This window comes from Streptomyces sp. NPDC038200 (genome assembly GCF_055600785.1).
Window position 1 is genome coordinate 1 of record NZ_JBVJYH010000011.1, and the last position, 57671, is coordinate 57671.

At 73.6% G+C, this 57671-nt stretch carries 41 protein-coding genes and 1 pseudogene (1 of these 42 running past the window's edge); 36 read left to right on the forward strand and 6 right to left on the reverse strand.

The features are described 5' to 3' along the window. Positions 1-1142: pseudogene (locus ACZ7KF_RS22630) on the reverse strand (Fe-S oxidoreductase); the annotation flags it as partial. Positions 1143-1365: 223 nt separating this feature from the next. On the opposite strand from ACZ7KF_RS22630, the gene ACZ7KF_RS22635 reads away from it, so the two are divergent. The 5 genes from ACZ7KF_RS22635 (at position 1366) to ACZ7KF_RS22655 (ending at position 6638) form a co-directional block, all read left to right on the forward strand. Next, on the forward strand, positions 1366-2391 hold the full coding sequence (locus tag ACZ7KF_RS22635) for an MraY family glycosyltransferase (protein WP_471077830.1): 1026 nt from the start codon (positions 1366-1368) through the stop codon (positions 2389-2391). A gap of 94 nt (positions 2392-2485) precedes the next feature. Further along, a complete protein-coding gene (dnaK, locus tag ACZ7KF_RS22640; RefSeq protein WP_471077833.1) occupies positions 2486-4330 on the forward strand; it encodes a molecular chaperone DnaK in 1845 nt (614 codons plus the stop codon). Further along, positions 4327-4980, forward strand: a complete 654-nt coding sequence (grpE, locus tag ACZ7KF_RS22645) for a nucleotide exchange factor GrpE (protein ID WP_471077836.1) — start codon at positions 4327-4329, stop codon at positions 4978-4980. Before dnaK ends, grpE begins: the two co-directional genes overlap by 4 nt. A 33-nt stretch (positions 4981-5013) precedes the next feature. After that, the gene (gene dnaJ / locus ACZ7KF_RS22650; RefSeq protein WP_471077839.1) at positions 5014-6183 is read left to right on the forward strand and encodes a molecular chaperone DnaJ; all 1170 of its coding nucleotides are present in this window, start codon (positions 5014-5016) and stop codon (positions 6181-6183) included. A gap of 5 nt (positions 6184-6188) precedes the next feature. After that, the gene (locus tag ACZ7KF_RS22655; protein WP_471077842.1) at positions 6189-6638 is read left to right on the forward strand and encodes a heat shock protein transcriptional repressor HspR; all 450 of its coding nucleotides are present in this window, start codon (positions 6189-6191) and stop codon (positions 6636-6638) included. A 121-nt stretch (positions 6639-6759) separates the two neighbouring features. On the opposite strand, the gene ACZ7KF_RS22660 is transcribed toward ACZ7KF_RS22655, so the two are convergent. Then, positions 6760-8466 carry a PA14 domain-containing protein gene (locus ACZ7KF_RS22660; protein WP_471077845.1) on the reverse strand — a complete coding sequence of 569 codons (1707 nt, stop codon included), beginning with the start codon at positions 8464-8466 and terminating at the stop codon, positions 6760-6762. 295 nt (positions 8467-8761) lie between these two features. Here ACZ7KF_RS22660 and ACZ7KF_RS22665 point away from each other — a divergent pair, with 295 nt between their 5' ends. Both ACZ7KF_RS22665 and ACZ7KF_RS22670 read left to right on the forward strand, forming a co-directional pair. Beyond that, entirely contained in the window at positions 8762-9868 is a 1107-nt protein-coding gene (locus ACZ7KF_RS22665; RefSeq protein ID WP_471077848.1) for a sugar ABC transporter substrate-binding protein, read from the forward strand. A 366-nt stretch (positions 9869-10234) separates the two neighbouring features. Beyond that, positions 10235-11170 (forward strand): helix-turn-helix transcriptional regulator, encoded by a 936-nt coding sequence (locus ACZ7KF_RS22670; protein WP_471077850.1) that lies wholly within the window; start codon positions 10235-10237, stop codon positions 11168-11170. 122 nt (positions 11171-11292) lie between these two features. On the opposite strand, the gene ACZ7KF_RS22675 is transcribed toward ACZ7KF_RS22670, so the two are convergent. Then, positions 11293-12303 carry a helix-turn-helix transcriptional regulator gene (locus ACZ7KF_RS22675; RefSeq protein WP_471077853.1) on the reverse strand — a complete coding sequence of 337 codons (1011 nt, stop codon included), beginning with the start codon at positions 12301-12303 and terminating at the stop codon, positions 11293-11295. A 299-nt stretch (positions 12304-12602) separates the two neighbouring features. Here ACZ7KF_RS22675 and ACZ7KF_RS22680 point away from each other — a divergent pair, with 299 nt between their 5' ends. Continuing rightward, positions 12603-12938, forward strand: coding sequence for a Rieske (2Fe-2S) protein (locus ACZ7KF_RS22680; protein ID WP_225824759.1), 336 nt, complete (start codon positions 12603-12605; stop codon positions 12936-12938). Between the two features lie 139 nt (positions 12939-13077). On the opposite strand, the gene ACZ7KF_RS22685 is transcribed toward ACZ7KF_RS22680, so the two are convergent. Then, complete coding sequence (locus ACZ7KF_RS22685) at positions 13078-13491, reverse strand: pyridoxamine 5'-phosphate oxidase family protein (protein ID WP_471077856.1); 414 nt, start codon at positions 13489-13491, stop codon at positions 13078-13080. 115 nt (positions 13492-13606) lie between these two features. On the opposite strand from ACZ7KF_RS22685, the gene clpB reads away from it, so the two are divergent. Then, on the forward strand, positions 13607-16204 hold the full coding sequence (clpB, locus tag ACZ7KF_RS22690; protein WP_471077859.1) for an ATP-dependent chaperone ClpB: 2598 nt from the start codon (positions 13607-13609) through the stop codon (positions 16202-16204). A gap of 199 nt (positions 16205-16403) precedes the next feature. Here clpB and ACZ7KF_RS22695 read toward each other — a convergent pair whose 3' ends face one another. Further along, positions 16404-17219 carry a LuxR C-terminal-related transcriptional regulator gene (locus ACZ7KF_RS22695; protein WP_471077862.1) on the reverse strand — a complete coding sequence of 272 codons (816 nt, stop codon included), beginning with the start codon at positions 17217-17219 and terminating at the stop codon, positions 16404-16406. Between the two features lie 3 nt (positions 17220-17222). On the opposite strand from ACZ7KF_RS22695, the gene ACZ7KF_RS22700 reads away from it, so the two are divergent. The 13 genes from ACZ7KF_RS22700 to ACZ7KF_RS22760 all read left to right on the forward strand — a co-directional run bounded on the left by ACZ7KF_RS22700 (position 17223) and on the right by ACZ7KF_RS22760 (position 39882). Continuing rightward, positions 17223-17411, forward strand: a complete 189-nt coding sequence (locus ACZ7KF_RS22700; protein ID WP_471077865.1) for a hypothetical protein — start codon at positions 17223-17225, stop codon at positions 17409-17411. Between the two features lie 329 nt (positions 17412-17740). Next, positions 17741-17989 carry a phosphopantetheine-binding protein gene (locus tag ACZ7KF_RS22705; protein WP_225824763.1) on the forward strand — a complete coding sequence of 83 codons (249 nt, stop codon included), beginning with the start codon at positions 17741-17743 and terminating at the stop codon, positions 17987-17989. After that, positions 17986-21126 (forward strand): amino acid adenylation domain-containing protein, encoded by a 3141-nt coding sequence (locus ACZ7KF_RS22710; protein ID WP_471077868.1) that lies wholly within the window; start codon positions 17986-17988, stop codon positions 21124-21126. The genes ACZ7KF_RS22705 and ACZ7KF_RS22710 overlap by 4 nt, the downstream gene beginning before the upstream one ends. Further along, the gene (locus ACZ7KF_RS22715; RefSeq protein WP_471077871.1) at positions 21123-27608 is read left to right on the forward strand and encodes an amino acid adenylation domain-containing protein; all 6486 of its coding nucleotides are present in this window, start codon (positions 21123-21125) and stop codon (positions 27606-27608) included. Before ACZ7KF_RS22710 ends, ACZ7KF_RS22715 begins: the two co-directional genes overlap by 4 nt. Positions 27609-27711: 103 nt before the next feature. Then, on the forward strand, positions 27712-31671 hold the full coding sequence (locus ACZ7KF_RS22720; RefSeq protein ID WP_471077874.1) for a non-ribosomal peptide synthetase: 3960 nt from the start codon (positions 27712-27714) through the stop codon (positions 31669-31671). Between the two features lie 30 nt (positions 31672-31701). Then, complete coding sequence (locus tag ACZ7KF_RS22725; protein WP_471077877.1) at positions 31702-33255, forward strand: MFS transporter; 1554 nt, start codon at positions 31702-31704, stop codon at positions 33253-33255. Next, positions 33255-33464: an MbtH family protein gene (locus ACZ7KF_RS22730; RefSeq protein ID WP_471077880.1), complete on the forward strand. Its 210-nt coding sequence runs from the start codon at positions 33255-33257 to the stop codon at positions 33462-33464. Before ACZ7KF_RS22725 ends, ACZ7KF_RS22730 begins: the two co-directional genes overlap by 1 nt. Positions 33465-33496: 32 nt before the next feature. Next, positions 33497-34549, forward strand: coding sequence for a MupA/Atu3671 family FMN-dependent luciferase-like monooxygenase (locus tag ACZ7KF_RS22735; RefSeq protein WP_471077883.1), 1053 nt, complete (start codon positions 33497-33499; stop codon positions 34547-34549). Then, on the forward strand, positions 34546-35088 hold the full coding sequence (locus tag ACZ7KF_RS22740; protein WP_471077886.1) for a flavin reductase family protein: 543 nt from the start codon (positions 34546-34548) through the stop codon (positions 35086-35088). Before ACZ7KF_RS22735 ends, ACZ7KF_RS22740 begins: the two co-directional genes overlap by 4 nt. Continuing rightward, on the forward strand, positions 35085-36749 hold the full coding sequence (locus ACZ7KF_RS22745) for an ABC transporter substrate-binding protein (protein ID WP_471077888.1): 1665 nt from the start codon (positions 35085-35087) through the stop codon (positions 36747-36749). Before ACZ7KF_RS22740 ends, ACZ7KF_RS22745 begins: the two co-directional genes overlap by 4 nt. Beyond that, on the forward strand, positions 36742-38304 hold the full coding sequence (locus ACZ7KF_RS22750; RefSeq protein ID WP_471077891.1) for an AMP-binding protein: 1563 nt from the start codon (positions 36742-36744) through the stop codon (positions 38302-38304). The genes ACZ7KF_RS22745 and ACZ7KF_RS22750 overlap by 8 nt, the downstream gene beginning before the upstream one ends. Before the next feature lie 75 nt (positions 38305-38379). Next, the gene (locus ACZ7KF_RS22755; protein ID WP_471077894.1) at positions 38380-38931 is read left to right on the forward strand and encodes a type III secretion system chaperone family protein; all 552 of its coding nucleotides are present in this window, start codon (positions 38380-38382) and stop codon (positions 38929-38931) included. A gap of 450 nt (positions 38932-39381) precedes the next feature. Continuing rightward, the gene (locus tag ACZ7KF_RS22760) at positions 39382-39882 is read left to right on the forward strand and encodes a hypothetical protein (protein ID WP_471077897.1); all 501 of its coding nucleotides are present in this window, start codon (positions 39382-39384) and stop codon (positions 39880-39882) included. A gap of 44 nt (positions 39883-39926) precedes the next feature. Here ACZ7KF_RS22760 and ACZ7KF_RS22765 read toward each other — a convergent pair whose 3' ends face one another. Then, a complete protein-coding gene (locus ACZ7KF_RS22765) occupies positions 39927-41090 on the reverse strand; it encodes a pyridoxal phosphate-dependent aminotransferase (RefSeq protein ID WP_471077900.1) in 1164 nt (387 codons plus the stop codon). A 1158-nt stretch (positions 41091-42248) separates the two neighbouring features. Between ACZ7KF_RS22765 and ACZ7KF_RS22770 the strand changes: the two genes are divergently transcribed. The 14 genes from ACZ7KF_RS22770 to ACZ7KF_RS22835 form a co-directional block, all read left to right on the forward strand. Continuing rightward, complete coding sequence (locus tag ACZ7KF_RS22770) at positions 42249-42791, forward strand: DUF2617 family protein (RefSeq protein WP_471077903.1); 543 nt, start codon at positions 42249-42251, stop codon at positions 42789-42791. Between the two features lie 79 nt (positions 42792-42870). Continuing rightward, positions 42871-44505, forward strand: coding sequence for a polyamine aminopropyltransferase (locus ACZ7KF_RS22775; protein ID WP_471077906.1), 1635 nt, complete (start codon positions 42871-42873; stop codon positions 44503-44505). 219 nt (positions 44506-44724) lie between these two features. Continuing rightward, entirely contained in the window at positions 44725-45585 is an 861-nt protein-coding gene (locus tag ACZ7KF_RS22780) for an SRPBCC family protein (protein ID WP_471077909.1), read from the forward strand. 182 nt (positions 45586-45767) lie between these two features. Continuing rightward, positions 45768-46556 (forward strand): aldose epimerase family protein, encoded by a 789-nt coding sequence (locus ACZ7KF_RS22785; RefSeq protein ID WP_471077912.1) that lies wholly within the window; start codon positions 45768-45770, stop codon positions 46554-46556. 10 nt (positions 46557-46566) lie between these two features. Next, a complete protein-coding gene (pyrE, locus tag ACZ7KF_RS22790; protein WP_471077915.1) occupies positions 46567-47115 on the forward strand; it encodes an orotate phosphoribosyltransferase in 549 nt (182 codons plus the stop codon). Positions 47116-47258: 143 nt separating this feature from the next. Continuing rightward, positions 47259-48281, forward strand: coding sequence for a class II fructose-bisphosphate aldolase (fbaA, locus tag ACZ7KF_RS22795; protein ID WP_471077918.1), 1023 nt, complete (start codon positions 47259-47261; stop codon positions 48279-48281). A gap of 64 nt (positions 48282-48345) precedes the next feature. After that, the gene (locus tag ACZ7KF_RS22800; protein WP_471077920.1) at positions 48346-49812 is read left to right on the forward strand and encodes an MFS transporter; all 1467 of its coding nucleotides are present in this window, start codon (positions 48346-48348) and stop codon (positions 49810-49812) included. A gap of 155 nt (positions 49813-49967) precedes the next feature. Beyond that, entirely contained in the window at positions 49968-50381 is a 414-nt protein-coding gene (locus ACZ7KF_RS22805) for a DUF3151 domain-containing protein (protein WP_471077923.1), read from the forward strand. 151 nt (positions 50382-50532) lie between these two features. Then, a complete protein-coding gene (locus ACZ7KF_RS22810; protein ID WP_471077926.1) occupies positions 50533-51381 on the forward strand; it encodes a tryptophan 2,3-dioxygenase family protein in 849 nt (282 codons plus the stop codon). Further along, positions 51374-52585, forward strand: coding sequence for a kynureninase (kynU, locus tag ACZ7KF_RS22815; protein WP_471077929.1), 1212 nt, complete (start codon positions 51374-51376; stop codon positions 52583-52585). The genes ACZ7KF_RS22810 and kynU overlap by 8 nt, the downstream gene beginning before the upstream one ends. A 364-nt stretch (positions 52586-52949) precedes the next feature. Then, positions 52950-53870: an alpha/beta hydrolase gene (locus ACZ7KF_RS22820; RefSeq protein WP_471077932.1), complete on the forward strand. Its 921-nt coding sequence runs from the start codon at positions 52950-52952 to the stop codon at positions 53868-53870. Between the two features lie 860 nt (positions 53871-54730). Next, the gene (locus tag ACZ7KF_RS22825) at positions 54731-55663 is read left to right on the forward strand and encodes an alpha/beta hydrolase (RefSeq protein ID WP_471078456.1); all 933 of its coding nucleotides are present in this window, start codon (positions 54731-54733) and stop codon (positions 55661-55663) included. Further along, positions 55656-56969: an acyltransferase family protein gene (locus ACZ7KF_RS22830; protein ID WP_471077935.1), complete on the forward strand. Its 1314-nt coding sequence runs from the start codon at positions 55656-55658 to the stop codon at positions 56967-56969. Before ACZ7KF_RS22825 ends, ACZ7KF_RS22830 begins: the two co-directional genes overlap by 8 nt. A 10-nt stretch (positions 56970-56979) precedes the next feature. Continuing rightward, positions 56980-57671 carry the beginning of a sensor histidine kinase gene (locus ACZ7KF_RS22835; RefSeq protein ID WP_471077937.1) on the forward strand. Its footprint extends 739 nt past the window's final position, so only the first 692 of its 1431 coding nucleotides appear in the window; its start codon is at positions 56980-56982; its stop codon lies beyond the right edge, outside the window.

Sequence of the window (57671 nt, forward strand, 5' to 3'; positions counted from 1 at the left end):
TCCTCGGCGGTGCCGATCAGCGGGCGCTCGGCCTCGGCCAGGGCGGCGGCGGGCACGCCGGCCAGCTGCTCCTCGGACGCCTTCTCCTCGCCCTCGACGGTCTTGCCGCCACCCGCGAGCAGGTAGGGCGCCTTGGCGTGGGCGTTGTCGCGCAGCGACATGATCAGCAGCTTCGGGGAGAGCGGCTTGCCGGTGTTCCAGGCGGGGCACTGCGACTGGCAGCGGCCGCACTCGGTGCAGGTGGAGAAGTCCAGCAGGCCCTTCCAGGAGAACTGCTCGACCTGGGAGACGCCGAAGACGTCGTCCTCGCCCGGGTCCTCGAAGTTGATCGGCTTGCCGCCGGAGGTCATCGGGAGCAGCGCGCCGAGGGAGGTCCCACCGTCGGCGTTGCGCTTGAACCAGATGTTCGGGAAGGCGAGGAAGCGGTGCCAGGCCACGCCCATGTCGGTCTTCAGGGCGACCGTGATCATCCAGATGAAGGAGGTCGCGATCTTCAGGCCGGCGAAGAAGTAGGTGAGGTTCTGGAGCGTGGAGACGTCCATGTCCCGCAGCCAGGCGACGACCGGGTACGAGATGAAGAAGGAGGCCTCGTAGCCGTCCACGTGGTGCTGGGCGCCTTCGAGGGCGTGCAGCATGAAGATGCAGACGCCGACGATGAGGATGACGGCCTCGACGAAGTACGCCTGGCCGAAGTTGGAGCCGGCGAAGCGGGACTTGCGGCCCGGCTTGTTCGGCTTGCTCAGCTGGCGGATGACGATCAGGACGAGGATGCCGAGCGCCGTCATCGTGCCGAGGAACTCGACGAAGACGTTGTACGGCGCCCAGTCGCCGATGACCGGCAGGAGCCAGTCCGCCTGGAACAGCTGTCCGATGGCGTTGACGATCGTCAGCAGCAGGGAGAAGAAGCCCACCGCCACGAACCAGTGCGCGACGCCGACGATGCCCCAGCGGTTCATCCGGGTGTGGCCGAGGAACTCCCGGGCCACGGTGATGGTGCGCTGTGTGGGATCGTTGGTCCGCGTACCGGCCGGCACCGGCTGGCCCAGCCGCATGAAGTTGTAGATCTGCAGGAGGGCGCGGCCGAACAGTGCCACGCCGACCACGATCAGGACCAGCGACACGATGATCGCGGCGAGTTGCATTGGGGCTCCTGAGGCGGCCTCGGTCTGAACGAGCTGTCTGAGCTGATCGACATTACTAAGCGGTAACTTATGTAGTCCGTCTGAGACTACCCCCATCTTCCGTCGGGATGCAGCCGGGCGCGGGGTGATCTGGATCGCTGAGGGTGGCCTGTGTCGCCCATCTGCAGGCAATCAGATCGTGTTATTCGTACCGAATTGATACTTTCGCCCCTACCTTAGAGCCGTGCTCTACGGGATCGCCGCCGCCACCGCCGCCCTCCTCCTCGCCGCCGTGCTCGCGGCGGCGCTCCGGCTGCCCGCCCTGAGAGCCGGAATCCTCGACCGGCGCCGGCAGCGACCCCTGCCGCTCCTCGGCGGCCTAGCCGTCGTGGTCGTCACCTGCCTGGTCGCGGGCATGGGGGAGTGGACCCGGGTCGCCCCGCTCGGGGAGGGCGTCGGGCGCCTGCTGGTGGTCGCCGCCGGGGTCGCCGGTCTCGGGCTGGTGGCCGACGTGTGGCGGCTTCGCGCGCGCGTGCTCGTCACCGGTACGGCCGTGGCCGCCGCCTGGGTGGTGCCGTACGACGAGACGGGCGTGCCGGGCGGGCTGCTGGCCGTCGGCTGGATCGTCGTCGCCACGCTCGCCTTCAAGGGGCTCGACCACGCCGACGGGCTGGCCGGGACGGTCGGTGTGGTCACCGCCTTCGGTGCGGGGGCCTGTGCCGCCGCCGAGGTGATGGACGGGCTGGCCGTGCTGCTGAGCGTGGTCGCCGCCGCCCTCACCGGCTTCCTGATGCACAACTGGCACCCCGCGCGGGTCGGCCTGGGCGCCTGCGGCTCGCTGTTCACCGGGTTCGTGCTCTCCTCCGCCGTCGTCTTCACGCGCGCGGGGTACGCGATCGGGCCGAGCGCGGCGGTGGTGTTCTGTCTCGGTGCCGTCGCCGTCGCCGACGCCCTGCTCGTGGTCCTCGCCCGGGGGCTGGCCCGGCGTCCGCTGCTCAGGCGCGGGCCGGACCATCTGGCGCACCGGATGCGCCGGCTCGGACTCACTCCGCAGGGGGCGGTCGTCCTGCTGGGGGCGGCCTCCTTTTCCTCGGTGCTGGTGGGGGTACTGGTGCACGCGGGGTGGACCGGGGACGGTGCCGCGCTCTGGGTGGCGGGGGCGGTAGTGGCCGTCGTGGTCGTTCTCGTACTCCTTCGGATGCCTGTCCAGCAGTCCCGTCGTATGACATCCACGCAGGTCAGCGCGTCGTTGCGTGTAAGGAACGGATAAGAGTTGAGTCTGCCTGGCTCAGGTCTGTTGACCCGGAGCCTCTCCTCGTGCACACTTGAGCCTGTTCCACTCAAGTCAGCTGGAGGAATCAAAAATGGCACGTGCGGTCGGCATCGACCTGGGCACGACTAACTCCGTCGTCAGCGTTCTGGAGGGCGGCGAGCCCACCGTCATCACCAACGCCGAGGGTGCCCGGACCACGCCGTCCGTCGTCGCCTTTGCGAAGAACGGTGAGGTGCTCGTCGGCGAGGTCGCCAAGCGCCAGGCGGTCACGAACGTGGACCGGACCATCCGCTCGGTGAAGCGCCACATGGGCACCGACTGGAAGATCCAGCTCGACGGCAAGGACTTCAACCCGCAGCAGATCTCCGCGTTCATCCTGCAGAAGCTGAAGCGGGACGCCGAGGCCTACCTGGGCGAGAAGGTCACGGACGCGGTCATCACCGTCCCGGCCTACTTCAACGACTCCGAGCGTCAGGCCACCAAGGAGGCCGGCGAGATCGCCGGTCTGAACGTCCTGCGCATCGTCAACGAGCCCACCGCGGCGGCGCTCGCCTACGGCCTCGACAAGGACGACCAGACGATCCTCGTCTTCGACCTCGGTGGCGGCACCTTCGACGTGTCCCTCCTGGAGATCGGCGACGGCGTCGTCGAGGTGAAGGCCACCAACGGTGACAACCACCTCGGTGGTGACGACTGGGACCAGCGCGTCGTGGACTACCTGGTCAAGCAGTTCCAGTCCGGTCACGGCGTGGACCTGAGCAAGGACAAGATGGCCCTCCAGCGCCTCCGTGAGGCCGCCGAGAAGGCCAAGATCGAGCTGTCCTCGTCCAGCGAGACCTCGATCAACCTGCCCTACATCACCGCGTCCGCCGAGGGCCCGCTGCACCTGGACGAGAAGCTCACCCGCGCCCAGTTCCAGCAGCTGACGGCCGACCTGCTGGAGCGCTGCAAGACGCCGTTCCACAACGTCATCAAGGACGCCGGCATCGCCCTCGGCGAGATCGACCACGTCGTCCTCGTCGGCGGCTCCACCCGTATGCCCGCCGTCGCCGAACTGGTCAAGGAGCTGACCGGCGGCAAGGAGGCCAACAAGGGTGTGAACCCGGACGAGGTCGTCGCCATCGGCGCCTCGCTCCAGGCCGGTGTCCTCAAGGGCGAGGTCAAGGACGTCCTGCTGCTCGACGTCACCCCGCTGTCCCTCGGTATCGAGACCAAGGGCGGCATCATGACCAAGCTGATCGAGCGCAACACCACGATCCCGACCAAGCGCTCCGAGATCTTCACGACGGCCGAGGACAACCAGCCGTCCGTGCAGATCCAGGTCTACCAGGGCGAGCGCGAGATCGCGGCCTACAACAAGAAGCTCGGCATGTTCGAGCTGACCGGTCTGCCGCCGGCGCCGCGCGGCGTCCCGCAGATCGAGGTCTCCTTCGACATCGACGCCAACGGCATCATGCACGTCACGGCGAAGGACCTCGGCACCGGCAAGGAGCAGAAGATGACCGTCACCGGCGGCTCCTCGCTGCCGAAGGACGAGGTCGACCGCATGCGCGAGGAGGCCGAGCGCTACGCGGAGGAGGACCACAAGCGCCGCGAGGCCGCCGAGTCCCGCAACCAGGGCGAGCAGCTCGTCTACCAGACCGAGAAGTTCCTCAAGGACAACGAGGACAAGGTCCCCGGCGAGATCAAGACCGAGGTCGAGGCCGCCGTCGCCGAGCTGAAGGAAACGCTCAAGGGCGAGGACACCGCCGAGATCCGCACCGCCACCGAGAAGGTCGCGGCCGTCTCGCAGAAGCTGGGCCAGGCCCTGTACGCCGACGCCCAGGGCGCGCAGGCCGCCGGCGGTGCCACCGCCGGTGCCGGTGAGGCCAAGGCCGACGACGACGTCGTCGACGCCGAGATCGTGGACGACGAGCGCAAGGACGGTGCCGCGTGACGGAGGAGACCCCGGGCTTTGACGAGAAGCCCGACGTCCCCTCCGGCGCCACCTCCGACGACGCCGAGCCGAAGGCCGCCCCCGAGGAGGGGGCGGCCCCGGCCGGGGACGCGAACGAAAGTGCCGGTCTGGTCGCCCAGCTGGACCAGGTGCGCACGGCGCTGAACGAGCGCACGCTGGACCTCCAGCGACTCCAGGCCGAGTACCAGAACTACCGCCGCCGCGTCGAACGCGACCGGGTCGCGGTCCGGGAGATCGCCATCGCGAACCTCCTGACCGAGCTGCTGCCCGTGCTCGACGACATCGGCCGCGCGCGCGAACACGGCGAACTGGTCGGCGGCTTCAAGTCGGTGGCCGAGTCGCTGGAGACCGTCGCGGCCAAGATGGGCCTGCAGCAGTTCGGCAAGGAGGGCGAGCCCTTCGACCCGACCATCCACGAGGCCCTGATGCACAGCTACGCGCCGGACGTCACCGAGACGACCTGCGTGGCGATCCTGCAGCCCGGGTATCGCATCGGCGAGCGCACCATCCGCCCCGCGCGGGTGGCCGTCGCCGAACCGCAGCCCGGCGCGCAGACGGTCAAGGCCGAAGGCGCCGAAGAGGGCGCGGAGGCCGACGACAAGGAGAACGGTGGCCCGGAGGAGGGCTGACGTAGACACCGGACGGAAGGAGGGGCGTCGAGGATGAGCACCAAGGACTTCATCGAGAAGGACTACTACAAGGTCCTCGGCGTCCCCAAGGACGCCACCGAGGCCGAGATCAAGAAGGCGTACCGGAAGCTCGCCCGCGAGTTCCACCCGGACGCCAACAAGGGCAACACCAAGGCCGAGGAGCGCTTCAAGGAGATCTCCGAGGCGAACGACATCCTCGGCGACCCCAAGAAGCGCAAGGAGTACGACGAGGCACGCGCCCTGTTCGGCAACGGCGGCTTCCGCCCCGGGCCGGGCGCCGGCGGCGGCTCCTTCAACTTCGACCTGGGCGATCTCTTCGGAGGCAACGCCCAGAGCGGAGGAGGCTTCGGCGGCGGTATAGGTGACGTCTTCGGGGGCCTGTTCAACCGGGGCGGTGCCACCGGCACGCGTACCCAGCCCCGGCGGGGCCAGGACGTCGAGTCCGAGGTCACCCTGAGCTTCACGGAGGCCATCGAGGGCGCCACGGTGCCCCTGCGGATGTCCTCCCAGGCGCCCTGCAAGGCCTGTTCCGGCACCGGCGACAAGAACGGCACGCCGCGCGTGTGCCAGACCTGCGTCGGCACCGGTCAGGTCGCGCGGGGGTCCGGCGGTGGCTTCTCGCTCACCGACCCCTGCCCCGAGTGCAAGGGGCGCGGCCTGATCGCCGAGCACCCCTGCCTGGACTGCAAGGGCAGCGGGCGCGCCAAGTCGTCCCGGACCATGCAGGTCCGCATCCCCGCGGGGGTGACGGACGGCCAGCGCATCCGGCTGCGCGGCAAGGGCGCGCCCGGCGAGCGGGGCGGCCCGGCCGGCGACCTGTACGTGGTCGTCCACGTCGGGGAGCACCCGGTGTTCGGACGCAAGGACGACAACCTCACCGTCACCGTCCCGGTGACGTTCGACGAGGCGGCTCTCGGCGGCGAGGTACGGGTGCCGACCCTCGGTGGCCCGGCCGTCACCTTGAAGCTGCCGCCCGGCACCCCGAACGGCCGGACCATGCGGGCACGGGGCAAGGGCGCGGTCCGCAAGGACGGCACCCGCGGCGATCTGCTGGTCACCGTCGAGGTACGTGTCCCCACGGACCTGTCGGGGAAGGCTCGTGACGCACTGGAGGCGTATCGCGAGGCGACCGCGGGGGAGGACCCGCGGGCGGAGCTGTTCGAGGCCGCGAAGGGAGCCTGAGAGTGATGGACGGCCGTCGACGAAACCCGTATGAACTGACCGAGGAGACCCCGGTCTACGTCATCTCGGTGGCGGCCCAGCTCTCCGGACTCCACCCGCAGACGCTGCGCCAGTACGACCGCCTGGGCCTGGTCTCCCCGGACCGCACCGCGGGCCGGGGCCGCCGCTACTCGGCCCGTGACATCGAACTGCTCCGCCAGGTGCAGCAGTTGTCGCAGGACGAGGGCATCAACCTGGCCGGCATCAAGCGCATCATCGAACTGGAGAACCAGGTCGCCGCGCTCCAGTCCCGGGTCGCGGAGATGGAGGCGGCCCTGGACGGCGCGGCGGCGGCGATGCGGCAGCGCGAGGCCGCCGTGCACGCCTCCTACCGGCGCGACCTGGTCCCGTACCAGGAGGTCCAGCAGACCAGCGCGCTGGTGGTGTGGCGGCCGAAGCGGCAGCAGCAGGACTGACCCGCACCGTGTGCGGAAGAGGGGCCCGGATCTCCGGGCCCCTCTCCGTTTCTCCCGGAGCACCGTCCTTCCGGAGCCCCTTGCCTCCCGGGTCCTCGCCTCCCGGGCCCCCGCCTCCCGCTCAGGGTGCCGTCGACGCCCAGTCGCCGCCGGGCGCGGACTCGGTGCCGTCCGCGAGGAGAGCGGTCACCCGGTAGAAGTGGGTGGTGCCCTTCCGGGCGCCGCCGTCCTCGTAGGACGTCCCGGTGGTGGTCGCCAGCCTCTCGTACGCCCCGGTGCCGGGGTTCCAGCGGTAGACCTGGTAGCCGGTGGCGTCGGGCACCGTGTTCCAGCTCAGCGCGACCGGGCCCGTGCCGTCGCGGCCGGTGGTCGCGTCCAGCCGGACCGGCGAGTCCTCGGGCGTCGCCACGCTCGGCGTCATGTCCAGCTCGGTGGCGGCCACGGCCTCGCCCGGGCCGTTCCACTTGTTCGCCGAGTTGTCGTCGTCGTCCACGGCGTCGATGTAGAAGCAGACGTCGTCGCCGTCCGGGAGCGTGGTGTAGTCGTAGGACGTCTTCTCGGGCGACAGGTAGTCGACCGTGCCGCCGTAGCAGGCCCGGTCGTCCTCCTCGCCGACCACCTCGCCCCGGTTGACCGTGTAGTACCGCAGGTCCGTGGCGGCGCTCTGGTCCCAGACCAGATGGAAGCCGTACTCGGTCGGGGTGACCTTCAGGCCGGTGACGAGCGCCGGCGGGTCGTTGTCCCAGATCCTGCCCCGCTGCGGCGCGGACCGGGCGGACTCGTTGCCGGCCGCGTCGAGGGCCGAGACCCGGTAGTAGTAGGTGACGCTCTCGGCGGCCGAGGCGTCCAGGAAGGACGGCTCGGGCGTGCTGCCCGTCGCGGAGTACGTGCCGTTCTCGCTCGCCGCCCGGAAGACCCGGTACGACACCGCGTCCGGCACCGCGTCCCAGGCGAGCCGGAGCCCGCCCGTGCCGCCCTCCGGGGTCACCTCGCCGCTCGCCTTCGTGACGACGGGCACGGCGGGGGCGATCCGGTCGACGGTGGTGACCGGCTGGTCCGCCGTGCCGGCCGACTCGTTGCCGGACCGGTCGACGGCGCGGACCTCGTAGTAGTACGTCTCGCCGGACCGCGGCAGCGTGGTGTCGGTGTACGAGGTGACGGTGCGGGTCGCGAGCGGCTCGGCGTCGAACGGCCTGCCCTTCGGGCGCCGGTAGACGCGGTACCCGGCGACGTCCATCTCCTTGTTCTTCGCCCAGCTCAGCCCGGTCCGGCCGGTCGCCTTGTCGTACGCCGCCGACACCCCGGCGGGCACCAGGGGCTTGACCTTGTCGACGTCGGCGCCGGTGCGCGGGGCGTAGCCGAAGCGGACGTTCGCGGCGCCCGTCCAGTTGACGTAGTCGACCCGCAGGGTGTGCCTGCCCGAGGGGACGGTGACGTTCACCGACGTGGACTGCGTACGGGAGACGTTCTTCCACAGGTCGATCTTGCGGGTGCCGTCGAGGTACACCCGGATGCCGTCCTGGGCGGTCGCGCTGAGGGCGAAGGGGCCGCCGGAGCCGAAGTCGCGGGTGACGGTCCAGCGGACGCCGAAGTTGTCCTTCGGCAGCCCGGACGCGGGCGCGCCGGTGCCCCACTCCTCGACGACGCCGGTGTCGCAGTCGGTCTTCTTCGGGGTGCCCGAGAAGGTGGTGTTCGCGAAGAACTGCCGGGTATAGACCGGTGAGGCACAGTTCGGGGCGGCGGACGCGGCGGGGGCGACCGCGCCGAGCAGGGCGCCGGAGGCGGCGAGTACGACGGCCGTCGCGGTCGTACGTCTGGCTGGGTTCATTCGTTCCTCTGATCGAGTCGGTGCGCGACCCCGGGGCCGCGATGATCACGACTCGTGGTGAACCGGGTTGGTTGTACGGATCTTTGCCGACTCCATGAACTCCCTTTGGATGAACGGCCCGTAAAGAACCTTTGCAGAGGTTTCGCGCGACCTTCACAGAGGCAGCTGAGCGTGGTGTTGCGGACTCGTTAAGTGATTCTTCTTGACGCCGGGTGTGGCCTCCGCGTTGTCTTTTCAGACACCTGGGTCGTATAGCAACACCCACGTCCGGAACGCACCTGAAGTGAGCCCTCGAATGCGTCGTATCGCCTTGTCCGTGGCCGCGTCCACGATGACCCTCTCGCTCGCCGGCTGTGGCGTGCTGAACGCGACGGGGGACGGCGCGAGCGCGAGCCCGACCAAGGGTGACGACATCACCGTGGGCCTGCTGCTGCCGGAGAAGGCCAACACCCGCTACGACAAGTTCGACTACCCCATCATCAAGAAGAAGGTGGCCGAACTCACCAACAAGCGGGGAAAGGTCGAGTACGCCAACGCCGACGCGAGCGTCGCCCGGCAGTCCGAGCAGCTGCAGAACATGATCGACGGCAAGGTCGACGTCATCCTGCTCGACGCCGTGGACGCGCACGCCATCGCCGGCGAGGTGAAGAAGGCCAAGGACGCGGGCATACCGGTCATCGCCTACGACCGGCTCGCCGAGGGGCCGATCGACGCCTACATCTCCTTCGACAACGAACTCGTCGGCGAGGTGCAGGGCCGTACCCTCCTGGGGGCCCTGGGCTCGGACGTCGACACCTCCGACAAGATCGTCATGGTGAACGGCTCGCCCACCGACCCGAACGCCAGGCAGTTCAAGGAGGGCGCGCTCTCCGAGCTGAACGGCAAGGTGACGATCGCCGAGAGCTACGACACCGAGAAGTGGAAGCCGGAGATCGCCGAGGCCAACATGGCCAAGGCGATCGCGGAGATCGGCAAGAGCAACATCGCGGGCGTCTACTCCGCCAACGACGGCATGGCGGGCGGCGTCATCAAGGCGCTGAAGGCGGCCGGCGTCACCGCTCTGCCCCCGATCACCGGCCAGGACGCCGAGCTGGACGGCGTGCAGCGCATCGTGAGCGGCGAGCAGTACATGAGCGTCTACAAGTCCTACCCGGACGAGGCCGAGGCCGCCGCGCAGATGGCCGTCACCAAGATCCAGGGCAAGGACATCCAGTTCGACGCCCTCACCCAGGACCGGGTGGACAGCCCCAGCGAGAAGGACATCCCGTCCAAGCTGGTCCAGGTGACCGCGCTGACCAAGAGGAACATCGAGGACACGGTCGTCGCGGACGGCATCTACACCCTCGACGAGATCTGCACCGCCAAGTACAAGGCGGCCTGCGCGGCGATCGGCCTCAAGTAGCCCCGCCGCCCCCAGGGGTGACGGAGCGGCCCCGGCCGGGGCCGCTCCGGGTGCCGGCGGCACCCGGGGGAGGCGACACCCGTGATGCCGCGGAGGGCGCCCCCGCCTCCGCCGCCGGCTTGGTGCACGGCGAGGGGCGGAGTGCGGGCGAAACCCGGGCACAGCGGGCGTTTTCGGCTGCCGTAGTGGGGAGAGCCGTGTTGCGGACCCGGTCGACGCCGCGCATAGTTGCGCTGCGGAAGTGGCAGCACACCGGGGGTGGAATGGGCGATGGCCGGGCGCGGGGCGGAGGAGCATCCTCACGGTGCCGACCGGCTGTGCGGGGCCGGGGATCGGGTGTACTCCCGTGCCGTACGCCGGGGACGGGTGCCGCGCACGGATGCCGAGCCGGTGCCCTGCCTGCTGGAGCTGGCCCTGCTGCACCCGGACCCCGACGACATGGACTGGCTGGTGCCCACCTCCCCGCAGGAGGTGATGACCCGGCTGCTGCGCGGGGTCTACGACGAGGTCAGCGCGAGTCAGCGGCGGGTGGGGTCGGCGGTGGCCGCCTTCGAGTGGTACGCGGGCCTGGGCCGGCAGCCGGACGCGCCGGACGCGCCGGCCGAGGGCAGCGCCATCCGGGTCCTGGACGGGCTCTCCCGCATCCAGGCCGCGATGGACGAGGCGACCGAGGCGTGCACCACCGAGGTGCTCACCGTGCAGCCCGGCGGCATCCGGCGGGAGGCGGAACTCACCGAGGGCCTGCACCGGGCGCTGGCGTTGCGCGGTCGGGGCGTGCGCATGCGCGACCTCTACACGCACGTGGCCCGGCACGGCCAGGGGCTGCTCAACTACCTGGAGCTGATGGGTGACACGGTGGAGGCCCGCACCCTGGACGAGGTCATCGACCGGCTCATCCTCTTCGACCGCACGGTGGCCTTCATCCCCGCCAACAACGACCGCACGATGGCCCTGGAACTGCGCCACCCGGCGCTGGTGGAATACCTGCTGACGGTCTTCGAGCGCCTCTGGCGTCTCGCCATCCCGCTCACCGCGCCCCTCCCCGACACCGGCATCGAGGGCATCTCGCACCGCGAGCAGTCCATCGCCGCGCTGCTCGCCGAGGGCCACCAGGACGCGGTGATCGCCGAGCGCCTCGGCATCAGCGTCCGCACCTGCCGGGCGCACATCGCCCGCCTGTCGGAGACCCTGGGCGCGGCCAGCCGCACCCAGCTGGGCGTCCGCATCGCCCAGGTGGGCCTGGACGGCCACCACCGGCCGACCGGCCCGGCCCGGCCCGGTCTCCTGGTCGAGGAGCCCTGAGCGGGCGAGGAGGCAACCGGGCCGCGCCCGGCTGTCGCTGCTGGGGGGCGGCGGCCGGCCCGGCGATGCGCGGCCGTGCGGTACGGACGTTCACGCCGTCCGTTCCCGACTCGCCCGGCGCCTCAGTGCTCCCGGGTCAGGATGCCGGACTGCGCTATGAGGAAGCCGAGTTGGGCGCGGCTGCCGCTGCCGAGGGCGGTGGCCAGCTTGGCGATGTGGGCACGGCAGGTGCGCACGTTCATGCCCAGGCGGCGGGCGATGGCCTCGTCGACGTGGCCTTCGACGAGGAGTTTGGCGATGGAGTGCTGGATCTCCGTGATGCCGTCGGGGGCCGTCTCGTAGGGGGCGCCGGCGGTCAGCGGGACCGCTCGGCCCCACATGAACTCGAACACCTTGATCAGGTAGCGGACGAGACCCGGGTGGCGCAGTTCCAGGGCGACCTGCTGGTCGTCCCGGACGGGCAGGAAGGCAACGGCCTCGTCGCAGATGATGAGTCGCTCGACCAGCTCGTCGATCGTGCGGTACTCCACCTTGCCGTTGGCGAGCTGAGCCACGTAGGCGAGCTTCTCGGGGTTGTGCCGCGCGGTGTGCTGGTACAGCGTCCGGATCCGTACACCGCGCTCGATGAGCGGCCTGTCGCGTTCGAGCCCCCGGAGAAGGCTGCGTTCGGAGTAGCGGTCGCTCGGCTGGACCGTGAGCACCTCGGTCTGGCACAGGGTCGTCGCCATGTTCAGCGCCGCGTTGATGCGCTCCCCGCCCTCCAATACCGTGATGGAGTCGGTGGTTGCCGCCATGTGGCTGCTCAGCGCCATGAACGGCTCGAAGACATCGGCCAGCTGGATCGACAACCGCCTGCGCTCGGTGATCTCCCGCTCTATGGGGTTGAGCCGTTGTGCCAGAGCTACGGGGGCGGGGACGGGACGCAACCATTCCGGATCGTCGGGATCCGGGTGCAGGAGGGCGAACTCCAACAGACAAGGAGCGCGTTCCGCCTCTGTACGAGCGATGCGCCCGGCTCGTAGAGCATCTGCGTAGAGGCGGCCACCTTCCTCACACATCTCGGTCACCGCATGGGGATGTACGACTTTAGTCCGATTCGTTGCCAAATCTCCACCCCCCAGGGTCCTGAACATGCAGGAACATGATGCATTGATTATGTGGCCACGACACGCCCGAATGAGCCATCGTCGTACCGACGGGGGAAGAGGGGACCTTCAAGTGAGGACGAAGCCGACTATGGGCAAGAGACTGCTTCGCTCGATACTTGTCGCCGCCTTCACCGTTGTTGCGGCCGCAGGAGCGCTGGGCGGCCTGGCGAGTGAGAACGGCGATGTTCGAGCGGACACCAGCTGGCCGGCGGTGACCGCGACCACCGTGGCAGCTTTGGATACCAGTTGGCCTGTGCATCCCAAGGACGGCGTGAGGAGCTGACGTGACTACCCCGCCCGACGACCGTTCCTTCCGTCGCGAAATGGCCACCGCGTACCGTTCCGGCTGGCACTTCATCGACCTGGTGACCGCCATCCCCCACAGCGGTGACTCGTTGATGGTGACCGTGTTCGGCGAGCCGGTGGTCGTCACCCGGGACGACGACGAGGACGTACGGGCGTACCGGTGTCTGCGCAAGCCGCGCGGTGCGCCGCAGCCGGTGCGGTGTGCCATCCGGTACGGAATGATCTTTGTGAACCTGGACCAGCGGGACCACCGGCTCGTCGAGCCGGCGGAGTCCGACCTGAGGACCATCTCGGCCACCCCCCGCAGTGCCTGACGCGATTCCCCCGTCGTAACAGATCGCTCAGGTGCTTCCCCCCGCAGCGGCGTCACCGTGACCTGAACACGGTGACGCCGCTGCAGTTTTGCGGGGACATTTCCAGGTATAGGCCGACTTTCACGGTGGCTGGACATGTTCACCCGTGCCCCAGTGCCCGTTCGACCTGGATCTCGATCACCACGCGAGCCGGATTCGGGCCCGGCGTCCGTTCGTAGCGCTCGGCGTAGCGCCGCACCGCCTCCGCCACCCGCTCCGGCTCGGTCCGCACCCGCGCCCGCCCCTCCAGTGTCGCCCAGCGCCGGCCGGCCACCTGGCACACCGCCACCCGGGCGCCCTCGGGGCCGGCCGCTGCCACGTGCCGGGCCTTCGCGCTCGTGCCGCTCGTGATCACCCGGGCCAGCCGCGCCTCGGCGTCGTACGTCACCCCCACCGGCACCACGTGCGGGCTGCCGTCGGGCCTGAGGGTCGTCAGGGTGCACAGATGCCGCTCGCGCCAGAAGGCGAGGTAGGGCTCGTCGGGGGAAGCCGGGTCCACGGAGTGCCTCGTCATGCGTCGCAACCTAGCGCCGGAGAAGCCCCCGGTGAACCTTGAGTGGAATAGACTCAACTTTGTGTACGCTAGCTAAGTCAGCAGTGGACCGTGGACGAGGAGGAGAACGGACGACGTGGACGCCGAGCTGACCAACCGGAGCCGGGACGCGATCAACGCGGCGAGCAATCGCGCCGTGACCGAGGGGCACCCGGACCTCACCCCCGCTCACCTGCTGCTGGCTCTGCTCCAGGGGCAGGACAACGAGAACATCACCGACCTGTTCGCCGCCGTCGAGGCCGACCAGGCCGCCGTGCGTGCCGGCACGGAGCGCATCCTCGCCGGCCTGCCCAGCGTCACCGGTTCCACCGTCGCGCCGCCGCAGCCCAGCCGTGAGCTGCTGGCCGTGATCGCGGACGCCGGTGAACGCGCGAAGGAACTCGGCGACGACTACCTGTCCACCGAGCACCTGCTGATCGGTGTCGCCGCCAAGGGCGGTGCCGTCGGCGAGCTGCTCGCCGCGCAGGGCGCCGAGGCGAAGAAGCTGCTGGAGGCCTTCAAGAAGGCCAGGGGAGGACGCCGCGTGACCACCGCCGACCCGGAGGGCCAGTACAAGGCCCTGGAGAAGTTCGGCACCGACTTCACCGCCGCGGCCCGCGAGGGCCGGCTGGACCCGGTCATCGGGCGGGACCAGGAGATCCGGCGGGTCGTGCAGGTGCTGAGCCGGAGGACGAAGAACAACCCCGTCCTCATCGGCGAGCCCGGTGTGGGCAAGACCGCCGTCGTGGAGGGGCTCGCCCAGCGGATCGTGAAGGGGGACGTGCCGGAGTCGCTGAAGGACAAGCGGCTCGTCTCGCTCGATCTCGGGGCCATGGTCGCCGGGGCGAAGTACCGCGGCGAGTTCGAGGAGCGGCTGAAGGCCGTCCTCGCCGAGATCAAGGAATCCGACGGGCAGATCATCACCTTCATCGACGAGCTGCACACCGTCGTCGGAGCCGGGGCCGGCGGTGATTCCGCCATGGACGCGGGCAACATGCTCAAGCCCATGCTGGCCCGTGGCGAGCTGCGCATGGTGGGCGCCACCACGCTGGACGAGTACCGGGAGCGGATCGAGAAGGACCCGGCGCTGGAGCGGCGGTTCCAGCAGGTGCTGGTCGCCGAGCCCACGGTGGAGGACACCATCGCCATCCTGCGCGGGCTCAAGGGCCGCTACGAGGCCCATCACAAGGTGCAGATCGCCGACAGCGCGCTGGTGGCCGCCGCGACCCTGTCCGACCGGTACATCACCTCCCGCTTCCTCCCCGACAAGGCCATCGACCTGGTGGACGAGGCCGCCTCCCGCCTCCGCATGGAGATCGACTCCTCGCCCGTGGAGATCGACGAACTCCAGCGTGCCGTCGACCGGCTGAAGATGGAGGAGCTGGCGATCGGCAAGGAGACCGACCCGGCCTCCCTCGCCCGGCTGGAGAAGCTGCGCCGCGACCTCGCCGACAAGGAGGAGGAGCTGCGCGGGCTGACCGCCCGCTGGGAGAAGGAGAAGCAGTCCCTCAACCGGGTCGGTGAGCTGAAGGAGCGGCTGGACGACCTGCGCGGTCAGGCCGAACGCGCCCAGCGCGACGGCGACTTCGACACCGCGGCGAAGCTGCTCTACGGCGAGATCCCGCAGCTGGAGAAGGAGCTGGAGGCCGCCTCCGAGGCCGAGGAGGAGGTCGCCCGGGACACCATGGTCAAGGAGGAGGTCGGCTCCGACGACATCGCCGACGTGGTCGCCGCCTGGACCGGCATCCCGGCCGGCCGGCTGCTGGAGGGCGAGACGCAGAAGCTGCTGCGGATGGAGGAGGAGCTGGGCCGGCGGCTCATCGGGCAGAGCGAGGCCGTGCAGGCCGTGAGCGACGCCGTGCGGCGGTCGCGGGCCGGGATCTCCGACCCCGACCGGCCCACCGGGTCGTTCCTCTTCCTCGGCCCGACCGGTGTCGGCAAGACCGAACTCGCCAAGGCGCTCGCGGAATTCCTCTTCGACGACGAGCGGGCCATGGTCCGCATCGACATGTCGGAGTACGGCGAGAAGCACAGCGTGGCCCGGCTCGTCGGCGCGCCCCCCGGCTACATCGGGTACGAGGAGGGCGGCCAGCTGACCGAGGCGGTGCGGCGGCGCCCGTACACCGTGGTGCTGCTGGACGAGGTGGAGAAGGCCCACCCGGAGGTCTTCGACATCCTGCTCCAGGTGCTGGACGACGGCCGGCTGACGGACGGCCAGGGCCGTACGGTCGACTTCCGCAACACCATCCTGGTGCTCACCTCCAACCTGGGCAGCCAGTACCTGGTGGACCCGGTGCTGGGCGAGGCGGAGAAGAAGGAGCAGGTGCTGGAGGTCGTCCGGACCTCCTTCAAGCCGGAGTTCCTCAACCGGCTGGACGACCTGGTGGTCTTCTCGGCGCTGACCAAGCCCGAGCTGGAGCGGATCGCCGGGCTGCAGATCGCCCGGCTGGCCAAGCGGCTGGCCGAGCGCAGGCTCACGCTGGACGTCACACCGCAGGCACTGGCCTGGCTGGCGGAGGAGGGCCTGGACCCGGCCTACGGCGCCCGGCCGCTGCGCCGCCTGGTGCAGACCGCCATCGGCGACCGGCTCGCCAAGGAGATCCTGTCCGGCGAGATCAAGGACGGCGACACGGTCCGCGTGGACCGCTTCGGCGAGGGCCTGCTGGTCGGCCCCGCCACCGGCAAGACGCTCTGAACCGGGACTCCGCCGGCACCCCGTGACGGGACCGGCGGGCCGGTACGACCGGCGGGACCGGCCGCCCCGGGGACCGGCGGGACGCGAGGGGCATGACGGACACGGCCGGGGTGCCGGTGACGTACGGCGGTCACCGGCACCCCGGCCGTCCGCGTGCCGCCCCGGCGCGGTGACGGGACCGGCGCCGGGGCGGGGCGGCCTACGCGGGACCGGCCAGCAGCGCGCGGGCGGCGGTCAAATAGCCCGCCTGGAACCGGCTGTCGGCACCCAGCTCCTGGAACAGGTCCGCGATGTGCTTGCGGCAGGTGCGCAGGGAGATGCCGAGCCTGCGGGCGATCACCTCGTCCTTGAGCCCCTCGCTCAGCAGCCGCAGGATGCGCCGGCGCAGCTCGTCGACGGCGATCCGGGACTGCTCCGGCTCACCGAACGGCATGGCGAGGTTCCAGGCACGGTCGAACGCGGTGCACAGGAACGCCAGCGCGGCGGGGGCCCGCAGCACCGCGGCACCGCCCGCCCGCTGATGGTGCGGGACGAAGGCGATCCGGCGGTCGAAGACGATCACGCGGCCGAACAGCTCGGCCATCGTCCGCACCTCGGCGCCCGCGGCCACCACCCGCTCCACATAGGCCTGGGTGGGCGTGTGCCGCCGGGCCGAGTGCTGGTAGAGCGTGCGCATCCGGACGCCCCGGCGCAGCAGCGCCGTGTCCCGGGCGACCGCCTGCTCCAGCTCCACCGTCGGCCGGCCGCCGCCCGGCTGACAGGTGATCATCTCGAACTCGCACTCCGTGCTGGCCTGTTCCAGCAGCGCGATGACATCACCGAGCGAGTCGACCATCTCCACGCTGTCGGTGCGCGGCGCCGGACGCGGGTCGTACTCCGCGGCCAGCGCGTCCAGCGAGTCGCGTCGCGCGTCCAGCTCGACGAGCCGCCGGCGCAGCTCGGACTCGGCTTTCGCCATCCGGGCGGCGGCCATATGCGGATGCACCGTGCGCCACCAGGCGCCGTACTCTCCCATTTCTTGAAGATGTTCCGAGCCGGGCGCTCGGTTCACCAGGTGGAATTCTTCCAGGGCGCCGATCGCGGTCTCGGTGGCGGCCTCGGTCAGACCCAGGGCGGACGCTGCCTCGGACAGCGTGAAAAAAGCCTGGGAACTGCCCCAGCGATAAAGCCGGATATGGTCCGGCGCGAGCTGGTGGAAGAGCAGTGAAGGGCTGCTATCAAGGATTTTGTCCAATTCTTCCCCCCTGCAGTTTCCTGTCTGCATCATCATGCGGGACGGCGCCCCTGGACTGCCACGGGGACGTGATTACAACATCGTGAAACGACCGTCCGTGCGGTCGGTCCTTGGAGCCAGCGTGTCGAATCGGGGGGTTCTTTCCATGGTGAAGTACAGGTTTGCCCCATTTGTGTTCCCGGTCGTCGCCGAGTCCGCCGCCATCGGCGCGCGCACGGCCGGCGACAGCGGTTGGGGCTAGGAATCCGGCGGATTCCTGGATTCCCCCCACCTCACCCGTCACGGACTGTGGAGAAAGCCCCATGAATCAACTCGGCATCACCCCCGAAATCACCACGGAAAGTGTCCGACAGCTGTTCGCCGACGTCCTGGGCACCGAAATACGGGCCGACCTGTCCTTCCTCGCCCAGGGCGGTGACTCGTTCCACGCGGTGCTCGTTGTCGATCATGTCGAGCAGCTCTGGGGAATCGAGGCGGACTTCACCGCCGTCCTCCAGTCGACGCCCGCCGAATTGGCGCTGCTGCTCGGCGCGGCGGCCGGCACGTCATGACCCGGCCGCCGCGCCCCTCGGTCGCCGCCGGCCCGGCCCGCCCCGTCCCGGCCGGCGCCACCGCCCACCAGGCGGTGCTGCGGCAGGCCGTCCGGACCCCGCGGGCCACCGCCCTGCGCGGTCCGGGCGGCATGCGGCTGTCCTACGCCGAGCTGACCGCGCGGGCCGGAGCCGTCCGTGACCTGCTGGCGGACGCCGGGGTCCGGCCCCGCACGATCGTCCCGGTGGCCGCCACGGCCGGCGCCGACTTCGTCGTCGCCGCCCTCGGGGTCCTGCTGGCCGGCGCCGCCTACGCCGCGGTCGACCCGGCATGGCCGGCGGCCCGGCTGCGCGGGGTGGTCGAGGACGTACACGCCGGGGTGATCCTCGACGCGGCCGGCGGCACGGCCCTGCCGGCGGGCGCGGCGGACGCCGTACGGGTGGTGCGGATGCCCGAGCCGGGGGCCGTGCGGACCGGGGCGGTCCGGCCGGACCCCGCGGAGGTGCGGGCCGACGACCCCGCCTGCGTCTTCTTCACCTCCGGCTCCACCGGCCGGCCCAAGGGCGTCGTCGTCCCGCACCGCGCCTTCGTCCGCACCTTCGTCGACGGCGGCTACGCGGAGTTCGGGCCCGGCACGGTCATGCCGCTGCTCGCCGCGCCGTACTGGGACGCGGGCGCGATGGAGGTGTTCGGGCCGCTCATGAACGGCGGGACCTGCGTCGTCCCCGACGAGCCGCTGGTCACCCCGGACGCGCTGCGGGCCCTCGTCACCGAGCACGGGGCCGACACCCTGTGGCTCACCAGCTCGCTGGTCAACCTGATCGTGGACGAGGACCCGGGCGCCTTCACCGGCCTGCGGCATCTGATGTGCGGCGGCGAACGGCTCTCCCCGCCGCACCTCGCGGCCCTCCTCGACCGGCACCCCGGGCTGCGCGTCACCAACGGCTACGGGCCCGTGGAGTCCATGGTCTTCGTCAGCACGCACGACCTCCGCCCCGCCGACACCCACCGCCCCGACGGCATCCCGGTCGGCCGGCCGCTGCGCGGCACCCTGCTCGCCGTCGTCGACCCCGGCACGCTGCGGCCGGTGCCCCACGGCACCGAGGGCGAGCTGTGGGTCGCGGGCGACGGGCTCGCGCTCGGCTATCTGAACCGGCCCGAGGAGGACGCCCGCCGCTTCGCCCGCCTCGCCCTGCCCGGACACGGCACGGTCCGCGCGTACGCCACCGGCGACCGCGTCCGCATGGACGACACGGGCCTGCTGTCGTACGTGGGGCGCGCCGACCGCCAGTTCAAGATCCGCGGGTACCGGGTGGAGCCGGGCGAGGCGGAGCGCCGCATCGCCGCGTTCCCCGGTGTCCGGCACGCCTTCCTGGTGCCGCTGCGCGACGCGCACGGCACGGTCACCGGCACGGTCTGCGCCTATGCCGGCGAGAACGGGGCGTCCGTACCGGAGGAGACGCTGCGCCGGACGGCCGCCGAGACCCTCCCGGCCTACCTGCGCCCGGACCGCTACCTCCACCTCCACCCCGTCCCGCTGGGCCCCACCGGCAAGGCGGATCTGCGGGCGGTGGAGGAGTGGGCACGGGCCCGGCACGCGGCGGACTCCGCGGCGCAGGCGGACGCGGACCCGGCGACGGGCACACCCGCCCTGCGCGAGGTCCGCGCCATCCTCGGCACGGCCCGCCTCACCGGCACCGACGACCTGCTGACCGCGGGCGCCACCTCCCTGCACGCCCTGCGCATCGCCACCCGCCTGAGCCGCCTCCTCGGCACCCGCCTGACGGCCAAGGACGTCTACGACCACCCGACCGTCACGGCCCTGGAGGAACTCGCCGCGGCGACGCGCGGGAGCACGGCGCCCGCAGCGGGAAGCGGGGCGGCAGCGGGGAGCGGGGAACTGTCGGCCGGTGAACGGCGGTTCTGGCTCGCCGCGCGGATCGCGCCCGGGGCCGACGGGCATGTCGTGGTCGGGCGGATCGCCGTCGACGGGCCCGTGGAGCCGGAGCGGCTGCGGCGGGCCCTCGCCGCCGTCGCCACCGCGCACCCGGCGCTGCGCACCACGTTCCCCCGGCACGCGGGCCGGCCCCGGCGGGCGGTGGCCGCGCGGCCGGCCCCGCCACCGCTGCTCCTGCGCACGGACCACGGCGGCGCACCCGGTGCCGCCGAGCACGAGCTGACCCGGGAACTCCTCGCACTCGTCCGGGACCTGGAGACCGGGCCGCTGTTCGCCGCCGGGCTGCTCGACGCGGGCGGCGGGCGCGGGCTGCTGCTCGTCGCCGTACACCACATCGTGTACGACGGGCGGTCCGAGGAGGTGCTGGTCGCCGACCTGGCCGCCGCCTACGCGGGCCGCACCCCCGCGCCCGCCCCGGCGCCGCCCACCGCCGGCCCCCGCGAGGGCGCCGACGAGGCGCGCGCGTTCTGGCGCGGCAGGCTCGCCGGACTCACCGCGCCCGACTGGCCCGGCGGCACGGTGCTGCCGCCGCGGGAGCTGCTGTCCCGGCCGCTCGTCACGCATCCGGTACGGGTCGACGCGGCGACGGTCGGCCGGCTGCGGCAGGAGGCCGCCCGGTCCCGGCACCCCGTGCTCGTACCCCTGCTCGCCGCCTGGTGGCGGGCGCTGGCCAAGCTCGGCGGGCAGGGCGACCTGGCCGTCGGCACGATCGTGGAGGACCGCCCGGCCGGCCACGAGCGCACCGTCGGCTACTTCGCCAACGGCCTGCCCGTCCGGATCACCGCCGACCCCACGCTGGACACCCCCGCCCTGCTCGCGCTGGTCCGCGAACGGCTGCTGGAGGTCTTCGCGCACACCGCGCTCGGCACCGACGAGATCGCCCCGCTGGCCCCCCGCCCGCCCGCCGGCCGGACCCCGCTCTACCAGAACCTGCTGGTGCTCCAGCGGACACCGGAGCCCGCCCCGGCGGCCGGCCCGGTCCTCACCCCGCTGCCCGCGCCCGCACTCGGCGCACAGACCGAGCTGACCTGCGAACTCTGGGACGACGGAGCGACGTTCACCGGAGCCGTCACGGCCCCGGAGGGCCTGGTGCCCGCCTCCACGCTCGCCGAGGCCGCCGCCCTGTTCACCGCCGCGCTCACCGATCTGGCCGGCCCCCACGCCGTACCCCCCGCCCGCGTACCCGAGGACCTGACATGACCGACCACTCCGCCGGCCCGCTCTCCTGGACCCAGGAGCGGATCTGGTTCGAGGAGCAGCTGCGCCCCGGCGACACCGCCTACCACATGCCGGTCACCCTGCGGGTGCGCGGCCCGCTCGACCTCGCCGCGCTGCGCCGGGCCGTCGGCACCCTGGTGGCCCGGCACGACGCCCTGCGCACCGTCTTCCGCACCGTGGACGGCGAGCCCCGGCAGCAGGTGCTGGACACCGTGACCGTCCCCGTCCGCACCCAGGACGTGCGCGCCACGGCCGACCCGGAGGACGCCGCGCACGCCGTGCTGCGCCGCGCCGCCCGCGAGCCCTTCGACCTGGCGCACGGCCCGCTGCTGCGGGTCCTCGCCGTGCGCTACGCCGACGACGGACACCTGCTCCTGCTGTCGGCCCATCACCTGATCGCGGACGGCCAGTCCTTCGCGGTCCTCTTCGCCGAACTGTCGCTGCTCTGCGCCGACCCCGCCGCCCGGCTCCCGCTCCCGCGGCAGAGCTTCGCCGAGGCCGTGCGCGCCGAGCGCGAGCGCTACGGCGAGGCCGCGGCGGACGAGCTGGTGGCCTGGTGGCGCGAGCACCTGGCCGGGGTGCCGCGGGTGCTGGACCTGCCCGCCGACCGCCCCCGGCCCGCCGTACGCGGCCACCGGGGCGCGAGCCGCAGGCTGGAGCTGGACCCCGCGGCCGGGCAGGCGGTGCGCGAGCTGGGCCGCGCGCACGAGGCCACGCCGTTCATGACCCTGCTGACGGCGTTCGGCGTGGTGCTGGCCCGGCAGACCGGCCAGGACCGGCTGATCGTCGGCACCCCGGCCGCCACCCGGGGAGCGGGCAGCCGGGACGTCGTCGGCTGCTTCCTGAACACCCTGCCGCTGAAGGTGGACCTCGGCGGCGACGCCGACGGCGCCCCGCCCTTCGCGGACCTGCTCGCCCGGGTCCGCGCGGACGCCCTCGCGGCCTTCGCCCGCCAGCGCGTGCCGTTCGGGCGGCTGGTCGCCGACCTCGCCCCGGAGCGCGACCTGTCCCGCGGCCGGCTGGTGCAGGTGTTCTTCAACCTGCTGCCGCCCGCCGCGGCCCCCGAACTGCCCGGCTGCACGGTCACGCAGCTGCCGTTCGGGGACGTCGACAACAAGTTCGACCTCACGCTGTACGCCGCGGCCCGCCCCGACGGCGGCTACGAACTGGAGGCGGTGTACGACGCCGGCCTGTACGAGCCCGAGCGCGTCGACGAACTGCTGCACCAGGTCCGCGCGGTGCTGGCGCAGGCGGCGGCCGACCCCGGCCGGTCCGCCGACGCGTTCGACCTGGCCGGCGCCCGGTCCGCCGCGCTGCTGCCCGACCCGGCCGCGCGCCTCGACTCCGTCGCGCCCGAGCCGCTCGCCGACCGGCTCGCCAAGCACGCCGCGACCACCCCGGACGCGCCCGCCCTGATCGGCGGCGGCCGGGTGTGGACGTACGCCGAGACCGAGCGCGACACCGCCCGGCTGGCCCGGCAGCTGGCCGAGCACGGGGTGCGGCCCGGGGACGTGGTGGCCGTGCACGCCGGCCGGCACCCGGCCACCGTCCTCGGACTGCTCGCCGTCCTGCGGGCCGGCGCGTCCTTCGCCGTGCTGGAGGCCGGCTACCCGGAGGACACCCTGCGCACCCGCGCGGCGGCCCTCGCCCCGCGCGCCTGGCTCGCCTGCGCCCCCGGCCACCCGCTGCCCGCCTTCGCCGACGGCCCCGTCCTGCACGTCGGCCCCGACACGGACCAGGCCACCGCCCACCCCGCCCCCACGGCGGCCGGGCACCCGGACGGACACTCCGACGCCGGCCCCGCCGAAAGGCACCCCGGCGCCCGTCCCGCCGGCGGCCTGCTCGACGGCGTCCCCCTGCCCGCCCCCGGCCCCGACGACGACGCCTACGTCGCCTTCACCTCCGGCACCACCGGGCGGCCCCGCCGGATCATCGGCACGCACCGGCCGCTCGGGCACTTCCTGGACTGGTACACCCGCACCTTCGACCTCGGACCCGGCGACCGCTTCGCGGTCCTCTCCGGCCTCGGGCACGACCCGTTCCTGCGGGACGTCCTCGCCCCGCTGTGGGCGGGGGCCGCCGCCGTCTTCCCCGACGCCGACGTACGCGACACCGCCGCCCTCGCCGGCTGGCTCGCCGAGGCCGCGCCCACCGTCGTCCACCTCACCCCGGCGCTCGGCCGCGCCCTCGCCGACCAGGCGGCCCAGACCGGCACCGAGTGGCCCGCGCTGCGGCTGGCCGGCTTCGGCGGCGACACCCTCACCGGGCGGACCCTGCGCGCCTGGGCCCGCCTCGCCCCCGGCGCCGACCTGCTGAACCTGTACGGCGCCACCGAGACCCCGCAGGCCGTCTCCGTGCACGTCGCCCACCGCGCGGGCGACCCCGCCGACACCGCTCCGGCCGGTGCCGTCCCGCTCGGGCCGGGCATCGAGGGCGTCCAGCTGCTCGTGCTCGCCGGCGACCGCCCCGCCGGGCTCGGCGAGATCGGCGAACTCGTCGTCCGCACCCCGTACCTGGCGCGGTACGCCGAGGACGGCGCCGGCGACGGATACCGGCCCGACCCGTTCCCCGGCCGCCCCGGCGACCGCGTCTACCGCACCGGCGACCTCGCCCGGCTGCGCCCCGACGGGCTGCTGGAGCCGCTCGGCCGGGCCGACGAGCAGATCAAGGTGCGCGGCTTCCGGGTGGAGCCCGCGGAGACCGAGGCGGCGCTGGACGCGCTGGACACGGTGGCGCAGAGCGCCGTACTGGCCGTGCCCGACGAGGACGACGGACACCGGCTGGTGGCCTTCCTCGCCACCGGCGGCGAACGCCCCGACCTCGCCGAGGTCCGCGCCGCGCTGGTCCGGCGGCTCCCCGAACACCAGGTGCCCTCCGCGTACGTCGTGCTGGACGCCCTGCCGCTCACCGCCAACGGGAAGACCGACCGGGCCGCCCTGCGACTCCTGGCACACCGGGCGGAGGCCGCCACCGGCGGCTACACCGCCCCGCAGGGACCCGTGCAGGAACGGCTCGCCGCCCAGTGGCGGGCGGTGCTCGGCCGCGAACGCGTCGGCGCCGACGACGACTTCTTCGCCCTCGGCGGGCACTCGCTGCTGCTCACCCGGCTGCTGGCCCGCATCCGCCGGGCGTTCCCCGGCCCGGCCGCCGAACGGCTCACCCTCCAGGACCTGTTCGCCCGGCCGACCGTGGCCGCGCTCGCCGGACTCCTCGACGCCGGTGAGGAGGCGGACGGTCCGGACGACCTCCCGCGCACCGACCCCGCCGCACCGGCACCGCTGTCCTGGACGCAGGAACGCCTCTGGCTGGAGGAGCAGTTGCGGCCCGGGGACGCGGCCTACAACATGCCGCTCGTGCTGCGGCTGCACGGCCCGCTCGACCGGTCCGCGCTCCAGCGGGCCGTGGACACCGTGGTGGCCCGGCACGCCGTCCTGCGCACGGTCGTCGAACCCGCCCCCGACGGCTCCCCGCGCCAGCGGGCCCTGCCCGGCGCCCGGGTCCCTCTCCGGTTCGCGGACCTGACCGGCCGGCCGGACCCGCGGGCGGCCGGGGTCGCCGCGGCGATGGCGAGCGTCAAGGAACCCTTCGACCTCACGCACGGCCCGCTGCTGCGCGCGGCGCTGTACCGGACCGGCACCGACGAGCACGTCCTGGCCCTGACCGCGCACCACGTCGTCTTCGACGGCTGGTCCTTCGGGGTGCTGCTGCGCGAGCTGTCCGCCGCCTACACCGGCGCGGAACTCCCTCCCCGAGAGCTGGAGTTCGCGGACGTCGCGCGCTGGGAACGCGCCGAGCTGGACGGCCCCGCGCTGGACGGGCTGGTCGACTGGTGGCGCGGCCACCTCGACGGCGCGCCCCGCGTGCTGGAGCTGCCCACCGACCGGCCGCGCCCCGCGGTCAGCGCCCACCGGGGCGCCCGCCGCCGGCTCACCGTGGACGCGGCCACCTCCGCCGCGCTGCGCGAACTGGCCCGCGGGCACGGCGCCACCCTGTTCATGACGCTGCTGTCGGCGTACGCGATCGTGCTGTCCCGGTGGAGCGGGCAGGAGCGGCTGCTGGTCGGCACCCCCGTCGCCAACCGGCCGCGCGCCGAGTTCGAGGACCTGCTCGGCTGCTTCCTCAACACCCTGCCGCTCCGCGTCGACCTCGACGGCGACCCGGCCTTCGCGGAACTGCTGGGCCGGGTCCGGGACACCGCCCTGGACGCCTTCGCCCACCAGCGGGTGCCGTTCGGGCGGCTGGTGAGCGAGCTGGCCCCGGAACGGGACCTGTCGCGCGGCCCGCTGGTACAGGTGCTGTTCGCGCTCCAGAACGTCGAACTGGGCACCCTCGACGTGCCCGGGGTGACCGGTGAACTGGTGGAGGTGTCGGCCGCCAACAGCCAGTTCGACCTCAACCTGCGGATGATCGACACCGGCCGGGAGCTGGTGGGCTGGCTCGACTACGACGTGGAGCTGTTCGACGCGGCCACCGTCGAACGGTTCGTGGAGCACTTCACCAACGTGCTCACCGCCGTCGCCGCCGACCCCGCCGGCGCCGTGCCCCTGCTGGACCCGCTCGGCCCCGCCGAGCGCGCCCGGCTCCTGACCGGCTGGAACGACACCCGCGTCGACTGGCCCGCGGACGACACCCTGACCGGGCTGCTCGCCGAGGCCGCCGCCCGGCACGCGGACGCGCCCGCCGTGCGGTTCGCCGGGCACGAGCTGTCGTACGCCGCGCTGCACCGCCGGGCCGCCGCCCTCGCGCACCGGCTGCGCGGCCTCGGCGTCGGCCCCGACACCGTGGTCGGCGTCCACCTGGAGCGCTCGACGGAGCTGATGGTGGCCCTGCTCGCCGTGCTCAAGGCGGGCGGCGCCTATCTGCCGCTGGACCCCGGATACCCGCGCGAGCGGCTGGCGTTCATGCTCGCCGACGCCGGCGCGCCGGTGCTGCTCACCCATCCCGGCACGGGCGCGTCGCTCGCCGCCGACGGCGTCACCGTGGTGGCCGTGGACGAGCACGCCGAGCACGCCGGAGACGGGTTCCCCGGCACCGATCCTGCGCCCCTCACCGGCCCCGACCACCTGGCGTACGTCATCTACACCTCCGGTTCCACCGGGCGCCCCAAGGGCGTGCAGGTGCCGCACCGGGGCATCGTCAACCGGCTGCGCTGGATGCAGGACGCCTACCGGCTGACCGGCGCCGACACCGTCCTGCAGAAGACGCCGATCAGTTTCGACGTGTCGGTGTGGGAGCTGTTCTGGCCGCTGCTGACCGGGGCCCGGCTGGTGCTCGCCGCGCCCGGCGGGCACCGGGACCCGGCACACCTCGCCCGGCTGGTCCGGGACGAGCGGGTCACCGTCTGCCACTTCGTGCCGCCCATGCTGGACACCTTCCTCGGCTCCGGCCGGGCCGTGGACTGCGGCTCGCTGCGGCTGGTGGTGTGCAGCGGCGAGGCGCTCCCGGCCGACCTGGCGCGCCGCTTCCACCAGGCCCTGCCCGGCGCCGCGCTGGAGAACCTGTACGGGCCGACCGAGGCGTCCGTCGACGTCACCCGCTGGTCCTCCCGGCCGGACTGGGCGGGCGCGGCCGTGCCCATCGGCACACCGATCGCCAACACCCGCACCTACGTCCTGGACGCCCGGCTGCGGCCCGCCCCCGTCGGCGTGCCGGGCGAGCTGTACCTGGGCGGGGTGCAGCTGGCCCGCGGCTACGGCGGGCGGCCCGCGCTGACCGCCGACCGGTTCGTGCCCGACCCGTTCGGGCCGCCCGGCGCCCGCCTGTACCGCACCGGCGACATCGCCCGCTGGCACGCCGAGGGCCATGTCGAGTACCTGGGCCGGGCCGACCACCAGGTGAAGGTGCGCGGCTTCCGCATCGAACTCGGCGAGATCGAGGCGGCCCTGCTGACCCTGCCCGGCGTGGGGCAGGCGGTGGCCGTGGTCCGCGAGGACCGGCCGGGCGACCGCAGGATCGTCGCCTATCTGACCGCGAGCGGCGGCACGGGAACCGCGCCGGGCGTGCCCGAACTGCGGTCCCGGCTCGGGGAACGGCTGCCCGAGCACATGGTGCCCAGCGCCTTCGTCGTCCTCGACGCGCTGCCGCTGAGCCCCAACGGCAAGGTGGACCGGGCGGCGCTGCCCGCCCCCGACCGCTCGGCCGTCACCGCCGCCGCCCATGTCGCGCCGCGCACGCCCGAGGAGGAACTGCTGGCCGGGCTGTGGCAGCGGGTCCTCGGCCAGGACCGGGTGGGGGTGCGGGACAACTTCTTCGAGATCGGCGGGGACTCCATGCACGCCGTGCGGATCGTGGGCCTGGCCCGCGAGGCGGGGCACGACATCCCGCTCCAGCAGCTGTTCACCAGCCAGACCGTCGAGGACCTCGCCCGCTGGCTCGCCGACCGCGCCGACGAGGGCCCCGCCCGGCAGGAGGTCGCCGCGTTCGGCCTGCTGTCCCCGGAGGACCTCGCCCGCCTGCGGTCCTGACAAGCCCGTACCGGGGCCGACTCCATCCCCCCGGACCCGGCCCCGGTACGCCCAGCCTCGCGCCCGCCCGCCGCCCCGACGCCCGCACCCCGGAAGGAACCCCGTGCCCAGCCACGACGCCAGCACCCCCGCCGCCGACATCGTCGACGCCTACCCGCTGACCCTGCTCCAGTCCGGCATGCTGTTCCACAGCCACGCCGACGGCGACACCCCCACCTACCACGACATCTCCGCCATCCGGCTCTCCGGCCGCTTCGACGAGACCGCGCTGCGCGCCTCGCTGGCCGCGGTGATCGAGCGCGCCGACATCCTGCGCAGCTCCTTCGACCTGACCCGGTTCAGCACCCCGATGCAGCTGGTGCACTCCGCCGTCGAGACCCCGCTGACCGTGGAGGATTTGCGCGGCCTCGACACGGCCGAGCAGGACCGGCGCGTGGCCGCGTGGACCGAACGGGAGAAGGCCACCGCGTTCGTGCTGACCCGGGCCCCGCTGCTCACCCTGCACGTGCACGTCTTCGCCGACGACGACTTCCGGCTCAACCTGAGCTTCCACCACGCGATCCTGGACGGCTGGAGCCTGTCCCTGGTCACCAGCGCGCTGATCACCGGCTACGACGCCCGGCTGGCCGGCCGCCCCGACCCGGCGACCGCCCCGGCCACCCGCTTCCGCGACTACCTGGCGCTGGAACAGCAGGCCCTGGCCAGCGAGGAGTCCCGCGCCTACTGGGCCGGCCTGCTGGAGGACACCGACTTCACCGGCCTGCCCCGCACGGAGGACGCCGCCCTGTCCCCGGTCCGCGAGGCCCGCGTGCACGAGGTCCCGCTGCCCGAGAGGCTCGGCGAGCGGCTGCGCGCGGTGGCCGCCGAGGCGCGGGTGCCGGTGAAGGCGGTGATGTTCGCCGCGCACGCCCGCGTGCTCTCCCTGCTGTCCGGCCGCGGCCGGGTCGTCACCGGCCTGGTCGGCAACGGCCGCCCGGAGACCGCCGACGGCGACCAGATCGTCGGCCTGTTCCTCAACACGCTCCCGCTCGTCGTGGACGTCACCGGCGCCAGCTGGATCGAGCTGGCCCAGCGCATCCACGCCGCCGAGTCCGGCGCCCTGCCGCACCGCCGCTACCCGCTGGCCCGGATGCTCCAGGACCTGCGCCGGCCGCAGTTCTTCGAGACCGTCGTCGACCACCGCAGCTTCCGCAGCTACGACATGGCGCTGGACGAGGTGGCCGTCACCGGCGGCGAGTTCTTCGAGCAGACCAACTTCCCGTTCACCGCGAACTTCGGCACCGACCCGGTCACCGGCGAGGTCCGGCTGCGCGTCAACTACGACGCCGCCGAGTTCACCGACGCCTGGGTCACCACCGTCGGCGGCTACTACGCCGAGGCGCTCGGCGCGCTCACCGCCGACCCGCACGCGGCCGTGCACACCACCGCGCTGCTGCCCACCGCCGACCTGCACCGGCTGCTCACCGAGTGGAACGACACCGCGGCCGGCTGGGACCTGGACCGCACCCTGCCCGAGCTGCTCGCCGAGCGGGCCGCCAAACACCCCGACCGCACCGCCGTCCGCTTCGGCGACACCGCCCTCACCTACGGCGAGTTCAACGCCTGGGCCAACCGGCTCGCGCACCACCTGCGCGAACTCGGCGTCGGCCCGGACACCTTGGTCGGCGTCCACCTGGAACGCTCGGCCGAGCTGATCGTGGCGCTGGTCGCGGTGCTGAAGGCGGGCGGCGCCTATGTGCCGCTGGACCCCGGCTACCCGCGCGAACGCCTGGAGTACATGCTCGCCGACGCCCGCGTCCCGGTCCTGCTCACCGGCGCCGGCCTGGCCCCGCCCGCCGCGCCCGAGGGCACGGTCGTCCTGGAGGTCGACCGCGCCGTCGCCGCCGGCCGGCCCGAGACCGACCCGCTGCCCCAGGCCGGCCCGGAGCACCTGGCGTACACCATCTACACCTCCGGCTCCACCGGCCGCCCCAAGGGCGTGCAGATCCCGCACCGGGCCCTGCTCAACCTGCTGTTCTCCTTCGGCCGCGACCTCGAACTCACCGAGGACGACCGGCTGCTGGCGGTCACCTCGCTCTCCTTCGACATCGCCGCCCTGGAGGTGTACCTGCCGCTGCTGACCGGCGCCGAACTGATCGTCGCCCCCGACATCGCCGTGGACGGACCCCGGCTGCGCGAGGCCGTCGAGCGCTCCGGCGCCACCGTCGTCCAGGCCACCCCGTCCAGCTGGCGGCTGCTGATCGAGGCCGGCCTCGGCGGCGACGAGCGGCTGCGGGTGATCTCCGGCGGCGAGGCGCTGCCCGAGGACCTCGCGCGGGAGCTGACGGCCCGCTTCCCGGTGGTGTGGAACGCCTACGGCCCCACCGAGACCACCATCTGGTCCGCCCTGGACCGGGTCCGCGCCGACGAGCCGGTCACCCTGGGCCGCCCGATCGCCGGCACCCGCGTCTACGTCCTCGACGCCTCCTACGCCCCCGTGCCCGAGGGCGTGCCCGGCGACCTGTACATCGCCGGTGACGGGCTGGCCCGCGGCTACTCCCGGCGCGGCGACCTCACCGCCGACCGCTTCCTGCCCGACCCCTACGCCCCCGCGGCGGGCGCCCGCATGTACCGCACCGGCGACGTGGCGCGGTGGCTGCCCGACGGCCGCCTGGAGTTCCTCGGCCGCTCCGACCACCAGGTCAAGGTGCGCGGCTTCCGGATCGAACTCGGCGAGATCGAGACCGTGCTGGCCCGGCACCCCGCGGTCGGCCGGGTCGTGGTGATGGCCCGCCGGGACCAGCCCGGCGACGCCCGCCTCGCCGCCTACCTCACCCCCGAGGGCGACACCGCGCCGGCCGCGGCCGAACTGCGCGAACTGGCCGCCGGCGCGCTGCCCGACTACATGGTGCCCAGCGCCTTCGTCGTCCTGGACGCCTTCCCGCTCACCCCCAACGGCAAGGTCGACCGGCTCGCGCTGCCCGCGCCCGGCCGCGAGGAGACCACCGCCGGCGTCTTCGTCGCGCCCCGCACCCCCGTGGAGGAGGCCATCGCCGCGATCTGGCGGGACGTCCTCGGCGTCCCGGAGGTCGGCGTCACCGACGCCTTCCTCGACCTCGGCGGCAACTCGATCTCCGCGCTGCGGGTCATCCTGCGGCTGCCGGAGATCACCGACGTGGAGGTGCCGGTGGCCGCGCTGTTCGAGGGCGGCACCATCGAGCGGCTCGCGGAGATCGTCACCGGGGAGCGCCGGCAGGCCGCGTCCACGCTGGTGCCGCTGCGCTCCACCGGCACCAAGGCGCCGTTCTTCCTGGTCCACCCGCTCGGCGGCAGCGTCTTCTGCTACTCGGAACTGGTGGGCGTCCTCGACCCCGAGCGCCCGCTGTACGCCTTCCAGGCCCCGGAGTACGCCGGCCCCGACGTGCCCCGCCCGGACAGCGTCGAGGAGATCGCGGCGCTGTACCTGTCCGAGGTGCGCACGGTCCAGCCCGAGGGCCCGTACTTCCTCGGCGGCTGGTGCATGGGCGGCATGGTCTCCTACGAGATGGCCCGCCAGCTGGAGGCCGCCGGCGAGGAGGTCGGCATGCTGACGATCATCAGCGCCAGCATCGACGACCCGGTCCCGCCCCGCTACGCCACCAGCGAGTCCGCCGCCATCCTCGGCGCGTTCGCCGGCCGGCTCGACGTCACCGAGGCCGAACTGGAGGCCCTCGACCCCGAGGAGCGGCTCGCCCACGTCGTCCGGCTCACCCAGGGCACCACCGACGAGCGCGCCGACGCCCGCTCGGTGGAGGACCTGCGCCGCCTGGTGCAGCTGTACACGCGGCACGCCCGCGCCCTGCTCACCTACCGGGACACCCCGCGCGAGCCGCTGCGCGGCGACGCGGTGCTGGTCCGCGCCGAGACCGAGCTGTTCGAGGGCTGGCACATGGGCTGGCAGCCCCGGGTCGGCGGCACCCTGCTGATCGACGAGTCGCCCGGCGACCACTTCAGCATGCTCGAACAGCCCAACGTCCCCGAGGTCGCGCGCCGCCTGGAGGACGCGGCCGACGGCCGGCCGCGCGGTGTCGTCGCCGCGTCCTGACCCATCGAAACCCCTGCGTAGGAGCACCTCATGACGGACGCCGTGACGGCCGGCGAGAAGGCCGACGAGACGGTCGGCGACCCGGCCGACGAGAGGGCCGGCGACCCGGCCGGCGAGAGGGCCGGCGAGACGGTCGGGGAAGCGGTCGTGAAGGCCGGGGAAGCGGTCGCCGAGACGGTCGGCGCCACGGGCGTCTCGCCGGCCGCCGCCCCGGCCGGGGCGACACCCGGGGAGCCGGCCGAGGCGACCGCGGGGGAGTCCGCTGCCGCGGACGCCCCCAGCGTGTGGCGCAACGCCGACTTCACCCGGCTGTGGACCGGCCAGACCGCCTCCCTGTTCGCCGCCCAGGTCAGCGAACTCGCCCTGCCGCTGGTCGCGGTGCTGGCCCTGTCCGCGGGCTCCGCCCAGGTCGGCCTGCTCACCTCGGTGGTCAAACTGCCGTACCTGCTGGTCTCGTTGTTCGCGGGCGTGCTCGTGGACCGGGTCCGGCGGCGGAACATCCTCATCGCCACCGACCTCGGCCGCGCCCTCGTGCTGTCCGTGGTGCCGGTCCTGTACTGGACGGACCGGCTCGGCATCAGCTGGCTGTACGTCCTCGGCTTCTTCGCCGGCTGCGGCAGCGTGCTGTTCGACGTGGCCGGGCAGGCCTATCTGCCCCGGCTGGTCGAGCGCGAGCAGCTCACCCGGGCCAACTCCGCGCTCGGCGCCAGCCAGTCCGCGGCCACCATCGGCGGGCCCGCGCTCGGCGGTGTGCTCGTGCAGTGGCTGACCGCACCGGTGGCCGTGCTGGCGGGCGCCGTGTCGTACCTGGTCTCGGCGGTGACGGTGGCGAGCATCCGGCACCGGGAGGACGGCGCGGAGCACGCCGGGAGCGCGACGCCCGCGGGGACGCTGCGCGAGGTGTGGGCGGGTCTGCGGTTCGTCTTCGGCAACGAACCACTGCGGGCCATGACGGTCATGGCGTCGATCTTCAACCTGTCGTTCACGGCACTTGAGGTCGCCTTCGTCCAGTTCATGCCCCGCACGCTGGGCCTGTCGGCCGGTGAGATCGGCCTGGTGATGGCCGCGCTCGGCCCCGGCTTCCTGGTCGGCGCGGCCTTCGCGGGCCGGCTGCCGCAGCGCTTCGGCTACGGCCGCACGATGCTGGCCACCGCGGCCGTCGCCAACCTCGTCATGCTCGGCATCTCCACCGTGCACGGCTCCGGAGTCCTGGCCGTCGGCACCCTGATGCTGATCAACTTCCTGTTCGCGTCCTTCGGCGTCGCCAACAACGTCACCGTGCTCAGCATCCGGCAGACCCTCACCCCCGACTCGCTCCAGGGCCGGGTCGCCGCCACCAACCGCTTCGTCGCCATGGGCATCGCGCCCGTCGGCGCCCTCGCCGGCGGTTTCCTCGGCAGCGCGGTGGGCCTGCGCGGCACCGTCCTGATCACCGCGATCGGCCTGTCCTCCGCGCTGGTCCCGCTCGCCCTGTCCTCGCTGGCCCGGATCCGCTTCGACCTCCCGGAGCAGATCGTCCTTTCCCCGCAGAGCCCGTCGCAGAGTCCGTCGCAGAGCCCCTCGCAGAGCAAGGAAGACGCCTGATGTCCCAGCCGTACGACACCCCCGACACCGCCGGCGCCGAGCCGCGCCACCTCGTCGTCGTCAACCACGAGGAGCAGTACTCGGTGTGGCCGGCCCTGCTGCCCGTGCCCGACGGCTGGCGGACCACCGGCTTCGCGGGCACCCGCGAAGAGGCGCTCGCGCACATCGAGACCGTCTGGACCGACCTGCGCCCGCTCAGCGTGCGCTGACCGCCCCGCACCCACGCACGGAAGGCCCCGCAATGGACTTCAGCCTCTTCTACTTCGCCGACGGCAGCGGCGGCGACGGCAGCGGCGGCGGACGCTACGACCTGCTGCTCGAAGGCGCCAAGTACGCCGACACGCACGGCTTCTCCGCCGTGTGGACGCCCGAACGGCACTTCCACCCCTTCGGCGGGCTGTACCCGAACCCGTCGGTGACCGGTGCCGCCGTCGCCACCGTCACCGAGCGGGTCGCGATCCGCGCCGGCAGCGTGGTCGCCCCGCTGCACCACCCGCTGCGCATCGCCGAGGAGTGGGCGGTCGTCGACAACCTCTCCGGCGGCCGGGTCGGCCTGTCCCTGGCCTCCGGCTGGAACGCGGTCGACTTCGCGCTGCGCCCCGAGGGCTACGCGGGCCGCAAGGACGCCGTCCTCGACACCCTGGAGCAGGTGCGGGCGCTGTGGCGGGGCGAGCCGCTGTCCGTCACCGACGGCGCCGGAAACCCGGCCGAGGTGCGGGTCTTCCCGCAGCCCGTGCAGCCCGAGCTGCCGGTGTGGGTGACCAGCGCGGGCGGCCCGGAGACGTTCCGGGCCGCGGGCCGGGCCGGGGCCGGGGTGCTCACCCATCTGCTCGGCCAGGACTTCGACCAGCTCGCCGAGAAGATCGCCCTGTACCGCAAGGAACTCGCCGCCCGCCCCGGCCACGACGGCCGCCCCGGCCATGTGGCGCTGATGCTGCACACCTATCTGGGGGAGGACCCGGAGCAGGTGAAGGAGACGGTCCGCGAGCCGTTCACCGCGTACCTGAAGAGTTCCTTCGGGCTCATCGCCCGCTCCGCGGGCAGCATCCTGTCCGGCTTCGACCCCGACAAGCTGCGCGAGTCCGACATCGACTTCCTGGTCCGGCGGTCCTTCGACACCTACTACACGACCAGCGGCCTGTTCGGCACGGTCACGCAGGCCGCGGCCGTGGTGGAGCGGGCGCGCGCGGCCGGGGTGGACGAACTGGCCTGCCTGATCGACTTCGGCGTCGGGAAGGACCGGGTCCTGGCCGGCCTGGAGCACCTGAACGAGCTGCGTGAGGCGACCGCGTGACGGCGGCCGCCACCGCGGAACGCACCGCGCTGTTCCGGCGCACGGCGAGCCGGTTCCCGACCGGGGTGACCGTGGTGACCACGGTCACGGACGGCGAGCCGTACGGCATGACCGCCAACGCCTTCCTGACCCTGTCCCTCGACCCCCTGCTGGTCGCGGTCGGCGTCGGCGTCGGCTCCCGCGCCTTCGAACGGGTGCCGGCCGCCGGCCGGTTCGCGGTGACGGTGCTCGGCGACCGGCAGACGGCCACCGCCCGCCGGTTCGCCGACCCCGCGCGTCCCGCCGGGACCGCCGCGTTCGCCGCCGACCCGTGGACGCCGGGACCGGCGACCGGCTGCCCGGTGCTGACCGACGGCGTCGGATTCTTCGACTGCTCCGTCGAGGCCGTGCACCCGGCGGGCGACCACGTCCTGGTCGTCGGCCGGGCCGAGGCCTTCGGCCCGCTCGACGGCGTCCGGCCGCTGGTCTTCGCCGAGGGTGCCTTCGCCGCCCCCGACCCCTCCTTCCGCCCGCCCGCACTCCCCGGAGCACACCCATGAGTACGACGTCCACGCCGAAGGCGGCCATCGCCCGGGACCCGAGCGCCTCGCGCGGCCCGGCCCGCCCCGTGCCGCACGCCGTGCGCGGCGGCACCCTGCGCATCCTGCGCGACGCCGACTACGACCACCTCGACCCGCAGCGCATCCAGACCCTCCAGGCCACCGCGCTCGGCCACCTGCTGTACCGCACGCTGACGATGTTCGCCGAGGACGGGCGGGGCGGCTGGCAGCTGGTCGGCGACCTCGCCGAGCACCCCGGCCGGGACGTCGACGGCGACGGCCGCACCTGGGAGTTCACCCTCAAGGAGGGCCTGCGCTACGAGGACGGCCGCCCGATCACCGCCGCCGACGTCGCCCACGGCATCGCCCGTTCCTTCGAGGAGTCCCTGTCCGGCGGACCCGGCCACCTCCAGGAGTGGCTGGGCGCGGCCGGCCCCTACGCGGGCCCCTTCACCGACGGCACCGACGAGGTGCCCGGCCTGACCGTGCCCGACGCGCGCACCCTGGTCTTCCGCTTCCCCGAGCCGCGCCCCGACCTGCCGTTCGCCGCGGCCCTGGTGACCACCGTGCCGGTGCCCCGGGACGCCGACACCGGCGAGAGCTACGGCAAGGCCCCGCTCGCCTCCGGCCCGTACCGGATCGCCGCCCACCGGCCCGGCGAGCTGCTGGTGCTGGAACGCAACCCGCACTGGGACCCCGCCACCGACGCCGTACGCCACGACCACCCGGACCGCGTCGAGATCGAACTGGCCGTCGGGGCCGGCGAGCAGAACCTGCGGGCCCGCGCCGGCGAGGGCGCCGACGCCTTCGCCGTCGCCGAGAACAACGCCCCCGAGGACGTCGCCGCGCTGCTGGCCGACGATCCCGCGCTCGCCCCCCGGCTGCGCCGCGACCCCACCCCGCTCGTCTGGTACCTGGCGATCAACACGGCCCGGGTGACGGACGTCGAGGTCCGCCGGGAGATCGCCCGCGCCCTGGACAAGGCGGCGCTGCGCGACGCCATGACGGGCGCCACCGGCGGCGAAGTCACCCACACCATCCTCTCCCCGGCCACCCTCGGTCACCGCCCCTACCCCGACCCGCACGCGGGCGGCCCGCGCGGCCTGCCCGCCGACCGGTACGAGCACACCCTGCGCCTGCTCAGCCGGGACGGCGCCTACTTCACCGCCGGTGCGCGGGCGGTGCAGCGCTCGCTGGAGGCGGCCGGCTTCCGGGTGGAGATCACCGAGATCGAACGGCCCCGGCACAACGCGGCCGTCCTCACCCGCGGTCACGAACACGACCTGTACCTGATGTGCCAGGCCGCCGACTGGCCCGGCGCCGCCACCCTGCTCACCGGTTTCGACGGCAGCACCCTGCGCCCCACCGGCAACGCCAACTACACCTATCTGGACGACCCCGGCGTCAACGCCGAGATCGCCCGGCTGTCCGCGCTGCCCGCCGACCGGGCCGCCGAGGGCTGGGCCGCCCTGGACGAGCGGCTGACCCGCGACCACGTCCCCCTCGTGCCGGTCTTCTCCTACGTGCACCTGGCGGTCTCCGGACCCCGGGTGGGCGGCGTGTTCACCTCGTCGTTCCTCGGCACGCCCGTCTACTACGACGCCTACGTCACCCCCGGCCCGGAGGACACCGCCGCCGAGGAGGACAGCGACCGTGGCTGACCGCCCCACCCTCTACGAACGGTTCGCCGCCTCCGCCGCCGCCCACCCCGCGCGGACCGCGCTGGAGACCGGCGGCCGGGTGCTGGACTACGCGGCCCTGCGCCGGCTCGCCGAGCACACCGCCGCCCGGCTGCTCGACGCCCTCGGCGGCCGGCGCCCCGAGCGCGTCGGCGTCCTCGCCGGCCGCTCGGTCGCCGCCTACGCCTCCTACCTGGCCGCGCAGCGGCTGGGCGCGGCGGCCGTACCGCTCGGCCCCGACGTCGCCCCGGCCCGGCTGGCCACCATCGCGGACCGGGCCGCGCTGGACGCGGTGCTCGCCGGCCCCGACGCGGCCGGCCCGGCGGAGGCGGCCGGTTTCGGCTGCCCGGTCCTGCCGTTCACCGAGCCGGCGCCCGAGGCCCCGGACGCCGGGCTGCCACCGTACGAGCCGCGCCCCGACGCGGTCGCGTACATCGTCTTCACCTCCGGCTCCACCGGCACCCCCAAGGGCGTCCCGGTGCTGCAGAGCAACGCGGCGGCGCTGCTCGACCACGCCCTCGACCGGTACGGCTTCGGCCCGGACAGCCGGGTCTCGCAGACCTTCGACCTCACCTTCGACCCCACCGCGTGGGACATGTTCACCGCCTGGAGCGCGGGCGCGGCGCTGGTCGTCCCGGGCCGCGCGGACCTGGCCCGGCCGGCCCGCTTCGTCCGCGAGCGGCGGATCACCCACTGGTTCTCCGTGCCCTCGGTGATCACCTACGGCCGCCGGCTGCGCGACCTCGTCCCCGGCGCCATGCCGGAGCTGCGCTGGACCCTGTTCGGCGGCGAACCCCTCACCCTGGAGCAGGCCGCCGTCTGGCGCTCCGCCGCCCCCGCGAGCATCCTGGAGAACCTCTACGGCCCCACCGAGGTCACCGTCGCCTGCACCCAGTACCGGCTGCCCGCCGACCCCGCGGACTGGCCGGCCACCGCCAACGGCACGGTGCCCATCGGCGCGCCCTATCCGCACCTGGACGCCCTGGTGCTGGACGAGGACGGCCACCCGGCCGAGGAGGGCGAGCTGTGCCTGCGCGGCTCGCAGCGCTTCCCCGGCTATCTGGACCCGGCCGAGAACCCGGGCCGCTTCGTCCGCTTCGACGGCCGGCGGGGCACGGTCCACCAGGAGGGCACCCCGCCCGGCCCGGACCTGTACTACCGCACCGGCGACCGGGTCCGGCGCGGCCCCGACGGGAACCTGCTGCACCTGGGCCGACTGGACCAGCAGGTGAAGATCAGCGGCCACCGGATCGAGCTGGGGGACGTGGAGGCCGCCCTGCGCTCGGTCCTGCGGGAGACGGACGGGGTCGCCGAGGCCGTGGTGACCGTGCGGACGGCGGAGGGCGCCGAACCGGTCCTGGCCGCCGCCTACACCGGCACCCCGCAGGACCCCCTGGAACTGCGCGCCCGGCTGGCGGACCGGCTGCCCGCCTACATGCTGCCGCGGTCCTTCACCCACTTGGACGCGTTCCCGCTGAACGCCAACCGCAAGACCGACCGCAGGGCGGTGGCCGCCCGGCTGTCGGCTCAGGGCTGACCGGCGGGTCAGGGGTTGCCATCCCCCGCCCCTCCTGGGGGAGGATGGCGGCATCCGCATGAAGGGAAAAACACGGTGAGCATCGACCCGTCCTCGATTCCGAACTTCGGGGGCCAGCCCGAACCGCAGCCCCAAGGACCGGCGGGCCCCGTCCTCCCGGATCAGGACCTGGTGAAGCAGCTTCTCGACCAGATGGAGCTGAAGTACGTCGTCGACGAGGAGGGTGACCTCGCCGCGCCGTGGGAGCAGTTCCGCACGTACTTCATGTTCCGCGGAGAGGACGAACAAGCGATCTTCTCGGTGCGGACCTTCTACGACCGCCCCCACAAGATCGACGAGAAGCCGCAGCTTCTGGAGGCCATCGACGACTGGAACCGCCGCACCCTGTGGCCCAAGGTGTACACCCACACCCATGACGACGGCACCGTCCGTCTGATCGGCGAGGCCCAGATGCTGATCGGCACGGGCGTCGACATCAACCACTTCGTCTCCTCCACGGTGAGCTGGGTGCGAGCCGCGATCGAGTTCGACAAGTGGCTGATCGAACGACTCGGCCTGGAGGAGGAGGTCGACGGGGCGGGCGCCCCGCACCCCGACGGCGACCAGCCCGAGGGCGACGGCGAGTAGCCGACAGACCCGGGTCCGGGGGCCACGGCCCCCGGACCCCGCTCACGCACCCCTTCCGCCGGTCCCGCCCGTTCTTCTCACGAGAACCCGGTCGGCGGCTCATGACGCGTGCGGCGCTCCCCGGCGATCCCCGGGGCGCGAGTTGAGTACGCGTACTCAGGACCTCCCGAAGCCGCGTCGTTAGCCTCAACTGCCGCAGAACACGATGCGTTGGCGTGCACGCCGCATCGCCGTCACGAGCAGGGGGAGGGAAGCGCCGATGGCGTGGGACGAGTGGGAACAGCTCGAAGCGGGTGCGGCTCAGCGGGCGCGAGATTCGTACAGCCTTGGGGGACCCCCGAGGTGATGACACCGCGTAACCCGGCGAGGAAGCGGCACCGACGGGCGTCCGTGGGCCTTGGCGCCGCCGCGGTCGCTGTCTCCCTCCTCGCGGCAGGGTGCTCCAAGACGGTGCATCACACCGGACACTCACCCTCCTCCGGCTCGCGGACGGCCTCCGGGCACCCCACGCTGGACGTGGACAAGGCCCGTGAACAGGCGAAGGCCGTCTCCAGCGCGATCGACGAGATGATCGACATGCCCACGGCCAAGGTCACGGAACCGGGTCCCTACATCGCGACGTGTGCCGAGGACCCCGAGCATCTCTACAAGACCGCTCATCCCTGGTCGGTCTACGGCGTCTCCGAGGACGCGCTGAAGGCGGGCTTCCGACGGCTGCGGGAGGAACTGCCGAGGAAGGGGTGGGAGATCGTCGCATACGGCCCCGACCACAGCAAGGCCAAGTCACTCGCGCTCACCGCGAACTCGCAGAAGGACCGCTTCTCGGTGCACGCCGTGCTCATGGTGTCCACGCCGACCCATCCGCACGAGAAGGATCCGCTGCTCTCGGTCGACGTGGTCTCCGGCTGCTGGCGCGCCCCCGAGGGCACGGATCTCCACACCCAGTACTGACCACGAAGCCCCGTGACGCCGAACGCCAGGCCGGGGACCGGACATCAGCCCAGGCGCCGCAGCCGACCGGCCGCTTCCTGGAGTACGTCGTCCCTCTTGCAGAAGGTGAACCGGACCTGACTGCGGCCGGCGTCCGGGTCGTCGTAGAACACGGAGTTGGGGATGGCGACGACACCGCAGCGTTCGGGCAGTGCTCGGCAGAAGGCGTAGGCGTCCTTCTCGCCGAAGGGGGTGGTGTCGGTGGTGATGAAGTACGTGCCCTGGGGCTCGTAGACCTCGAACCCGGCCGCGCGCAGGCCGTTGCCGAGCAGGTCGCGCTTGCGGCGGAGATCGGCGCGGAGGTCGCCGAAATAGGAGTCCGGCAGGCGCAGCGCCTCGGCGATGGCGTACTGGAAGGGACCCGAGCTGACGTAGGTGAGGTACTGCTTGGCCGTCCGGACGGCGGAGACGAGCGGGCCGTTCGCCGTGACCCAGCCGACCTTCCATCCGGTGAAGGAGAAGGTCTTGCCCGCCGAGCTGATCGTGACCGTGCGCTCGCGCATACCGGGCAGGGCCGCGAGGGGGCGATGAGCGCCCTCGTAGACGAGGTGCTCGTACACCTCGTCGGTGACGACGAGCAGGTCGTGCTCGACCGCGAGCGCGGCGATGGCGTTCTGCTCCTCGGCGGTGAGGACCATCCCGGTCGGGTTGTGCGGGGTGTTGAGGAGAAGGAGGCGCGTGCGCGGATTGATCTTGGCGCGCAGCTCGTCCAGGTCCGGGCGGAAGGACGGGGCGCGCAGAGTGAGCGGTACGCGCTTCGCGCCGGCCATCGCGATGCAGGCGGCGTAGGAGTCGTAGAAGGGCTCGAACGCGATGACCTCGTCGCCCGGCTCCAGAAGCGCCAGCATGGTGGCGGCGATCGCCTCGGTCGCGCCGGCGGTGACCAGGACCTCGGTGTCGGGGTCGAAGGGGAGGCCGTAGAAGCGCTGTTGGTGGTCGGAGATCGCGGCGCGCAGTTCCGGGACACCGGGGCCGGGCGGGTACTGGTTTCCCTTGCCGTCCCGCAGGGCGCGGACGGCGGCCTCCCTGATCTCCTCGGGGCCGTCGGTGTCGGGGAAGCCCTGCCCCAGGTTGATCGCGCCCGTCGCGGCCGCCAGCGCCGACATCTCGGCGAAGATCGTCGTCCCGAGTCCGTCCAGCCTTCGGTTCAGCAGTGGCCTGGTGTTCATGTCTCCACCGTTCTCACTCGGGTACCGGTCGATGCTCCGGGGACCATCCTGACTCATGGCCGGCCGTGACCTCGCGTGGTGCGGGAACCGCAGGGGGCGAGAGGGGACGGGCTCTTCGCCGGGCTCCGCCGCGTGCTCCGGGAGGACGCCGGCCCCTGCCCGGGATGCCGCGAAGGAGCGCGGCCTCCGGGTCGTACGGTGTCGCGCTCGAGGAGAGCGGCTGCGCCGTCCGGGAAGAGCCCGGCCCGCGGCCGGCCCGGCAGGCTCCCGACGGCCGGAGTTTTTCCTGTCTGCGCAGGTCAGGGGCCAGTTTCGGTGACGCACCCTCAGAAGTTCCTCAACTCTGCTTTGGGGCTTCGCCGGGCCGGGCATCCCCCCGGCACCGCGCGAGACGCGGAACCAAGGCGAGGCGCCCACGGGGGGCCGCTTCGGGGGAACGGAAGGAGGGTGACGCCATGAGTGACACCGCGATCGAAGGCATCATCCTGGCGTTGGCCGTGGTCGTGATCGCAGGGTGGAGTGGGGCCCGGCGCAACCGGAACGCCCGGCTGTCGCTCAGCAAGGGCGGCAGCAGGCGGAACCGGTCGTACCGCTCGTCGTCCTCGTCGTCCTCGTCGTCCTCGTCGTCCGCGGCTTCCGCGGGCGACGGAGGCGCGAGCTGGTGGGTCGGCGGGGGCGACTCGGGCTCGTCGGGCGGCCACGGCGGCGGCCACGGCGGGGGGCACCACGGGGGCCACTCCTGCGGGGGGCACTCCTGCGGCGGGGGATCGTCCTGCGGCGGGGGTTCGTCGTGCGGCGGCGGGGGCGGATGCGGGGGAGGCAGCTGACACGGGGCAGCTGAGCTTCCGGAACAGGGGGAACCGCATCCGGGCCGCGCACGGCCCAGCGCCCGTCGGAGACCACATCCGGCGGGCGCTCGGCGCGACCGGGCCCGCGCCCGGCGCACGCCGTAGTTGAACAGTTGAGCTGTGTAGCCCTCTGAGGGATGGAAACCCCACGAAGTTGGGTAAAAACCCTGTTGCGGTGCCACTGTTCATGATTCCCTCTACTTCGCCAACGCAGCCCCCTCGGACGTCCTGACGACTCCCCACCCCGGCCGGGCCGGCTGGGCTGACATGGCCGATCTCCCCCTCGTTTGCGTGTTAGCGGAGCCGATCCATGCTCACGACCCTGAACACCTCCTACACCGATACGCGCGCTGCCGATCTCGCCTGGGCCCTGGGGCGCGAGCCGCTGCCCGCGCTGGCCACCCTCGATCTCGCGCTCGCCGGCGCGAAGCTGCAGTTACGGCTGCTCGGCGCGTCCCACCAGGTGCTCCTGGAGGAGGAGCGCGGCAACTGTTCGGAGACGGTCGCGTGCATCCCCGGCTCCAGCACCCCGCTGCCGCTGGGCGTCGCCAAGCGGGTCGGCGACTGGGAGTACGAGTTCGCCGCCCGCGTGGAGGCGCTCACCCCCGGTTCGTTCGCGGGCCGCGCCCAGGAACTGCTCGCGCTGGTCTCCGACCATCCGCACGGCCTCGCCGGTGTCTTCCCCGGCAGCCCGCACGCCTTCACCGCGATGCTGGCCCAGCGGCACGAGGGCCAGGTGCACTGGCGCACCTGGCACGCCTATCCGCAGGACGGCCAGCTGGTGGCCACCCGGACCCGGGTCGGCGTGCGGGCACGGGTGGCACAGCCGGCCGATCCCCCCACCGCGACATAAACCCGCTCAACGTCAACTGCCCCCAGATCCACACGTGTGGGTGACGAAGCGTGCCGAGTGCGTGACGTAACGTCGCATCGTGATCGAATCGCACGCCCCCGCGCCCCCGGGGGCTCCGCCCTCCTGGACAGGCCCCGCCCGGCTGCCCGTCCGGCCCGGCACCGGGCGGTTCCTGGTCCTGGTGTGCGTCTTCGTCTGCGCGGCCTGCGGACTCGTGTACGAACTCGAACTGGTCGCGTTCGCCTCGTACTTGATCGGGGACTCGGTCACCCAGGCTTCGGTGGTGCTGTCCGTGATGGTGTTCGCGATGGGCATCGGCTCCCTCGGCGCCAAGCGGCTGCGCTGGCACGCGGCGGCCGGTTTCGGCGCGGTCGAGTCCGCCCTCGCGCTGATCGGCGGATGCAGCGCCATGGCCCTGTACGCCGTGTTCGCCTGGACCGCCGGCTGGGGCGGGATGTGGACCGACGGGCCGCGCTGCCTGCTGGTCGCCTTCTCCCTCGCCATCGGCCTGCTCATCGGCGCCGAGGTCCCGCTGCTGATGGAGCTGATCCAGCGCATCCGCCGGCAGGACGCGGGCGGCGCGGTGGCCGACCTGTTCGCCGCGGACTACGTGGGCGCCCTGGTCGGCGGCCTCGCCTTTCCCTTCCTCCTCCTGCCGTTCCTGGGCCAGTTGACCGGCGCGCTGCTGACCGGCACGGTCAACGTGGTCGCGGGCGGCGCCCTGGTCCTCGGCCTCTTCCGCCGCGACCTCACCCGACGGGCCCGCTGGACCCTCCTGCTCACCGGTCTCGCCGTCCTCGCCGTCCTCGCCTCCGCCGCCGCCCTCGCCGGCGACTTCGAACGGGCCGCCCGGCACGCCGTCTACGGCACGGACGTACGGGTGGCCGTGCAGACCGACGTCCAGGAGGTCGTCCTGGCCGGCGGCACCCGCGGCCGGCCCCTCGACCTCTTCCTCGACGGCCGTCTCCGCGTCGGCGGCCGGGACGACCGCCGCTACCACGAGGCCCTGGTCGCCCCGGCCCTGACCGGACCGCACGCGCGCGTCCTGATCCTCGGCGGCGGCGACGGCCTGGCCGCCCGCGAGGTGCTGCGGCACCGCGGGGTGCGCCGTGTCGACGTCGTCGAACTCGATCCCGGGCTGGTCCGGCTGGCCCGCCGCGACCCCGGCCTGTCCGCCGCCAACGAGCACGCCCTCGCCGACCCGCGGGTCCGCGTCGGCACCGCCGACGCGCTGGCCTGGCTGCGTCGGGAGCCAGGCCGGCGGTACGACGTGGTGATCGCCGACCTCCCCGACCCCGGCATCACCGCCAGCACCAAGCTGTACTCCCAGGAGTTCTACGGCCTGACCCGCCGGGTCCTCGCCCCGGGCGGTCGCCTGGTGGTGCACGCCGGCCCCGTCACCACCCGCCCCCGCGCCTTCTGGACCGTCGCGGCGACCCTGCGCGCGGCGGGCCTGGCCGTCTCGCCCTACCGGGTGCTCGGCCACGACTCCGGCTTCGCGACCGGCCCCGACCGCTCGGCCGGCGCCCCTCGCGCCCCGCACGACTGGGGCTTCCTGCTGGCGGCCCCGGCCCGCACCCCGCCGCCCCTGCGGCTGGGCCCCGACCGCCCGCGCACCCTCACCCAGCCCGAGCTGACGGTGGACGGCGCGGCGGCGCGGCGCACCCGGATCGGGGGGCTGCCGCCGTCGACGCTGGTGCATCCGCGGTACTGAGGGTTCCGCCGACCGTTCCGAGCGCGACGGCGGAGCCTGCGGGGCGAGCGTTCCGGCCCGAGTCTCCCGGCCGAGTCGCGTGGGCGGGCCTCTCGGCCGAGGCGGGTGGGCGGGCCTCTCGGCCGAGGCGGGTGGCCGGGCGGGCAAACGGGGGTCCGGGGGTGGAGCCCTCCGCACGGCAGGGTGAGTATCGGCCGCGACTGGGTAGGCTCCCGCACCATGGAGCACCAGGTCTTCGTCCCGGCCCCCGCCGACAGGCTCGCCGCGGCACTGGCCGACCAGTCCCGCGTCGCCCGAGCCGTCCCCGGCCTGCAACAGGACGCCGGTGCCGCACCCGTCACCGGCCGGCTGAAGCTGCGCGTCGGCGGACACTCCGTCACCTATCGGGGAACGGCCCGGGTGACCCCCCACGAGGACGGCACCTTCGCCGTCGACGCCGAAGCCACCGAGGCCCGCGGCACCGGCACCGTCCGGCTCGCCCTCACCCTGCGCCTCACGGACACCGACGGCGGCTGCACCGTCACCGCCGAGGGCACGGCGGACACGTCCGGCCGGATCACGGAACTGCCGGCGGAGGCGGTGACCGCGACCGCGACCAGGCTGCTGCACCGATTTCTGGAGAGCCTGGCGGCAGGAGGCGGCGAGCGGGCCGGGGAAGAACGGGAGACCGGGCGCCCGCAGCCCCCGGCCACCGGAGCCGACCGCACCGGGCCCGCCCACGCCTCCGTCTTCGACACCGAGGTCCCCCCGCCCTCCCTGGACCCGGACGCGGACGACGACAGCGCCGACACCGGCGGCACCGGCACCGGGGCCGCCGCGGGCGCCGAGCACGCCGAACGGTTCTCCGGGGACTTCGCCGACACCGGCGAACCACCCGCCGAGGCCGCGCACGCACGCCGCACGATGATCGGCCGCAGCGCCGAGGAGGTCGACCACGCCCCGCCGCGCGGCCGTTACGCCCCCGTGCCGGCCCCCCAGACCGTCGTCGGGAGCCCGGCCCTGCGCTGGGCGGCCCCGGCGGCGGCCCTGGCCGTGGCGTCGGCGATCGTCGTCGGCAGGGCACTGCGCAAACGCCGCTGAGCGGAGGCGGCCCCCGGAGGCCCGGGGGCGGTGGCCGAAACACGGCACCACCGGGGACGCGACCGGCCCCACCCGCCCGGACGCGGGGCGGTGGCCGAAACACGGCACCACCGCGGACCCGACCGGCCCCACGCGCCCCGCGGGCGCCCACGGCCGCACCCGTACCCCAGTAGTGTCGTCCCGTGAGCAACGAAGACATCACGCTGACAGCAGGCGACGCCGAGGTGCGCGTCAGCCCCGGCAACGGCGGCCGGATCAGCGGCCTCAAGGTCGGCTCCCTCGAACTGCTGCGGCAGGGGCCGCGCTTCGGCTGCTTCCCGATGGTGCCCTGGTGCGGCAGGATCCGGGACGGCCGCTTCCTGGACGGCGGCACCGTCCGCCAGATGCCGCTCAACTCCCCGCCGCACGCCATCCACGGCACCGCACGCGACGGCGCCTGGCGCACCGCGCGCGTCACGGCGGACGAGGCGGTGATCACGTGCGAGCTGACCGACCCCTGGCCGCACCCCGGCCGGGTCACCCAGAGCGTCACGCTCGCCGAGGACGGCCTGACGCTGACGATGGCCGTGGAGGCGTACGACGACTCCTTCCCGGCGCAGCTCGGCTGGCACCCGTGGTTCCACCGCACCCTCGACGGCGCCGACGTCCGGCTGGACTTCGAGGCCGCCTGGCAGGAGGAGCGCGGCGCCGACCATCTGCCCACCGGCAACCGCATCGACCCGCTGCCCGGCCCCTGGGACGACTGCTTCGGCATGCCCGGCGGGGTCGACGTCACCCTCACCTGGCCCGGACGGCTGGAGCTGAAGGTGGCGAGCCGCGAGGAGTGGGTGGTGGTCTACGACGAGCAGGACGAGGCCGTCTGCGTCGAACCGCAGACCGGCCCGCCCAACGGCCTGAACACCTCGCCGCGCCTGGTCACCCCGCTCGAACCGCTGGAGGCGACGACCACCTGGAGCTGGCGGCGCCCTTAAGCTGACTGCCATGACGGACGTACGCGGCGCGCTGCTGCAGCAGATCAAGGACAAGGCCGTGGTGCACGGCAAGGTGACCCTGTCGTCGGGCAAGGAAGCCGACTACTACATCGACCTCCGCCGGATCACGCTGGACGGCGAGGCCGCCCCGCTGGTCGGTCAGGTCATGCTCGACCTGGTCGCCGAGCTGGACTTCGAGGCCGTCGGCGGTCTGACCCTGGGCGCCGACCCGGTGGCCACGGCGATGCTGCACGCGTCCGCCGCGCGCGGGAAGGTCCTCGACGCGTTCGTCGTCCGCAAGCAGGGCAAGGCGCACGGCCTGCAGCGCCGTATCGAGGGCGCCGAGGTCAAGGGCCGCCGCGTGCTGGCCGTCGAGGACACCTCCACCACCGGCGGTTCCGTGCTGACCGCCGTGGAGGCGCTGCGCGAGGCCGGCGCGGAGGTCGTCGCCGTCGCCACGATCGTCGACCGGGACACGGGCGCGGCCGAGGCGATCGCCGAGCAGGCGGGGGTGCCGTACCTCTTCGCCTTCTCGAAGGATGAACTGGGTCTGGACTGACACGCCTCTTTGACCTGGACTTGGCGGGGGCGTGGACCAGCGCCCCATGTCTGGAAAGATGGGGACGACGATGACGTCACCCCCAAGGTCTAGGTCAGGGCCGTAACGCAGCACGTCAACCCGCACACTCAAGGAGCGGACACATGCCCATCGCAACCCCCGAGGTCTACAACGAGATGCTCGACCGGGCGAAGGCAGGCAAGTTCGCCTACCCGGCCATCAACGTCACCTCGAGCCAGACCCTGAACGCGGCCCTGCGCGGCTTCGCGGAGGCGGAGAGCGACGGCATCGTCCAGATCTCGACCGGCGGTGCCGAGTTCCTCGGCGGCCAGTACAGCAAGGACATGGTGACCGGCGCGGTCGCGCTCGCCGAGTACGCGCACATCATCGCCGAGAAGTACCCGGTCAACATCGCCCTGCACACCGACCACTGCCCGAAGGACAAGCTCGACGGGTACGTGCGTCCGCTGCTCGCGCTCTCCAAGAAGCGCGTCGAGGCGGGTCTCGGCCCGCTGTTCCAGTCCCACATGTGGGACGGTTCGGCCGAGACCCTCGCCGACAACCTGGAGATCGCGAAGGAGCTGCTGGAGCAGGCCCGCGCCGCGAAGATCATCCTCGAGGTCGAGATCACCCCGACCGGCGGCGAGGAGGACGGTGTCTCCCACGAGATCAACGACGAGCTGTACACCACCGTCGACGACGCGATCCGCACCGCCGAGGCCCTGGGCCTGGGCGAGAAGGGCCGCTACCTGCTGGCCGCCTCCTTCGGCAACGTGCACGGCGTGTACAAGCCGGGCAACGTCGTCCTCCGCCCGGAGCTGCTGAAGCAGCTGAGCGACGGTGTCGCCGCCAAGTTCGGCAAGGCCTCCCCGTTCGACTTCGTCTTCCACGGCGGCTCCGGCTCCACAGAGCAGGAGATCCAGACCGCGCTGGAGAACGGCGTGGTGAAGATGAACCTGGACACCGACACCCAGTACGCGTTCACCCGCCCGGTCGCCGGTCACATGTTCGCCAACTACGACGGCGTCCTGAAGGTCGACGGCGAGGTCGGCAACAAGAAGGCCTACGACCCGCGCACCTGGGGCAAGCTGGCCGAGGCGAGCATGGCCGAGCGTGTCGTGCAGGCCACGCAGAACCTGCGCTCGGCGGGCAACAAGATCAAGTAAGGGGTTCGTCCCCACGGGGCCCGGCGGCTGTCCATGCCGTCGGGCCCGCTGTATACCTGGGGGCATGCCCGACGTCCGGCTGGCCTCGTCCCAGGGCAGGTGGATCCTGCTCACCACGGTCCTCGGCTCCAGCATGGCCATGCTGGACTCCACGGTGGTCAACGTCGCCCTGCCGCGCATCGGCCGCGACCTGGACGCGAGCCTGTCCGCCCTCCAGTGGACGGTCAACGCGTACATGGTGACGCTGGCCGGCCTGATCCTGCTGGGCGGCTCGCTCGGCGACCGCTACGGCCGCCGGAAGGTGTTCGTCGTCGGGGTGGTCTGGTTCGCCACCGCCTCCCTGTTCTGCGGCCTGGCCCCCACCTCCGGCGTCCTCGTCGCCGCCCGGGCCCTCCAGGGCGTCGGCGGCGCCCTCCTCACCCCCGGTTCGCTCGCCCTGATCCAGGCGTCCTTCCACCCCGACGACCGCAGCCGGGCAGTCGGCCTGTGGTCCGGCTTCGGCGGGATCGGCGCCGCCGTCGGCCCGTTCCTCGGCGGCTGGCTGGTGTCCGGTCCCGGCTGGCGCTGGGTGTTCCTGCTGAACGTGCCGCTGGCGCTGCTGTGCGTGCCGGTGGCGCTCCGGCACGTGCCGGAGTCCGCCGACGACCGCGCCCACGGCCGTTTCGACGTCCTCGGCGCCGCCCTGGGCGCCCTGGCCCTCGCCCTCCTGACGTACGCGCTCATCGAGGCCCGGTCCGGCGCCGTGGCGGTGACGGTGAGCGCGGTGGCGGGCCTCGCGGCGGCGGTGGGCTTCGTGCACGTCGAGAGGCACCGCGCCGACCCCATGCTCCCGCCCGGCATCTTCGCCTCGCGCCAGTTCACGGCGGTCAACCTGGTCACCCTGTGCGTGTACGCGGCCTTCGGCGGTTTCTTCTTCCTCACCGCGCTCCAGCTCCAGGTGGTGGCGGGCTACTCGCCCCTCGCGGCCGGTACGGCCCTGCTGCCCACCACGGCCCTGATGCTGCTGTTCTCCTCCCGCTCGGGCGCCCTGGCGGACCGTACGGGCCCGCGGCTGCCGCTGACCGTGGGCCCGCTGCTCTGTGCGGCGGCGATGCTGCTCATGCTGCGGGTGGGGGAGGACGCGGACTACGTCAGCGACGTCCTTCCGGCCGTCCTCGTGATGGGCGCCGGCATGGTCGTCCTGGTCGCCCCCCTGACCGCCACGGTCCTCGCCTCCGTCGACACCGCCCGGGCGGGCCTGGCCAGCGGCATCAACAACGCGGCGGCCCGCGCGGCGGGCCTGGTGGCGGTGGCGGCCCTGCCCCTGCTGGCGGGGATGGGCCCCGAGGCCTACCGCTCGCCCACGGCCTTCGACGCGGCCTTCGACCGGGCCATGCCGATCTGCGCGGGCGTCCTCGTGGCCGGCGCGGCCCTGGCCTTCACCCTGGTGCGCCGGCCGGCCCCGGGCTGTCTGCGCCCCGAGTGCAGACAGCACGGCTGCGTGACGGCTCCGCCGCTGGAGGCGGGACGCTCCGGCCGCGAACCGGCGTGACCCCGAACCGGCGTGACCTTGAACAGCGTGACCGCGATCCGGCGTGACCGCGATCCGGCGTGACGGCGGGGTGCGGACGTGCGGGCGTGCCGGTGCCCCGCCCGTGCCCCGCCCACCCCGCGCCGCCCGCCATGCCCATGCGCGAGACTGAACCCATGACGATTCACGAGAACCTCCTCGGCGGCCCGCCCCCCACCCACCTCCCCGACGAGCCGGAGCCGCGCCGGCTGCTGGCCGAGGGCACCGCGCCGGCGGACGTCGCCGCCCAGTACCCCACCTCCTCGCTCGCCTGGGCCCAGCTGGCCGACGATGCGTTCGAGCGGGACTCGGTCGTGGAGTCGTACGCCTACGCCCGGACGGGCTACCACCGCGGCCTGGACGCCCTGCGCCGCAACGGCTGGAAGGGCCACGGCCCGGTGCCCTGGGAGCACGAGCCGAACCGCGGCTTCCTGCGCGCCCTGCACGCCCTCGCCCGCGCCGCCCAGGCGATCGGCGAGCAGGAGGAGTACGAGCGCTGCTCGCAGTTCCTGAAGGACTCCTCGCCGACGGCGGCCCAGACCCTCGGCTGACCCGCACGGGAGTCACGGATGTGGCCCGTCTGGCAGCAGGCGGGCCTTGCCGTACCCGGGGGGAATGCGGAGGATGCGGGGTGGGGACCGGGGCCCCCGTGCCGGCATCGGCAGGGGCGGACCGCTACCCGGAGTAACACAGGAGACAGCGATGTCCCAACAGGCTCACCCCCCTTACGAGGCCGCTGAGCCCGAGACCCCGAACCTGGATTTCGCGGGGACGACGCCGTACGAGGACTACGTCAGGGCGGACGTCCTCACCCATCTCCAGCACACCCTCTCCGACGACCCCGGAGAGATGGTCTTCCTGGTGACCACCCAGGTCATGGAGCTGTGGTTCACGGTGATCGTGCACGAGTGGGAGACGGCCGCCCGGGCGCTCCGCTCGGACGACGTGCCGACCGCGATCGCCGCGCTGAAGCGCTCCGTGCGTGAGCTGGAGGCGCTGAACGCCTCCTGGAAGCCGCTCGGCCAGCTGACTCCGGCCCAGTTCAACTCGTACCGCTCCGCCCTCGGCGAGGGCTCCGGATTCCAGTCCGCGATGTACCGCCGCCTGGAGTTCCTGCTCGGCGAGAAGTCCGCGTCCATGCTGGTACCGCACCGCGGCGCCCCGCGCGCCCACGCGGAACTGGAGAAGGCGCTGCACGAGCCGAGCCTCTACGACGAGGTGGTACGGCTCCTCGCACGCCGCGGCCACGCCGTCCCCGCCTCCGTGCTGCGCCGGGACGTCACGCAGCGGTACGAGCACTCGGAGGCCGTCGAGGCGGCCTGGACGGAGATCTACTCCGGCGACCAGAACGCCGAACTCGCCCGCCTCGGCGAGGCGTTGAGCGACGTGGCCGAGCTGGTGTGGCGCTGGCGCAACGACCACCTGGTCGCCACCCGGCGCGCGATGGGCGCCAAGACCGGCACGGGCGGTTCCGCCGGGGTGGCCTGGCTGGAGAAGCGCGCCCGCAAGAACGTCTTCCCGGAGCTGTGGACGGCGAGGTCGCATGTCTGAGCTGCTGCTGCGCGCCGAGAAACTGGACGCGGCCGACGAACTGGCGCACCTGCGGGAGCGCTTCGTCCTCGACCCGGTGTCCGACCGGACCGGTGACACGGCGGGGGTCTACCTGGACGGCAATTCCCTGGGCGCCCTCCCCGCGAACGTCGCCGACCGGGTGGCGGATGTCGTCCGCCGCCAGTGGGGCGAGCTGCGCATCCGCTCCTGGGAGGAGAGCGGCTGGTGGACGGCGCCCGAGCGGATCGGCGACCGGATCGCCCCGCTGGTCGGCGCGGCGCCCGGCCAGATCGTCGTCGGCGACTCGACGAGCGTCAACGTCTTCAAGGCACTCGTGGCGGCGGTCCGCATGGCGGGCGACGGCCGGGACGAACTCCTGGTGGACGCGACGACCTTCCCCACGGACGGCTACATCGCCGAGTCGGCGGCCCGGCTGACCGGGCGCACCCTGCGCGCGGTCACCCCGGCCGAGGTGCCGGACGCGCTGAGCGACCGCACGGCCGCGGTGCTGCTCAACCACGTCGACTACCGCACCGGCCGGCTGCACGACCTCCCGGCGCTCACCGCCGCGATCCACGCCCGCGGCGCCCTCGCGGTCTGGGACCTCTGCCACAGCGCGGGCGCCCTGCCGGTGGGTCTGGACGAGCACGGCGTGGACCTGGCGGTCGGCTGCACCTACAAGTACCTCAACGGCGGCCCGGGTTCGCCGGCGTACCTGTACGTGCGCGCGGAGTGGCAGGACCGCTTCGACTCGCCGCTGCCCGGCTGGAACTCGCACGCCGAGCCGTTCGGCATGAGTCCGTCCTACGCCCCGGCACCGGGCGCCCTGCGCGGCCGGGTCGGCACGCCGGACATCCTCTCCCTGCTGGCCCTGGAAGCCGCCCTCGACGTCTGGGACGGGGTGTCCGTCGAGGCGGTCCGCGCCAAGTCCCTCGCGCTGACGGACTTCTTCCTGGAGTGCGTCGGGGCGTACACCGAGCCGGGCCGGGTGGAGTGCGTGACCCCCGAGCGGCACGAGGAGCGGGGCAGCCAGATCGCCCTGCGCTGCCCGGACGCGGGCGAGGTGATGAAGCGGCTCATCGCCCGGGGCGTGGTGGGCGACTTCCGTCACCCCGACGTCCTCCGCTTCGGTTTCACCCCGCTCTACGTGGGCTTCCGGGACGTGGAACGGGCGGCCCGGGTACTGCGGGACGAGCTGGCCTAGCACCGGTGCGGGGTCCGCTCACCCGGACCCCGCACCGAGCAGCCCTCCCGCCCCCCGCCCACGCCCCTCCCGCCCGCCGCCCGCGCCCTGGCGCGGCCCTCCCATGACCATCTCGCGGCGCCCGGATGCCCTTTCGCGGCGCTCAAGCGGCCTCTCGCCGCCCCTCCCGAACCCTTTCGCGGCCCCTCCCGGGCCCTCCCGCGGCCCCCGGAACCGATTTCCCTCACCGTGCGTGACAACCCCGTGTCCCCGCACGTCACCGGCCTGATACCGTCCCCGCCAACGGCCGACCCGCCACCTGGTCAGCCAACTCCCCCGGGGCCGAAGGCCTGAGGTACCCCCATCATCGCTGAGAGGTTGGAGCATGCCGGACGACGCCGCCGCTGCCCGCGCCGCCGCCGAAGAGGAGTCGGCCTTCTCGCACCCCCCGGTCGACCCCGACGTCACCGCCTCCTACGGTGACCACCCCGACCAGGTGATCGACTTCTACGCTCCCCGCCCCGGCCCGGAGTCCGCGGCTCCCGCCACTCCCGCCCCGCTGGTCGTCGTGCTGCACGGCGGCGCGTGGCGCGCCCGCTACGACCGCCGCCACATCACGCCCTTCGCGGACTTCCTGGCCCGCCGGGGCTTCGCGGTGGCCAACGTCGAGTACAGACGGGGTGGCGAGCCGCTCATCCCGGGACAGCAGGCGGGGCGGACCGAGGAGGGGGAGGGCGTGCCGCCCGCCGGGCGCTGGCCCGACACCCTCGACGACGTCGCGGCGGCCCTGGACGCCCTTCCCGCGCTGGTCCAGGAGGTACTCCCACAGGCGGACCCCCGCCGTACGGTGCTGACCGGACACTCGGCGGGCGGCCACCTGGCCCTGTGGGCGGCGGCCCGGCACGTCCTCCCGCCGGACGCCGCCTGGCGCACCGACCGCCCGGCGCCGCTGCGCGGTGTCGTCGCGCTCGCCCCGATCGCGGACTTCGAGGTGGCGGAGAAGCTGGACGTCTGCGGGCACGCGTCGTTGCAGTTCCTCGGCGGGCAGGACGGATTCGCCGAGCGCCGCCCGTACGCCGACCCGGTGCTGCTCCTGCCGACCGGCATCGCCACGACGCTCGTGCAGGGCCGTGGCGACCTGGTGGTGCCGCAGCAGGTGGCCGAGTCGTACGCGGAGGCCGCGGCGAAGGCGGGCGAGGTGGCCGGCCTGACGCTGCTGGAGGACGTCGGCCACTTCCCGCTGATCGACCCCGCGGCGGACGCCTGCGCGGTGGTGGCGGAGGAGATCGCCCAACTGGCCTGGTGACAGGCGGAGTCGGCCCGCCGTGCGGCGGACCCCGTGATACCCGTAATACCTGAGAGCTACCCGCCGGAACAGCTCCCTGGCGGGACGCCGACGACACCCCCGGCTCCATAACGTCCTTTCAGCCGCCCCCACTTCCGGGGCCACCTGAAAGGACCCCGCCCATGGGCCGCCCCCACCCCACCCCCACCCCTCCCCACCACCTCCCGCCGACACCACCGCCCCCCAAGACACCCCTGAAGCACCCACCCACGGGGTCGAACTGCACCGGGGCGGGCTCGGAGGGTGTGTGCGTGGGTTCGTGCCGTGCGGGGGTGGGCTCGAAGGGCGTACGCGGGGGTTCGTGCTGGGCGGGGGCGGGCTTGGAGGCTGTGCGCGCGGGTTCGTGCTGTTCCGGGGTGGGGCCGGAGGGTGTGTCGGCGGGGTCGTGCTGCACCGGGGTGGGCTCGAAGGGCGTACGCGGGGGTTCGTGCTGTGCGGGGGTGGGCTTGGAGGGTGTGCGCGCGGGTTCGTGCTGTGCGGGGGTGGGCTCGAAGGGTGTGCGCGCGGGTTCGTGCTGTGCGGGGGTGGGGCCGGAGGGTGGGTCGGCGGGGTGGTCCTGTGCCGGGGTGGGGCCGGGGGGTGGGGCTGCGGGGGTGTGCTCTGCCGAGGGGGGCGTGGGTGTTCTGCTCGCGGGGGCGCGGCATGACGAGTCGTCCTTCGCCGCCGTCCCGCGGCCGCCGACGGCGGACGCGCCCCACGGGGGCCACCCGCACCCGACGACGAGAGCCGCACGGGTGGTGCGGGTGGGAAACCGGACCCGGCCGGAGGCCGGGCGGCCCCCCACCGCCCCGCCCCCGAGCCGGCACCGACCTCTCCGCGCACTGCTCTCCACCCTCCTCGTCGCCGCCCTGGTCGTCCCCCTGACCGCCCTCGCCCGCCTCCCCGTCCCCGCCCCGCCCCCCGCCACCCTCGCCCCCCTCACCCCGTCCACCCTCCACTCCACCTACGCGGCCAACCGGGCCAACGCCACGGCGGCGGCCCGCACGGCCGCCGCCCACGCCGCCCCGCACCGCGCCGCCGCCGACCGCGCCCTGGCCACCCCGTCCCGGCACCTCCTCGCCTTCGACGGCCGAGGCACGGGCCGGGCCACCGAGGTCCTCGGCGACCTCGCCCACGCCCGCCACATCGCCGTCCTGGTCCCCGGCTCGGACACCACCCTGGACACGTACACCCGTTTCCACCGGGCCGCCGCGGCCCTGTACACGGACCTCACCCACCGCGCCGCCCCCGGCACTCCCGTCGCCGTCATCGCCTGGCTCGGCTACGAGACCCCGGCCACGGTCAGCACCACGGTGACCACCCCCGCCCGCGCCGACGAGGCCGCCCCCCGCCTGCGCGCCTTCGTGCGCCGGCTGCACGCGGCGGCCCCCGCCGGCGCCCACGTCTCCCTGCTCTGCCACTCCTACGGCTCGGTGGTCTGCGGCCGCGCCGCCCCCGGCCTGGCCGCGGACGACCTCGCCCTGATCGGCAGCCCCGGCACCGGCGCGGACTCCGTCGCCGCCCTGCACACCCACGCCCGGGTCTGGGCGGCCCGCGGCAGCGCCGACTGGGTGGAGCACGTCCCGCACGTCCGCGCCGCCCTCTTCGGCACCACCGTCGGCTTCGGCGCCGACCCCGTCTCCGCCGGCTTCGGCGCCCGGGTCTTCGACGCGGCCGACGCCGACCACAGCGGCTACTTCACCCCGGGCTCGGCCTCCCTCGCCAACCTCGCCCGGATCACCCTCCGCGAGACCCCGGAGGTGACCCATGGCTGAGCCGGCCCCGCGTACCGGTGTCCCGCGCACCCGCGCCCCGCGTACCCGCGCCCCGCGTACCGGTGTCCCGCGCACCCGCGCCCCGCGCCGCGCACTGCGCGCGATCCGGCGGGGCGCCCACCGGATCGACGCCGCCACCCCCGCCTCCCGCGACCGCGCGGCCGACGCCCTGCGGGCCTTCGCGATCCTCGGGGTGGTCCTCGGGCACTGGCTGGTCACCGCCCTGGTCGTGGAGGACGGCACCCTGCACCCGGCGAGCCCGCTGCGGTACCTGCCCCGGCTGGCCCCGGTCTCCTGGCTGCTCCAGACCCTGGCCGTGTTCTTCCTGGTCGGCGGGTACGCGGCGACCCGAGGTCTGGCCGCGTCCCGCGAGCGCGGCGACTCCTACACCGACTGGCTGCGCACCCGTCTGACCCGCCTGCTCCGCCCGGTCGCCGCCCTCCTGGGCCTGTGGACGGTGGCCGTCGCGGCCCTGCTGCTCGCCGGCGCGCCCCTGCCCACGATCCACACCCTGTGGAAACTGGCGCTGTCCCCCCTGTGGTTCCTGCTGGTCTTCGCCGTGCTGACGGCCGTCACCCCGCTCGTCGCCCGCCTCAACCCCCTGTGGCCGTTCGCCGTCGTCCTGCACGTGGACCTGTTCCGCTTCGGCCTGCACCTCGGCCCGTCCTGGGTGTCCTGGTCCAACCTGGCCGCCGGCTGGCTGGTCCCCTACACCCTGGGCGCCGCCTGGGCCCGGGGCGAGCTGCACAGCCGCCGCTCGGCCTGGGCCCTCCTCCTCGGCGGTACGGCGGCCACGGCGGTCCTCGTCGGCTGCGCGGGCTACCCGGCGTCCATGGTCGGCGTCCCCGGCAGCGCGGTCTCCGACCTGGACCCGCCGACTCTGGCGGCCGTCACGTTCGGTCTGGCCCAGTGCGGTCTGGCACTCCTGCTGCGCGACCGGCTGCGCCGTGCGACGGCCCGCCCGCTCGCCTGGGCGGCCGTGGTCCTCGTCGACGTCTCCGCGATGACGGTCTACCTCTGGCACCAGACGGCGATGACGGTCACCACGGTCACCGCCCTCACCGCCGGCCGGCTCCCCGGGCTGCACACAGCGCCCGACGGCCTCGGCTGGGTGGCGGCCCGGCTGCTCTGGTTCCCGGCGTTCGCCCTGGCGCTGGCGGTGTGCTGGGCCGCGTTCCACTCCTTCGAGCAGCGGCGCGACCGGCGTACCCCCGGCACCGGTACCGGCGGGAGACGGTCACGGGTGGTCCGCTCGCACCGGACCGCGGACGCGGAGCCCGGGCGGGCGGCCCGCCGTGTTGTCTAGGGTGGTGCGCGTGACGGAAACGGGGGGCCGCCAGGCGTTCAGGCAGCTCACGGGCCGGGCCCGACGCTGGTTGCGGGTGCTGCGCGAGGACCTGTGGGTCTTCGGGCCGGATCCGCTGCCCGCCCTCGCGCGGCTGCGCCGGCTGCCGCACGTCCTGCTGGGGCTGACAGCGGTCGGGGTCACGTTCGGCGCCGTGGCAGAGCTGGCGGGCGAGGCGCACGTGCGCTCCGGGCCGGCCTTCGTGATCGGCCTCGCGCAGGGCGGCGCGGTCGTCCTCGCGCTGTGGCGTCCCGTTCCCGGCTGGTGGCTGTCCATGGCGGGGACCGTGGCGGGAGCCGTCGCGGTCCGCGAGTGGACGTACCCGGCGGCCGGGGAGACGTTCACCTGGCCCTGGAGCGCGGCCGGCATCATCGCGCACCTGCTCGTCCTGCTGCTGCTCGCGCTGCGCGTGCGCACCCGGGTGGCGGTCGAGGCACTGGGCCTGACCGCGCTGGTCACCTGGCTCCTGGAGGGGGTGTGGGGCGGGCGGAGCCACGACCCGACCGGTGTCCTCGCGGTGGTGCTGTCCGCGGTGGTCGTGCTGCTCGGCACCGCCCTGCGCGGCCGCCGGGAGGCGCGTGCCGAACTGGTCGAGCAGGCCACCCTCACCGCCGAGGAGCGCGGTCGCCGCACCGTGCTGGAGGAACGCAACCGGATCGCCCG

Coding starts and splice junctions, on each gene's coding strand:
- dnaK (WP_471077833.1), top strand. CDS start 2,486: ATGGCACGTGCGGTCGGCATCGACCTGGGCACGACTAACTCCGTCGTC.
- dnaJ (WP_471077839.1), top strand. CDS start 5,014: ATGAGCACCAAGGACTTCATCGAGAAGGACTACTACAAGGTCCTCGGC.
- ACZ7KF_RS22655 (WP_471077842.1), top strand. CDS start 6,189: ATGGACGGCCGTCGACGAAACCCGTATGAACTGACCGAGGAGACCCCG.
- ACZ7KF_RS22660 (WP_471077845.1), bottom strand. CDS start 8,466: ATGAACCCAGCCAGACGTACGACCGCGACGGCCGTCGTACTCGCCGCC.
- ACZ7KF_RS22665 (WP_471077848.1), top strand. CDS start 8,762: ATGCGTCGTATCGCCTTGTCCGTGGCCGCGTCCACGATGACCCTCTCG.
- ACZ7KF_RS22675 (WP_471077853.1), bottom strand. CDS start 12,303: ATGTTCAGGACCCTGGGGGGTGGAGATTTGGCAACGAATCGGACTAAA.
- ACZ7KF_RS22685 (WP_471077856.1), bottom strand. CDS start 13,491: ATGACGAGGCACTCCGTGGACCCGGCTTCCCCCGACGAGCCCTACCTC.
- ACZ7KF_RS22695 (WP_471077862.1), bottom strand. CDS start 17,219: ATGGGAGAGTACGGCGCCTGGTGGCGCACGGTGCATCCGCATATGGCC.
- ACZ7KF_RS22705 (WP_225824763.1), top strand. CDS start 17,741: ATGAATCAACTCGGCATCACCCCCGAAATCACCACGGAAAGTGTCCGA.
- ACZ7KF_RS22710 (WP_471077868.1), top strand. CDS start 17,986: ATGACCCGGCCGCCGCGCCCCTCGGTCGCCGCCGGCCCGGCCCGCCCC.
- ACZ7KF_RS22715 (WP_471077871.1), top strand. CDS start 21,123: ATGACCGACCACTCCGCCGGCCCGCTCTCCTGGACCCAGGAGCGGATC.
- ACZ7KF_RS22725 (WP_471077877.1), top strand. CDS start 31,702: ATGACGGACGCCGTGACGGCCGGCGAGAAGGCCGACGAGACGGTCGGC.
- ACZ7KF_RS22730 (WP_471077880.1), top strand. CDS start 33,255: ATGTCCCAGCCGTACGACACCCCCGACACCGCCGGCGCCGAGCCGCGC.
- ACZ7KF_RS22735 (WP_471077883.1), top strand. CDS start 33,497: ATGGACTTCAGCCTCTTCTACTTCGCCGACGGCAGCGGCGGCGACGGC.
- ACZ7KF_RS22745 (WP_471077888.1), top strand. CDS start 35,085: ATGAGTACGACGTCCACGCCGAAGGCGGCCATCGCCCGGGACCCGAGC.
- ACZ7KF_RS22765 (WP_471077900.1), bottom strand. CDS start 41,090: ATGAACACCAGGCCACTGCTGAACCGAAGGCTGGACGGACTCGGGACG.
- ACZ7KF_RS22770 (WP_471077903.1), top strand. CDS start 42,249: ATGCTCACGACCCTGAACACCTCCTACACCGATACGCGCGCTGCCGAT.
- ACZ7KF_RS22780 (WP_471077909.1), top strand. CDS start 44,725: ATGGAGCACCAGGTCTTCGTCCCGGCCCCCGCCGACAGGCTCGCCGCG.
- pyrE (WP_471077915.1), top strand. CDS start 46,567: ATGACGGACGTACGCGGCGCGCTGCTGCAGCAGATCAAGGACAAGGCC.
- fbaA (WP_471077918.1), top strand. CDS start 47,259: ATGCCCATCGCAACCCCCGAGGTCTACAACGAGATGCTCGACCGGGCG.
- ACZ7KF_RS22800 (WP_471077920.1), top strand. CDS start 48,346: ATGCCCGACGTCCGGCTGGCCTCGTCCCAGGGCAGGTGGATCCTGCTC.
- ACZ7KF_RS22805 (WP_471077923.1), top strand. CDS start 49,968: ATGACGATTCACGAGAACCTCCTCGGCGGCCCGCCCCCCACCCACCTC.
- ACZ7KF_RS22810 (WP_471077926.1), top strand. CDS start 50,533: ATGTCCCAACAGGCTCACCCCCCTTACGAGGCCGCTGAGCCCGAGACC.
- kynU (WP_471077929.1), top strand. CDS start 51,374: ATGTCTGAGCTGCTGCTGCGCGCCGAGAAACTGGACGCGGCCGACGAA.
- ACZ7KF_RS22820 (WP_471077932.1), top strand. CDS start 52,950: ATGCCGGACGACGCCGCCGCTGCCCGCGCCGCCGCCGAAGAGGAGTCG.
- ACZ7KF_RS22830 (WP_471077935.1), top strand. CDS start 55,656: ATGGCTGAGCCGGCCCCGCGTACCGGTGTCCCGCGCACCCGCGCCCCG.